We start from the raw sequence: 56,903 nt of genomic DNA, 5'->3' as shown, positions 1-56,903 counted from the left end.
ACGGCCGGACAACCGTTAACCTCAGCGGCGTATTCGACGGCCGACGGTCAGCGCGATCGTTGGCGGCCGCCACCACCCACCTCAGCTCCGGGGAGCGCCCAGATGAGTTTTGCGCGAGTGCGAGCACTCGTCGTCGTCGGCCTGCTGGGGGTCCTGGCGCTGGCGTTCGTGATCACCGCGATCGTCCGGGACAGCCAGGGCGAGGCCGGCGCGGCGGGCAGCTGCCCGGACGGCTGGCCGCTGGCCGACGTCACCCTGCACGAGACCAAGGACGTCAAGATCAACGTCCTGAACGCGACCGACGAGCCGGGCCGGGCGAGCGCCGTCGCCGACGACTTCCGGAACCGCAAGTTCCAGGTCAAGAAGGTCGGCAACGCGCCCAAGGGCATCGACGACGTGGCCGTGCTGAAGTTCGGCCCCAAGGGTGTCAGCTCCGCCCACCTGCTGAAGGCGTACTTCCTGGACAACGCCGACCCGGTCTACGACCCCAAGCGCACCGACGACACCGTGGACGTGGTGCTGGGCAACGGCTTCCAGCAGCTCGCCACCACCACCGAGGTCAACCAGTCCCTCGGCGACCTGGGCCCGCCGGTCGCGCCGCCGGGCTCCTGCCCGTCCCCCGGCCCCAAGAAGTGACGGCCTGACCGGCAGCCACCGAAGTCAGGGGCCGCCGGAGGCGTCCAGGGCGGCCAGCCGGTCGTGCAGCCCGGCGAAGAGGGCCGACGGGGCCGCGATCACCAGGTCCGGTCCGGCCGGGCGACCGGCCAGGCCGGCCACCCGGGCGCCCGCCTCGGCGGCCACCAGGCCCCCGGCGGCCTGGTCCCAGGCCGACAACCCCTTCTCGAAGTACGCGTCCAGCCGCCCCTCCGCGACCATGCAGAGGTCCAGCGCGGCGGCGCCGAGGCGGCGGATGTCCCGTACCGAGGCGATCAGCCCGGCCACCACCGACGCCTGGTGCGCCCGACGGCCGGCGTCGTAGCCGAAACCGGTGCCGACCAGCGCCTGCCCCAGGTCGGTCTCACCCGAGCAGCGCAGCCGGACGCCGTCGCGCCACGCCCCGCCGCCGGCCGTGGCGGTCCACTCCTCACCGGTGTGCACGTTGCGCACCACGCCGGCGACCACCGTCCCGTCCACCTCGGCGGCCAGCGACACCGCGCTGTACGGCAACCCGTAGAGGTAGTTCACGGTGCCGTCGATCGGGTCGACGATCCACCGCACCCCGCCCGGCGCCACCGGACCGGTGTCCGTCGTGCCGTACTCCTCGCCGAGGACCGCGTCCCCCGGCCGCAGCCGGCGCAGGGCGTCGAGAACCTGGCGCTCGACGGCTCGGTCGGCGGCCGTGACCACGTCGGTGACCGTGCTCTTGGTCGCCGCCACGGAAACTCCCTCGACCCGCATCCGGTACGCGGTCGCCGCGGCGTCCCGCGCCACCTCGATCGCGATCTCCAACAATTCCCGCGGTGGCGGTGCCGAACGGTCCATTCCAGGGTCCCCTTCCGGCACGACCGGGGCGTTGCGGGCCGTGCGCGAGTATCATCCTTACAAAGTCCACATCTGCGCCGAATCGGCGGTCCCGCCGCCGTTACGCCGTGCGGCGCAGGATGATCGCCGCAGACGGCGTTACAATTCACCCCTGCCCACGCGCCACGGACCGCCGACCACCGGCCGGCCCGGGACACGGGGGTCCCTCAACCACATCGCCCGGCCCGGTTGACCCGCCGTGCCGGACGACCCGGCCGTGCCCGCTCTTCGCCTCCGGAAGGTCATTCGTGACAGAACCCCGCCAGCCCGGCGCCGACGTTCGCTCGCTCACCGACACCCTGATCGCCCATGCGCAGAGCGCTGGCGGTCAGCTCACGTCGGCTCAGCTCGCGCGCACCGTCGAGACCGCCGAGGTGACTCCGGCCCAGGCCAAGAAGATCCTGCGGGCGCTCTCCGAGGCGGGAGTGACCGTGGTGGTGGACGGCTCGGCCAGCACCCGCCGCCGGGTCGCCGCAGCTCGCTCGACGACCCCCGCGTCCCGAGCCACCACCGCCAAGACGACCAAGAAGGCCGCCGCGCCCGCCCCGAAGCAGGCGCCCGCCTCCGACGAGCCGTCGGCGACGCCCGCCCCGCGCAAGGTGGCCGCTCGCAAGGCCGCCGGCAGCACCGCCGGGGTCGCCGCCGCGGCAGCCGCCCCGGCCAAGGCGACCAAGTCCACCCGCGCGACCAAGGCCACGGTGGCCGCGGCGGCCGGCGCCAAGCCGGTCAAGGTAGCCGGCAAGGCCAAGGGCGAGGGGGCCGAGGGCGCCGAGGGGGAGATCGACCCGGAGGAGCTCGCCGCCACCATCGAGGACGTGGTGGTCGAGGAGCCGGCCGAGCTGGCCCAGGCCGCCGAGACCGACGCCGCCGCGTCGGCCACCGACAACGACTTCGAGTGGGACGACGAGGAGTCCGAGGCGCTCAAGCAGGCCCGGCGCGACGCCGAGCTGACCGCCTCCGCCGACTCCGTCCGGGCGTACCTGAAGCAGATCGGCAAGGTCCCGCTGCTCAACGCCGAGCAGGAGGTGGAGCTGGCCAAGCGGATCGAGGCCGGGCTGTACGCCGCCGAGCAGCTGCGCGCGGCCGACGAGGGCGAGGAGAAGCTCGCCCGGGAGATGGTCCGCGACCTGGGCTGGATCTCCCGGGACGGCGAGCGCGCCAAGAACCACCTGCTCGAGGCGAACCTCCGTCTGGTCGTGTCCCTGGCCAAGCGGTACACGGGACGCGGCATGGCCTTCCTCGACCTCATCCAGGAGGGCAACCTCGGTCTCATCCGGGCGGTCGAGAAGTTCGACTACACCAAGGGCTACAAGTTCTCCACGTACGCCACCTGGTGGATCCGGCAGGCCATCACCCGCGCCATGGCCGACCAGGCCCGCACCATCCGCATCCCGGTGCACATGGTCGAAGTCATCAACAAGCTCGGCCGCATACAGCGTGAGCTGCTCCAGGACCTGGGCCGCGAGCCCACTCCGGAGGAGCTGGCCAAGGAGATGGACATCACACCCGAGAAGGTGCTGGAGATCCAGCAGTACGCTCGGGAGCCCATCTCGCTGGACCAGACCATCGGTGACGAGGGCGACAGTCAGCTCGGTGACTTCATCGAGGACTCCGAGGCCGTCGTCGCCGTCGACGCCGTCTCGTTCTCGCTCCTGCAGGACCAGCTCCAGCAGGTGCTGCAGACGCTCTCCGAGCGGGAGGCGGGCGTGGTACGGCTGCGCTTCGGCCTGACCGACGGTCAGCCGCGGACGCTGGACGAGATCGGTCAGGTCTACGGGGTGACCCGGGAGCGGATCCGCCAGATCGAGTCCAAGACGATGTCCAAGCTGCGGCACCCGTCCCGGTCGCAGGTTCTCCGGGATTACCTGGACTGAGCCTGTTTCGTCAACCGAACGTGTCGTTTTGACCACCTGGCGTGCAACGCCAGGTGGTGATCGTCCGGATACACGAATGTGATCGTTGACGTGGCACCCTGGGTTCACGGCACACTGTCCCTGCCATGTGTGACCTCGGTCCCCCGCGGGCACACAGGGAAGGCAAGGCCCAGCACGGGTGTTGCACGATAGGTGAGCAACGACCGAAGAGATTGTTCATCGGTGACGACCAGAGGAGGAAGGCGATGACCCCGACCCTCACGCCGCCGCCCGAGACGGTGGCTCCCCCAGCCGCCGATGAACGGTGCGACCGCTGCAATGCTGCCGGCAAGCTCCGTATCTCTCTCTCGGGTGGGAGCGAGTTGGTGTTCTGTGGGCACCACGCGAACAAGTACGCGGAGGATCTCGTGAAGATCACCGTACGGTTCGCGACGGACCCCGAGTTCACCTGGCGTGGCGCCGATTTGATGGCGAACTAAGTCCGCGACCGACATAGCCGACCGGAGGTACCCCGCACGGGGTGCCTCCGGTCGGCTATTTCCTGCCCAGCCCAGCCCTCCCCAGGCCAGCGCCCGCCAAGATCCACGCAACTTCGGGGATGTTGCTGGTTCCGACGCGCGAGAGGCAGCAACATCCCCGAAGTTGCACAGATCTTGGGCATCGAGCCCTCCCCGCTCCGCCCGCGCCGCGCCGCGCCGCGCCGGCCAAGATCGTGCTCGAACCAGGATGTAGTGGCCTCACAAACCCGTGACACCACTACATCAATGATCGAGCACGATCTTGGTGGGCACACGACACGTGGGGGCCCGGGATGCGCGGGGTGCCGAGGATGCGGGGTGCCTCGAATGCGCGCGCGGGGTGCCTCGGGTGGCCGGGGGGCCTGAGATGCGCGGGGTGCCTCGAATGCGCGGGGTGCCTTGGGTGGCCGAGGTGCCTCGAATGCGGCGTGCCTCGGACGCGCGGCGTGCCTCGGACGCGCGGCGTGGGGGCCGGATGCTCGCCGTGCGTTCGTGCTGGGGGCGTGGGGTGCGTGGGGTCAGAGGGTCTGCACGGTGGCGATGCGTTCCTCGAGCTGCTCGATGGTGGCCTGGGCGCTCGGCGGCCCACCGCAGAGCCGGCGCAGCTCGGCGTGGATCTTGCCGTGCGGCTGGCCGGTGCGGTGGTGCCGGGCGGCCACCAGAGCGTTGAGTTGACGCCGGAGCGCCACACGGCGCTGGGCGGCACTCAGGGGTACCGGAGGCGCCGCCGAGGGCGCAGCGGCCGGCTGAGCGGCCCGCTCGGCGGTACGGCGGCGCTGGGCGGCGATCTGGTCGGCCTGCCGCTTGGTCAGCAGCAGGGAGACCTGGTCGGCGGTGAGCAGACCGGGCAGGCCCAGGTACTCCTCCTCCTCGGGCGTACCGGCCTGCGCGGCGGTCCCGAACGACGCGCCGTCGAAGATCACCTGGTCCAGTTCGGCGGTGGCCGAGAGCGCGGCGAACCGCTTCTCCAGCTCCCCGCTGGCCTGGTCGTCGCGCTGCGCGCGTTCCAGCAGGTCGTCGTCGAGGCCGTCGGAGTCCTTGGGCTTGCCCAGGACGTGGTCCCGCTCGTTCTCCATCTCGCTGGCCAGCCCGAGCAGGTGCGGCACGCTGGGCAGGAACACCGAGGCGGTCTCGCCGGGGCGGCGGGCCCGCACGAACCGGCCGATCGCCTGGGCGAAGTAGAGCGGCGTGCTGGCGCTGGTGGCGTAGACGCCGACGGCGAGCCGGGGGATGTCGACGCCCTCGGACACCATCCGCACCGCGACCAGCCACCGCTGCTCGGACGCCGCGAACGTCGCGATCCGCGCGGAAGCGCCCTGGTCGTCGGAGAGGACCACGGCGGCCTTCTCGCCGGTCACCTGCTCGATCAGCTTGGCGTACGAGCGCGCGGTCTGCTGGTCGGTGGCGATGATCAGGCCACCGGCGTCGGGCATCCCCGCGTTGCGCAGCACGGTGAGCCGGGCGTCGGCGGCGCGCAGCACCTGCGGCATCCAGTCCCCCGCCGGGTCCAGGGCGGTACGCCACGCCTGCGCCACCAGATCCTGGGTCATCGGCTCGCCGAGGCGGGCCGCCAGCTCGTCCCCGGCGTTGGTACGCCAGCGGGTCTCCCCCGAGTAGGCGAGGAAGAGCACCGGTCGGACGACCCCGTCGCGCAGCGCGTCGGCGTAGCCGTACACCGAGTCGGCGCGGGAGCGCAGCAGCCCGTCACCGCCCCGCTCGTACTCGACGAACGGGATCGGGTTGTCGTCGGAGCGGAACGGCGTGCCGGTGAGCATGAGCCGGCGTACGGCGGGCTCGAAGGCGGCCTTGACGCCGTCGCCCCAGGTGCGGGAGTCACCGGCGTGGTGGATCTCGTCGAGGATGACCAGGGTGCGACGGGTCATCGTGCGTCGCCGGTGCACCTGCGGGGCCATGCCGACCTGGGCGTAGGTGATCACCGCGCCGTGGAAGTCGGCGGCGGAGTGCACGTCGGCGTTGCGGAACGCGGCGTCGAGCTGGATGCCCACCCGGGCCGCGGCCTCGGCCCACTGGGTCTTCAGGTGCTCGGTCGGTGCCACCACGGTGACCGCCTCGACGGTGCCGTCGGCGAGCAGTTCGGCGGCGATACGCAGGGCGAAGGTGGTCTTGCCGGCGCCCGGGGTGGCGACCGCGGTGAAGTCGTCGCCGCGCCGGCGCAGGTACTCCACCAGGGCCTTGCGCTGCCATGCACGCAGCGCCGGGAACGTCTCGAGCACCGGCGTCCGGGCTGCCACGCGAAGCTCCTCTCCGACCGCACGAGGGCGGACACCGGGCGAGGGCCACGAGTACCGCCGCCCATGAAAACGCCTCCGCGCAGAAGCTGCCGCGAAGGCCGACTCAGCATAACCAGCGCGCGCCCGCAGGCCCAGGCGACGCCACGCTGGTCACATCCGCGACCGCGGCGGGGCGGGCCTCACCAGGGGTCGCCGGTGCGCGGTGGCCGCAACGTCGCCACCGGCGCGGACCAGCGGCGGCGCAGCGCGACCAGGCGCAACCCGAACACCCCGACGGCGGCGGCGGTGAGCGGCACCGCACCGGCCTGGCCGGTCAGGTACAGCAGCGCCACCACGACCGAGCCGGCCAGCGCGGCCACCGCGTAGATCTCCCGGCGCAGCACCACGGGGATCTCCGCGGTGAGCAGGTCCCGGCCGAGCCCGCCGCCGATCGCGGTCAGCATGCCGATCAGGCACGCGCCGACGGCCGGCACCCGGGCGTCGAGCGCCTTGAGCGTGCCGGTCACGGTGAACAGCGCGAGGCCCGCCGCGTCGAGCACCAGCACGGTGGTGCGCAGCCGGGCGAGTTGCGGGTGCAACCAGAACACGGCGACCGCGGTGATCGCGGCGGTCGTGGCGTACCGCCAGTCGGCGAAGGCCAGCGGCGGCACCTCGTCGATGACGAGGTCGCGGAAGATGCCGCCACCGAGCGCGGCCACGAAGCCGACGAACGCGACACCGAAGAGGTCGAGCCGTTTGGCCACCGCGGCCGAGGCCCCGGAGGCGGCGAACACCGCGACCCCGGTCAGGTCGGCGAGGAGCAGGGCGGTGGAGGTGGTCACCGCCGCAGGCTACGTCGCCGGCCGAAGGACCGGCCGGGGTTCACTCGCGGTACGAGTCGTAGATCTCCTTGCACTTGGGGCAGACCGGGGAGCCCGGCTTGGCCGCCTTGGTGACCGGAAAGGTCTCTCCGCAGAGCGCGACGACGAAGGTGCCCATGACGGCACTCTCGGCGATCTTCTCCTTGCGGACGTAGTGGAACATTTCCGGACCGGTGTCGGCGTCCTTCAGCTCCGGACGCTCGAGAACCTCTGTGCTCACGTCTGCACCTCCAACCGACAAGTTTGGCAGGTCATCACGGCCGGGTCCACTTGAGGCCGGCCGGCATCCGACCCCGTACGGTGCCCGTGTGACTGACTTTCGCATCAGCTACGGCACCGAGGTCGCCGCAGCCCTGCGCGACGGCCGACCCGTCGTGGCACTGGAGAGCACCATCGTCTCGCACGGCCTGCCCCGTCCGCAGAACCTGCGGGTGGCGCGTGAGATCGAGCAGGCGGTCCGGGACGCCGGGGCGGTGCCGGCGACGATCGGCATGATCCGTGGCGAGCTGGTGGTCGGTCTGGACGACGCGCAGCTGACCCGACTGGCCACCGTCGATGGTGTGACGAAGCTCTCGGTGCGCGACCTGGCCGTGGCGGCGGCCACCGGCGCGGACGGCGCCACCACCGTGGCCGCGACCAGCGCGGTGGCCGCGGCCGCCGGAATCGGGGTGTTCGCGACCGGCGGGTTGGGCGGGGTGCACCGGGAGGCGGAGCACACCTTCGACGAGTCGGCGGACCTCGTCACCCTGGCCCAGACGCCGATCACGGTGGTCTGCGCCGGAGTCAAGTCGATCCTCGACGTGGGCGCGACGTTGGAGCGCCTGGAGACCCTCGGGGTCGCCGTGCTCGGCTACCGCACCCGACGGTTCCCCGGCTTCTACCTCACCGACGCCGGCTTCGACCTGGACTGGTCGGTCGACTCGCCGGAGCAGGTCGCCGCCGTACTGGCCGCCCGGGACGAGCACGCCGTGCACACCGGCGCGCTGCTCGTCGCCAACCCGCTGCCGGTCGACGAGCAACTCGACCCCGAGCTGCACGACCGGACCCTCGCCGACGGCCTGGCCCTGCTGGAGCGGGACGGGGTGACCGGTAAGGCCGTGACGCCGTACCTGCTGGCGCACTTCCACTCGGCCACCGAGGGTGCGAGCCTCACGGTGAACATCCGGATCATCCTGCGCAACGCCGACCTGGCCGCGCGCATCGCGGTCGCCACGGTCGCCCGCGCCGCCGTCCCGGCATGACCCCTGGGACCCGCGTGGTCGTCGTCGGAGACGTGATCACCGACGTGGTCGCGGTGCTCACCGCGCCGCTCGCGGCCGGCACGGACACCGCGGCCGAGATCAGCCTCGGCGGCGGCGGGCAGGCGGCCAACACCGCCGCCTGGGTGGCCGCCCAGGGGTTCGCCGTCACGCTCGTCGGCGCGGTCGGCGACGACGACGCGGGGCGCGACCGGGCGGCCGAGTTGGCCCGCGCGGGCGTGGACTGCGTCCTCGATCGGGTGTCGGGCGTACCCACCGGCACGGTGGTCGTGCTGACCGCCGACGGCGAGCGGACCATGGTCACGTCGCGGGGCGCGAACCTGCGGTTGACCGCCGAGCACGTCGGGAAGGCCCTCGCGGCCGCGCCCGACGCGGGGCATCTGCACCTGTCCGCGTACACCCTGTTGGACGCCGCGTCGCGCGCAGCGGGGCTGCGGGCGTTGGCCGCCGCCCGCGAGCGCGGGCTCACCACCAGCGTCGACGCGGCCTCCGCGGGGCCGCTGCGGCGCGTCGGCGCGCGGGCCTTCCTGGGTTGGGTACGCGATGTCGACCTGCTCCTGGTCAACGCGGACGAGGCCACGGTGCTGGCCGGCGGTCTGGACCCGGCGGCGCAGGGGCGGGCGTTGTCGGCGACGGCCCGGCGGGTGGTGGTCAAGCGTGGCGCGGCGGGCGCGGTGTGGGTCGAGGGCCGCACGACCGCGGTCAGCGTGGCGGCGGCCCGGCGGGTGGCGGTGGTGGACGTCACCGGGGCCGGCGACGCCTTCGCGGCCGGCCTGCTGACGGCCTGGCTCGGCGGGGCAAGCGCGAGCGCGGCCCTGGACCGCGCGACCGAACTGGGAGCCCTGGCCGTCTCCAGCGTCGGCGCCCGACCACCGGCTTGAGGCGTCGGAGCCCTGGCCCGCGGGGCGGGTCAGGGCTCGACGTCGATGATCTTGTGAGGACGCTCCTCGGCGGTGAGACTCATGGGTGGGGTCTCGACCCGCCGCCGGGGGTGGAACCGGTTGGCCAGCCGGTGCTCCTCCTTGGGCGGCCGGTCGTTCGCCAGCAGCACGGCCAGCCACGGGATGAGCACCATGCCGAGGGCGCACAGCGGCAACCAGAGCCAGAGCAGGGGAGCCTTCGCGCCGACCAGGATCGCTCCGGCGACGATGCAGGCCACCCGGATGCCCATCATGAGGATGTAGCGGCGTTGACGGCTCGTGAGCTGATCGTGCTGGCTACGCGAGGCATCGGTGATCAGAATCGGCTCGTACGCCTGACGCTTCACCAGGGACCTCCTCGAGGGGATTACGCCCCATCCTGTCACCACGAAGCCGTGATCAGCGAATATCGAGTCATCCCGGTACGTGTTACGCGCGTGGTACGCTGCGCGACGTGGGCAGCAGGTTCAGCTTCACCGACGAGGCGTTGGCCAACCTGAGGGTCTACGACGTCACGCCCGGGGAAGTCTGGGAGGCGCTGCACAGCGCGCGACGGGTCATCCGCCACCTGGGCGACGACGTGATGGTGGTCTACGCCGCCGCCCGCCGGGGCCGCCGCCTGGCGGTGCTGCTCGCCGAGGCCGATGGCACCGACAACGACTGGGACATCCTCTCCGCCCGCGAGCTGAGCGACGTCGAGTCCAAGCGCTACGACGAGGCCGTGCGGAGAGATCGCCGATGAGGGGGGCCGTGACGATGCACCGCAACGACGCGACGAAGCAGTTCCACAGCGGCGACGACCGGCTCGCCGAGCTGATCGACGAGAGCCCCGCGGTGGACCTGCCCACACCCGACACCGACGTGCCGATGGTGAGCCGGTCGGTCCGGCTGCCGCTGGAGACCTACGAGCGGGTCCGCGCCGCCGCCGACGCCCGGGGCATCGGGGTCACCACGCTCATGCGGCAGTGGATCGAGGCCGGCCTCGCCGACCTGGACGACTCGGCCACCGTCTCGCTGGCCGACGTCCGGCGCGCGCTGGCCTCCCTGGCGCACCCCACCGCCGCCTGACCGTCAGCCCTGATCGGCCTTCGCCGCCGCCTTCATCTGCTGCTTGTACTCCCGCACCCGGCGCAGCGAGTCGGCGTCGGTGACGTCCGCCACCGACCGGTACGCGCCGGGGTCGCCGTACCCGCCGGCCGCCGTCCGCCAGTCCTGCGGAGTCACCCCGAACCGCTTGCCCAGCAGCGCCACGAAGATCTGCGCCTTCTGCTTGCCGAAGCCGGGCAGGTCGGCGACGCGCCGCAGCAGCTCCGGCCCGTCGGCGACGCCCGACCACAGCAGCGCCGCATCGCCGTCGTAGCGCTCCACGAGCACCCGGCAGACCTCCTGCACCCGCGTCGCCATCGCCTTCGGAAACCGGTGCAGGGCGGGCGGGGTGGCGAAGAGCGCGATCAGCGCCTCCGTGTCGTACCCGGCCAGCTCCGCCGCGTCCAGGTCGTGACCGAGCCGCTGCGCCAGCACGTACGGCGAGGAGAACGCCTTCTCCATCGAGACTTGTTGATCAAGGACCATGCCGACCAGCAGGGCCAGCGGGCTGCGCTCCAGCAGACGGTTGGCCTCGGGGTCGATGGGGAGCACGAGCGTCATGGCCACCATCCTGCCCCGCCCAACGACCCGGTCGGACACCGACGCTCCGACGTCCGTCGGCGGGTGCCGCCGACCCGGAACGCGACGCGGGGCAGGATGGCGACGTGGACGAACACGACATGCTGCTCTCCCCCGCCGGCGTCGACGCCCTGCGGACCGCGCTGACCCGGGCCGGGTTCACCAGCAACGGCATCGCCGAACGGCTCGGCCCGCAGGCCACCGCCTCGGTCGCGCGCAACGACTACCGGGCCGCGCTGCGCGGAACCGAGGACCGCGATCCGCTCGCCACGCTGATCCGGCTGTTCATCTGCGACCAGACCGAACCGGAGGCCGCCGTCGCCGCCGCGCTGGCCCCGTTGGGGCTCGCCGAGGCGCTGGCCGGCGGGATCGTCGAGCGGTACGACGAGGGCCTGCGCGCCGGCGTCGACCTGGAACCGTACGGCGACGACTGGTGGGTGCTCGCCGACGTGCCGACCTCGGCCCGGCCGGGTCGACCCCTGCACGCCGAACACGTGCTCGGTATCGGCGGCGCCACCCACACCCTGATCGGGGCGACCGTACGTCGGCCGGTCGGCGCCGCCCTGGACCTGGGCACCGGCTCCGGCGTCCAGGCTCTGCACCTGGCCACCCACGCCGACACGGTGACCGCCACGGACCTCTCCGAGCGGGCCCTGCGCTTCGCGGCGACGAACGCCGCCCTCAACGGCCAGGACTGGGAGCTGCTGCGCGGCGACATGGTCGCGCCGGTGGCCGGCCGTCGATTCGACCTGGTGGTGAGCAACCCGCCGTTCGTGGTGGGCCCGGGCACCACCACACACGTCTACCGCGACTCCGGTCGGGTGGGTGACGCCATCGCCGCCGAGCTGGCCGCCGCCGCCCCCGGCCTGCTCACCGAGGGCGGCACCATGCAGTACCTCGCGAACTGGGTGCACGTCGCCGGTGAGGAGTGGGACGAGCGGGTGGCGGGCTGGTTCGCGGGTACCGACCTGGACGCCTGGGTGATCCAGCGCGAGGTCGCCGATCCGATGGCGTACGTCGACCTGTGGCTCACCGACGTCGGTGAGGGTGCCGACCCGCAACGGGCGGCCGTCTGGCTGGACTGGTTCGACCAGCACAAGATCGAGGCGATCGGCTTCGGGATCGTGTCGCTGCGTCGCGGCGGCCACGCCGATCCGGTGGTCCGCGTGGAGGACCTGCGCCAGCAGGTCCAGCCGCCGCTGGGCGACCAGATCGGTGCCTGGTTCGACCGCCAGGACTTCCTACGGGTACGCGACACGGAGGCGTTGCTCGCCGAGCGCTACCGGGCCGCCGACGGTCTCCAGCTCCGCCAGGAGGCCACCATGGGCGACGAGGGCTGGGCGGTCGACCGGCAGGTGCTCGCGATGCCGCACGGTCTGCGCTGGACCGAGGAGATCGACCCGTTGGTGCTGGCGCTGGTCGGCGGGGCGGACGGCCGGCTACCGCTGCGCGACCAGCTCGCCCTGCTCGCGGCGGCCCACGACGTCGAGCCCGCCGAGATGGCCGAGGCGGCCGGCCCGATCGTCGCGCACCTGGTCGAGCGCGGCTTCATCGAGCCGGTGGTGGGCTGATGAGGGCGGTGGTGCAGACGGTCGGGCGGGCCAGCGTGACGGTGGACGACGAGGTGGTTGGCGCGATCGAGGACGGCCTGCTGGTGCTGGTCGGCGTGACGCACACCGACACCGCCGAGACCGCCGCGACGATGGCCCGCAAGGTGCACGAGCTGCGCATCCTGGACGACGAGCGGTCCGCCGCCGACGTCGGGGCGCCGATCCTGGTGGTCAGCCAGTTCACCCTCTACGGCGACGCCCGCAAGGGCCGCCGTCCAAGCTGGACGGCAGCCGCCCCCGCGGACGTGGCCGAACCCCTGGTGACGGCGGTGGTGGAAGCCCTGCGCCAACGCGGCGCGAGGGTCGAGACCGGCCGCTTCCGCACCCACATGCTCGTGGAAAGCACCAACATTGGCCCCAAAACAATCCTCCTAGACCTCTAACCCCCTCCCACCCCCTCCCACCCCCTCCCGCGCTGGGAGCGCTGGGGGCGCTGGGGGTGGGCGGCAAGCGGTCTGGTGACAGTTTCTTGTGGCGATCCTGCGGGATTGCTGTCGGGTCCACGATCAGCTCACTCCCGTTTCACGTCCCGCCCGCCAAGCTGTGTCTCACACCGGCACCACTGGGCCGGAGACACGGCACAGACGTGGGATACGGGGAGACAGAGATGACGGAACAGCGGACGCGCCCAGCCACCACCGAGACCGACGCCCTCACCGACCTGGACGCCACCGACGAGCGCGGCATCTCCACCGACCTGGTCCGGGCGTACCTCAACGGCATCGGTCGGACGAAGCTGCTGACGGCCGCGCAGGAGGTCGAGCTGGCCCGGCGGGTCGAGGCCGGACTGTTCGCCGAGGAGAAGCTCGTCACCTGCACTCCGGTCTCGGAGGAGCTGCGGGCCGACCTGGAGCTGATCGTCGTCGAGGGCCGCGCGGCCAAGGACCACCTGCTGGAGGCGAACCTGCGGCTGGTGGTCAGCATCGCCAAGCGCTACACCGGACGCGGGATGGCCTTCCTGGACCTCATTCAGGAGGGCAACCTCGGTCTGATCCGGGCGGTGGAGAAGTTCGACTACGCCAAGGGCTACAAGTTCTCCACGTACGCCACCTGGTGGATCCGGCAGGCCATCACCCGCGCCATGGCCGACCAGGCCCGCACCATCCGTATCCCGGTGCACATGGTCGAGCAGGTCAACCGGATGGTCCGGGCCCGCCGCGAGCTGGCGGTGTCGCTGGGTCGCGAGCCCGGCGTCGCGGAGATCGCCCGGGCGCTGGAGATCCCCGAGTTCCAGGTCATCGAACTCATCTCCTACGACCGGGAGCCGGTCAGCCTGGACCAGGCCGTCGGCGACGACGGGGAGAGCGCGCTCGGTGACTTCGTGGCCGCGGTGGACCCGCGTACCGACCCGGGCGAGGGGGCCGCGCAGGGCGAGCTGCGTAACGAGGTGAGTGTCGTGCTGGCCACGCTGTCGCAGCGGGAGCAGGCGGTCATCCGGCTCCGGTTCGGGCTGGACGACGGTCGGCAGCGCACCCTGGACGAGGTCGGCCGGGAGTTCGGCCTCTCCCGCGAGCGCATCCGGCAGATCGAGAAGGGGACGCTGCTGAAGCTGCGCGCGCCGGAGCGGGCGCAGCGCCTGGAGGCGTACGCCTGCTGACGCGCCCGAAGTTGTGGAAGGCCCTGGCGGTTCGCCGGGGCCTTCCCCCTTGCCGCGATGGTTGACTGGAGACCCCGGCGAGAGGGCACCCGTGAACTGGACGCTGGAAGTCGTGATCGTGCCCGTGTCGGATGTGGACCGGGCGAAGGGGTTCTACGCCGACCAGCTTGGTTTCGCCGTCGACCACGACACCGTGATCGGTGACGACGCGCGCATCGTGCAGCTGACTCCGCCCGGCTCCGGTTGCTCGATCGTGATCGGCAGGGGCGTCGTCCCGGAGATGCCGCCCGGCTCGCTCCGGGGCCTGCAACTGGTGGTGCCCGACCTGAAGCGGGCCCACGCGGAGCTGGTCGAGCGGGGCGTGCAGGTCAGCGAGATCCAGGTGCTGGGCGCGAATCCCCGCCCGGTGCCCGACCCGCTGGACAATGTCGGTTTCGTCTTCTTCGCCGACCCGGACGGTAACACCTGGGGCGTGCAGCAGATCTCCAGCCGCGCCTGAGCGGCGCGCCCCTCAGAGGCGGCGGGGGCCGGTGTCCGGGCGGGCGGCCACGCCGCCGACGCGTACCTGGGCGTGCAGGACCGAGATGCCGTCCGGTCGGGCGAGCACCGGGTTGAGGGTGACCGAACGCACCCGGGGCTGCTCGTCCGCGAGCTGACCGACCCGTAGCAGCAGGTCGGCCAGGGCCGCGCGGTCCACCGGCGCGGCGCCCCGGTGCCCCCGCAACAGCGGCGCCGCGCGGGGCTCGTCGACCAGTTCGGCGGCGTCGGTGTCGGTGAGCGGCACCGCCCGCCAGGCCCGGTCCCCGAGCAGGTCGGTGGCGACTCCCCCGAGACCGAAGCCGACCACCGGGCCGAACGCCGGATCTTCCACCAGCTCCACGACGCAGGCCACCCCGGGCGGGACCATCGGCTGCACCAGCACGTCCGCGCCGAAGCCGGCGGCCATCTCGGTGTACGCACGGCGGACGCTCGCCTCGTCGCGCAGGTCGAGACGGACGGCGCCCAAGTCGAGCCGGTGCCGCAGCCCCGGGTTGGCGGCCTTGAGCGCCACCGGGAGACCCACCCGCGCCGCCGCCTCGGCCGCCGCGTCGACCGTGTCCACGAGCGTCGACGGCACGGTCTCGATGCCGTACGCGGCCAGCAGCGCCCCCGCGTCGACGGGGTCGGCGCGCAGCGCGGCCTGCGCGGCGTCCCGGTCGACGCGGGGCAGCCGGGGTGCCACGCCGGACGGGCGGGCCAACCATCGCGCGTACCGGTGCACCCGGGCCAGGGCGCGGACGGCCTCCTCCACCCCGCCGTACGCGGGTACCCCGGCAGGAAGCCGGCCGACCAGGAACGTCGCCACGGTCGGCTTGCCCAGGGCGAGGGCCGCCGGAAGGGCGGCGGTGACGTCGGCGTCCACGTCGGTGCGTTGACCGGGCAGCGGTGGGGCGAAGACCACCACGAGGGCGTCCACCCGGTCGTCGCCGGCCGTCTCGGCGAGGGCGGTGGCGAACTCGGCGGCACCGGCGCTCGGGCCGACGTCACGGGGGTAGCCGTCGGCCACGGTCAGGCCCTGCGCGACGCACGCCGTCGCCGCCAACCCGGTCAACGCCGACGAATTGCCGACCACGCCGACCCGGTCGCCGGTGGGCAGGGGCTGGTTGGCCAGCAGCACCCCCACGTCGAGCAGTTCCGCCACGGTGTCCACCCGGATCACCCCGGACTGGGCGAAGAGCGCGGCCACCGCCACCTCGTCCGGGCCGGTGGCGTCACCGACCCCGGGTGGGCGGGCCGGGGAGGCGAGCGCCACCACCGGTTTGGCGCGACCGATCCGCCGAGCCAGCCGGGCGAACTTGCGCGGGTTACCGAACGTCTCCAGGTACAGCATGATCACATCGGTGCCGGGGTCGTCCTGCCAGTACTGCAGCAGGTCGTTACCGGACACGTCGGCCCGGTTGCCGGCGGAGACGAAGCTGGACAGGCCGAGGCCGCGCCGGTCCGCCTCGGCGAGCAGCGCCACCCCGAACGCGCCGGACTGGCTGAAGATGCCGACCCGACCGGCCGGCGGCAGCGCGGGCGCGAGCGTGGCGTTGAGGCGTACCGTCGGATCGGTGTTGGCCACGCCCAGACAGTTCGGGCCGACCACCCGCATCCCGGCGGCGTGGGCCGCGCGGACCAGCGACCGCTGCGTGGCCGCGCCCTCGCCGCCGGCCTCGGCGAAGCCGGCCGAGATCACGACGAGGCCGTGCACGCCGGCGGCGGCCGCGTCGGCGACCACCGCGGTCGCCGCCTCCGGCGGGACCGCCACCACCGCCAGGTCCACCGCCACGCCGGCGTCAACAGCGCTCGGGTACGCGGGCAGCCCGGCCACCGTCGACGCGCTCGGATGCACCGGCACGACCGCGCCGGTGAACCCGCCGTCGCGCAGGTGCCCGAGCACCGCCGCGCCGACACCCTGCCCGGTGGCGCTCGCGCCGTAGACGGCGATGCCCCGCGGGGCGAGCAGCCGGGCGATCGACCGGGCCTCGGTGCGGTGCTCCCGGCCGCGCTGCACCTCCAGCGTGGCCTCGGTCGGGGCGATCGGGAAGCTCAGGTGCACCACGCCGTCGGCGTACGCGCGCTGGACCTGGTAGCCGAAGTCGGCGAAGACCCGCAGCATCGTCCCGTTGGCCGGCAGCACCTCGGCGACGAAGCTCATGATGCCGTTGCGCCGGGCGGCGTCGGCCAGGTGCTCCATCAACACCGAGCCGATACCCCGCCCCTGGAAGGCGTCCTCCACCACGAAGGCCACCTCTGCCTCCGGCGCCTGCGGGCCCAGTCGCTCGTACCGGCCGACCGCGACGATCTGGTCGGCGGCCAGCACCACGAACGCCTCCCGGTCGTGGTGGTCGACCGTGACGAAACGGATCAGGTCGCGCTCCGGGATCCGCGGGTACGGCGAGAAGTACCGCAGGTAGCGGGTGCGCTCGGAGAACCGGCTGTGCATCGCCACCACGCCCGGCGCGTCGGTCGGGTCGATCTGTCGCAACTGGACGGTACTGCCATCGCTGAGCAGCACGTCCACGGGTTGGTCCACGCTCGTCACCGAAAACGGCCCGGCTCAGTCCCGCGGGTCGTACGGATCGAGCCCGAGCAGCGGGAAGACGGTCTTGCGGGTCGCCGCGATGGCCCGGTCCACCGCGTTCGGCTCGCCCGTCGGCTGCCACGGCTCGTACGACGGGTCGGCGTCGTCGGTCATCCGCAGCGGGATCTCCCGGCCCGGTCGACGGGCCGCCGCCAACTCCCGCCAGGCGAGTGGGGTGAGCGTCGCCGGGTCGATCGGGTCGCCGGTCGCCACGGCCAGCAGGTGCGTCCATGCCCGGGGCACCGCCTCGACCAGCGCGTACCCGCCGCCGCCGGTCGCGACCCAACGGCCCTCGCACAGCTCGTCGGCGAGCGACCGCAGCGCGAGGTAGGTGGCGCGCTGCCCGTCCACCGTCAGGTTCAGGTCGGCCAGCGGATCCAGCCGGTGCCCGTCCGCGCCGCACTGGGTGACGAGCACCTGCGGGCGGAACGCGCGCAGCACCGACGGCACGATCGCGTGGAACGCCCGCTGCCAGCCGGCGTCGTCGACGCCCGGAGGCAACGGCATGTTCACCGCGCTGCCCTGCGCGCCCGGACCGCCGGTCTCGTCGGGAAAGCCGGTACCGGGAAAGAGCGCCAGTGGCGTCTCGTGCAGGCTGACCGTGAGCACCCGGGGGTCGTCCCAGAAGATGTCCTGCACCCCGTCGCCGTGGTGCACGTCCACGTCGACGTACGCGATCCGCTCGGCGCCCAGGTCGAGCAGCCGGGCGATGGCCACCGCCGGGTCGTTGTAGACGCAGAAACCGGACGCCCGGGCGGGCATCGCGTGGTGCAGGCCACCGGCCACGTTGACGGCCCGACGGGCGTCTCCCCGCCAGACCGCCTCCGCGGCGGCAACCGTCGCGCCGGCGATCAACGCGCTGGACTCGTGCATCCCCTCGAAGATCGGGTTGTCGGAGGTGCCCAGCCCGTACCCGGCGAACAGCGGATCGCGCGGCGCGGCCCGTACGGCGGCCAGGTAGGCCGGGTCGTGCACGCGGCTCAGCAGGGCGTCGTCGGCGGGCTCCGGCTTGACCACGCGCACGCCGGGTCGGGTCAGGACGCCCAACTCCTGGGCGAGCGCGACGGTCAGCTCCACCCGGACCGGGTCGAGTGGATGGTCACCCAGGTTGTAGGCCAGCAGCGCGGGGTCCCACACCACCACCGTGTCGTCGGACATGAGCCCATCGTCGCACGAGGACCGTCGTCGGCCCGTCGCACGCGCTGGTCAGCGCTCTGGTGTCGGCCCGGTGGCGACCGGCCGGGACGGGTCGGCGACCCAGTTGCTCCACGACCCGACGTACAGCGCGGCGTCCGGCCGGCCGGCCAGATGCAGCGCGAGGACCGCCTGCGCGGCGGTGACACCGGAACCGCAGTACGCCCCGACCTCCCGCGCCCCCTGGACGCCGACGGCGGCGAACCGGTCCCGCAGCACCTCGGCGGCCGGGAAGCGCCCGTCGGCGCCCACGTACTCGCCGGCGGTCAGGTTCGCCGCGCCGGGCACGTGACCGGCGACCGGGTCGATCGGTTCGACCTCGCCACGGAAGCGCGGCGCCGCGCGTACGTCGAGCAGCACGGCGTCGTCGGCGGAGGCCAGGGCGGCGGCCTGCCCGGCATCGAGCACCGGGAGAGCACCGGGGTGCACCTCGACGTCGCCGGGGCGCGCGGTGGGCGCGTCGGTGGAGACCTCTCGGCCGGCGGCCACCCACGCCGGGAAGCCCCCGTGCAGCAGGCGCACCGGCCGGTGTCCCGCCCACCGCAACGTCCACCAGGCGCGTGCGGCGGCCAGGCCGTCGCCGCCGTCGTACACCACCACGGGGTGACCGGAACGGACGCCGGCGGCCCGCAGCGCCCCCCGCAGCGCGCCCGGGTCGGGCAGCGGGTGCCGGCCGCCGACGCCGGGCGGCCCGCACAGCGCGGTGTCCAGGTCGACGAAGACCGCGCCGGGCAGGTGGCCGGCCAGGTAGTCGTCGTGGCCGGGCGGGCCGGTGAGCCGCCAGCGGACGTCGAGCAGGGTGGGCGGGTCGGCGTGGTCGAGCTCGGCGGCGAGCCGGTCGACCTCGACGAGCAGCTCCTCGGTACCGGACATGGCGACCATCCAACACCATCCGGGTCAGCACGGCGCGATTCGGCAGCGGTCGCTCGGCGCGCGGCAGGGTAGCATCGTGCATCGGAGGGCCGCTTACCTTATGAAGTCTCACGATCTGGTCGACACGACCGAGATGTACCTGCGCACCATCCTCGAGCTGGAGGAGGAGGGAGTGCCGCCGCTACGCGCCCGGATCGCCGAGCGCCTCAAGCAGAGCGGCCCCACCGTCAGCCAGACCGTGGCCCGGATGGAGCGCGACGGCCTGCTCACCGTCGAGGGCGACCGGCACCTGACGCTCACCGCGCTCGGCCGGGGCACCGCCGTGGCCGTGATGCGCAAGCACCGCCTCGCCGAGCTGCTGCTCGTCAACGTCATCGGGATGCCCTACGAGGAGGCCCACGAGGAGGCCTGCCGCTGGGAGCACGTGATGAGCGACGCCGTCGAGAAGCGGGTGTACGACCTGCTCAACCGGCCCACCCGCTCGCCGTACGGCAACCCGATCCCGGGTCTGGAGGAGCTGGGCTCCCCCGGGGCCCCGGCCAGCGAGGCCGGCGAGGGCGAGCGCAACCTGGCGTTCCCCGGGCTGTCCGGGCCGGTCGTGGTCCGCCGGATCTGCGAGAGCGTGCAGACCGACTCCGACGTGCTGCGCCAGCTGCACGCCGCGGGCGTCGACCCGGGCGCCACGGTGACCGTGGCCCAGGAGCGCGACGGGGTGTCGATCGACCGCTCCGGCGACCGGGTACGGCTGCCCCGCGAGGTCGCCTCCCGGGTCTTCGTCGCCGCCAGCTGACCGCCCACGGGCGGTCACAGCGCCCGGGTGTCGACCTTCTTGGCCACGGCGATCAGCTCAGCGGCCAGCTTGTCCGCAGCAGTCCGCTCGCCCTTGGCGCCGGTCCAGGTCAGGGTGGCGAGTCGGCCGTCGGTGGCCAGCCAGCCGACCTCGGCGACCGGCCCGTGCCCGCCGCTCGCGGCGGCCGTCCGACGGTACGCCTGCTGACCCAGGCCGGTGATCTTCGTCGCCTTGTCGGGCACCACGTCCGCGCCGAAGGTGGTCTTGTCGATGCTGGTCTCGGACACGCTGAGCATCAGCTCCGGCAGCGCCACGCGCTCGGACCGGACCACGCAGGTGTGGGTGTCGTTCCGCTCGCTGGCCGCCGCCACGTCGAAGCGCACCTTGACGATTTGTTCGATCACCGCGAAGTCCAGCAGCCGGCACGCGCCGCCGGACGAGGCCGCCGACACGTCCAGGGCCACCGGCGCCGGTGGTGGCACCGCCACCGGCTCGGCCTCGGCGGCACAGCCACTCACCAGCAGGCCCGCCAGCCCGGCGACCACGATCCGCCCGCGCACGTTCCACCCTCTCGCCGACCGATGTCCGTCGGAAACCGTACGGGGTGTCCGGGTCCGGCGGAAGTCCTCATTTCGAGGGTGGATCGTCCACGTACGGGCAGTGCCGGCAACCCCGTCCGCAGCACGTGCCACGACGGGCCAAAAAGGCGGCGCTGAGCACGAACAGACCCGTCGCCGGGTCGAGGTAGCCGGCCTCTCCGGCGGCCAGCGCGGCGTCGTGCGCGGCGAGGATCCGGGCCCGGTCCGGGTGCTCCGGCGGCAGGCGGGACGGGTGCGGTTCGGTGAGCGGCCGGTCAGCCAGGGGTCGTCGCTCTCCGTTCACCGGGCCAGTCTGCTTGAGTCTCCACCGGGGGGAGACGTGAGGGTGGGGGCATGAGCGGTGACGAGCGGTACACGATCGGCGACCTGGCCCGACGCACCGGGCTGAGCGTCAGGACCATCCGGTACTACGCCGACCACGGGATCGTCCCGCCCACCGACCGAAGTTCCGCCGGCTATCGCCTCTTCGACGCCGAGGCGATCGCGCGGCTGGAACTCGTCCGGACGTTGCGTGACCTGGGCGTGGATCTGGCCGCCATCCGTCGGGTGATGGACCGCGAGGTGCCGCTGCACGAGGTGGCCACCGCGCACGCCGAGGCGCTGGCCGCGCAGATCCGCGTGTTGCGACTGCGCCAGGCGGTGCTGATCGTCGCGGCGCGGCGCGGGGCCGGCCCGGCCGAGGTCGACGACCTGCACCGGTTGGCCCAGCTCACCGCCCGTGAGCGGCAGCACCTGGTGGACGACTTCCTGGACAGCGTCTTCACCGACGATTGGATGCCGTACCCGGGCGTGATCGTCTCGATGACGCCGGAGCTGTCCGACGACCCCAGCGCCGAGCAGGTGCAGGCGTGGGTGGAGGTGGCCGAGCTGTGCCGCGATCCGGGTTTCCGGACGAGCATGCGGCGGCTCGCTCGCCAGCACGCCGCCGACGACGACGTGCCCGGTCTCCCCCGCCCGGACGCCGTCGCCATCGTGCGCGACGAGGTGGCGGGCGCGCTAGCCGCCGGCATCGATCCGACCGGAGACGAGGCCGAGCCGGTGGTCGCGGCGGTCACCCGCCGATACGCCCGCCTGCACGGTCTTCCCGACGGCGCCCACCTGCGTCAACGGATGCTGGACCGGCTGGTCCTGGCCGACGACCCCCGACGCGACCGCTACCTCGACCTGTTGTCGGTGATCAACGGCTGGTCGGGCCGGGGCGCGGTCACGCCGGCGGTGCGGTGGTTCATCCAGGCCCTGCGCGTCCGGATGCCGGTCGAGGCTGGCTCTCAACCGAACCAGGTCATCGCCTGACCGTGGCCCCGGGTCCAGGCCAGCGGCTTGCCGTCCAGCGCGAGGACGTTGTGCAGCGCCGCGTCCGGCGAGTCGGGTAGACCTTCGTAGGGCAGCACCTCCGGGGCCTCGTTCGCGATCCAGTGCCCCGGCAGCTCGCCGACCAGCCGCACGAACGCGTCCCGGCGCGCGGCGGGCACCTGGTAGAGCACCGAGGTGTGGAAGATGACGAGCGTCGCGCCGGCCGGCGCGCGGGCCGCCAGCGCCGGCAGGTCGTCCACCAGGTCACCCCGGACCAGCAGCGGCGGGTCGGCGGCGGCGACCGCCGCCGCCGCGCGCAGCCGGGACCGCCGGTGCGCGTGCTCCGGCCAGATCAGGGCGTCCAACCAGGACACGTCGTCGGGGTCGGTCACGTCGAGCGGGTTCAGGTCGAGGCCAGCCCGCCACACCACCTGGGGTACGCGCCCAGGGGGCGTCAACCCGCTGGCCGCGCACTCCAGGATGGGCGCACCGTCGCCGACCTCATGCTCGCCGTACCGGTAGGCGTACCGGTCCGGGTAGAGACAGAGCCCGGCGGACGCGCCGACCTCCAGCAGGGCGAGGGGCTGCGGCAGCGCGGCGAGCACCGGCAGCAGCACCGCGCACCGGCCCGCCTCGTTCGTCTGGGTGGCCCTGCGCTTCAGCTCGGTGTCGATGACCGGCCAGTGGGCCAGCACGTAGTCGTGGAACGCGGTCGGGTCGTCGACCGGGCCGCCCAACCAGCGGACCACCCCGTACAGCAGGTTCGGCTGTCGCTTGGCCGGCGGGAGCGCGTCGAGCAGGGCGAGCAGGTCGTGGTCGTCCGCGACGGCGTACGACAGCCGCTCGTACGTCGGTGAAACCCCGTGCGCCTCGCGGCGGGCGAACTCGACGTACGCCTCAGCGGTTGTCATGCCCTGATCGTCGCAACGATCTCCCGACTTTTCAGCCCGCGGCGGCGAGTGGATGACGTACACCGTCGAAGTCTCGAAGACGGGCACCTGCGAGGTGGCGACCCGGGTCTCCTCGCCGTACAGCCCAGCGGGACGATTCGACGGAACGCGGACCACCGCGCCGTTCGGCGTTCGGCGTTCGGACCACGATCTCGCACGACGCGTTCACGCTCCAGCCGCTGCCGAAGACCTTGGCCTCTGCCGTGATCACTTGATGCTGGCCAGTTGCCCCCGAGCTTCGGCGACTGGTCAACATCAAGTGATCATGCGGGTGCCTTGTTCTGGAAGCGCCTGCAAGACGCTCAGCCCGGCAGGGCGAGTTCCAGGTCGCGACGGGTGAGGGCGACGCGCAACCGGAGCCCTTCGGCCGCCAGGTTCTCCCGTCCGCCCTGTTCCCGGTCGATGGCGCAGACCACCGAGTCGACCTTTGCGCCGCTGTTCCGTAACTGCCGGCACGACGCCAGCAACGCGCCACCGGTGGTGACGACGTCCTCGATCACCACGACCCGCCGGCCGTCCACGGGGGTGCCCTCGGCCGCCTTGCCGGTGCCGTACTCCTTCGCCTGCTTTCGCACGAACGCGGTCGGCAGCCCGGTCAGCTGCGACATCACGGTGGCGATCGGGATGCCGCCCATCTCCATCCCCGCCAGCACATCGCACTCGGGCAGCAATGCGACCATCGCCTCGGCCACCTCACGCAACAGGCCAGGCTCGGCCTCGAACAGATACTTGTCGAAGTACTCGTCGCTCGTCTGACCGGACCGCAGGAGGAACGACCCGGTCAGGTGGCACGTTTCGTAGACGCGACGCGCAAGGGGAGGAGTCATGCTGCCAGCCTCGCAAACGGCGCTACCCCGGCCTCACCCTGTCGTGGTAGAGCCCGCACGGCTCAGGGCAGCTGGCCCGGTCGGTCGACGATGGCGACACGCAGTAGCGCGACAGCGGCGTACATCGACTCCTTGCCGTTGCGCACCACCGAATCTCGGGTGCCGAGGAAGACATGGGTGTCCCGGTCGAAGAGGAAATCATCGTTGCCACCGATCACGCCGGGCATCCGGATCGCCACCCCGTGCCGACCGGCGGCGTCGACCACGTCGCCCGATATGACGACCGCCCCCGGTTGCCGTGCCAGCAGTTCGAACAACGCCGCGAGCGCTCGGGGCGGCACGTAGCCGTGGAGCATCGACCGCGCGGTGGTGTACGGCATGCTCTCGCCCCCGTAGACGGCCTTCTCGTCGGCCCCTTCGGGCAGATGCAGGTCGACCGGGTGTTCCCGAAGGTAGCGAAGCAGTTCGTCCGGATCGGTGGGCAGGTCGCCGTGGTAGGCCGGCGGCGGAAACACGTCGAGTTTCTTCTCGGGGTCGGCGGGGTCTTCCTCGCGGAGGACCGTGAGTTCGCCCCACCCGTTCGGGTCGCTCTCCGGTCGATAGCGTGCCTGCGTGTACGCGACTCCACCGGCCGACTGCCACAGTTGATTCCGTGTCGTCCGGTACGGACCGCTGCCCGGCCGGTCGCGGATCGTCGCCAGGGACTCCGTGAAGACGTACTGGTCGGGGCGGGCGGTGAGCTCCGGCTGTTGCCGGGCGGCGTCGGCGGCCAGGTGGAAGATCTCCGATGCGCTGGCGCTGGGCGGCGACTGGTCGCCGAACCTCATGGTCTGGACCGCCAGCGCACCGGCGGTCAGCGTCACCGCCATCCCGAGCGCTCCGGCGAGACGCCAACCGCGCAGGAACCGGGTACGGTGTCCGGCCACACGGCCCGCCGACGCCAGCTCGGCCCGTTGGGCGACGTGTGCGCTCAGGTCCCGGAGAAGCTGCTCCTCGAAATCCTGCGGCGACCGTTCAGTCGTGTTCATCGTCAGCTCCGTCTCATCTCAGGCGAGGGTGGTGACCGGGCGGGCGAGCACGGCGCGGACGAGGCGGCGGGCCCGGTGCAGGCGGACCCGAGCGGCGACCGGCGACATCCCGAGCGCTGTCGCCGCCTCCGCCACGGTGAGGCCGTCGACGGCGACGAGTTCGACGAGCGACCGGGTGCCCTCGGGTAGTTCGCTGAGCGCCCGGTGGGTGCGGCGGGCCGCTGACTCGGCGTCGATCCGCTCCTCGATGCGCGCGATGTCGTCGGGGCCGAGGTCCCGCCGTCCGGCCAGTCGGCCGGTCACCCGCAGTCGTTGGGCCGCCCGTCGCCGCTCGTCGCCGATGACGTGGCGGGCCACCCCGTACAGCCAGCCGATCTGGCTACCCCGGTCCGGCCGGTAGCTGGCCGCCGACTCGATCACCGCCAGGAACACGTCGGCGGTCAGGTCGGCGGCGAGGTGTGGGTCGTCGACCCGCCGCGCCACGAACCGGCCCACCGCCTCCAGGTGCCGCCGGTAGAAGACCTCGAAGGCCACTGGATCCACCCCGATGGCGGAAATGTCGTCATCGGCTCGGCTCGGCTCATTCACAGGCCGCCCTCCCTCGTAGCCCTCACACTCCTTCTTCGCACGGCGGCGCACGGGTGTTACCGAACCATTCGGAAGGCTGGTGGCGGCGAGTGGGTGAAGCGCCTTCGCATGATCACTTGATGCTGACCAGTCGTGGCCGAGCTGCTGCGACTGGTCAGCATCAAATGATCATGCCGGAGTTCTGAGCAGGAACGCCGCCCATTTCCATCCCGCCAGAAGTCACGCCGCGGGCCTCGGAAACGGCGCTGCCCCGGCCTCCAAGAAGGGAAGCCGGGGCAGCGCTCGCTTGTGTTTCGCGTACGTCAGCTGCAGCCGCTGGTGGAGCCGCAGCCCTCGCAGACGTAGCAGCTACCGGCCGGGCGCATCTTCGTACCGCAGGTGAAGCAGAGCGGCGCGTCGGCGGCCTTGCCGATCACGGCCTCCAGCAGTTCGGTGCTGGAACCCACGCTCGGGGCCGGCTTGGCGGCGGCCACGTCGGCCATCTCCTGGGCCGGCTGGGCGACCGCCTCGGTCTTGGCCGGAGCCTCGACCGGCGCGGAGGACGCCATCGCAGTGAGGTCCGCACCGGTGACGGCGGCGGCAGCCTCCGCGTCGGCCTCGGCCCGCAACTGGGCGGCCCGCTCGCCGGCGGTGAAGATGCCCAGCTCGGCGCGGCGCTCGTAGGGCAGGAAGTCCAGCGCCAGGCGACGGAAGATGTAGTCCATCACCGAGGCCGCCATCCGCACGTCCGGGTCGTCGGTCATACCGGCCGGCTCGAAACGCATGTTGGTGAACTTGCTGACGAACGTCTCCAGCGGCACGCCGTACTGCAGGCCGATGCTGATGGCCACCGAGAAGGCGTCCATCACGCCGGCCAGGGTCGAGCCCTGCTTGGACATCTTGAGGAAGACCTCGCCGAGGCCGTCGTCCGGGTAGGACGACGCGGTCAGGTAGCCCTCGGCGCCACCGACGGAGAAGCTGACCGTCTCGGACGGGCGCTTCTTCGGCAGGCGCTTGCGCACCGGCCGGTACTCGATGACCTTCTCCACCGCGGCCGGCGCGGCGGTCGTGGTCTCGACGGCGGCCGGCTCGGTGGCCTTGTTCTTCTTGGCCACTGACAGCGGCTGGCCGACCTTGCAGTTGTCCCGGTAGATCGCCAGGGCCTTGAGGCCGAGCTTCCAGCCCTCGAAGTAGATCTTCTCGACGTCCTCGACGGTGGCCGCCTCCGGCATGTTGACCGTCTTGGAGATGGCGCCGGAGACGAACGGCTGGATGGCCGCCATCATCCGCACGTGGCCCATCGGGGCGATCGTCCGCTCACCCATGGCGCAGTCGAAGACCGGGTAGTGCTCCGGCTTGAGGCCCGGGGCGTCCACCACGTGGCCGTGGTCGGCGATGTGCTCGACGATCGCCTCGACCTGCTCCTCGGGGTAGCCGAGGCTGCGCAGGGCGCGCGGCACGGTCTGGTTGACGATCTGCATCGAGCCGCCGCCGACCAGCTTCTTGAACTTGACCAGCGCCAGGTCCGGCTCCACGCCGGTCGTGTCGCAGTCCATCATGAAGCCGATCGTGCCGGTCGGGGCGAGGACGCTGGCCTGCGCGTTACGCCAACCGTTCTTGTCGCCGATCTTGTTGCCCTGGGTCCACTGCTTGGTCGCCTCGCGGACGATCGCGGTGGCCACCGGGCTGGTCGGCTTGATCTCGTCATTGGCGGCGGCGTGCTTGCGCATGACCCGCTTGTGCGGCTCGGCGTTGCGGGCGTAGCCGTCGTACGCGCCGACGACCCCGGCCAGCTCGGCCGAGCGGCGGTACGCGGTACCGGTCATCAGCGAGGTGATCGCCGCGGCGACCGAGCGGCCCTGGTCCGAGTCGTACGGCAGGCCGGTGGCCATCAGCAGGGCACCGAGGTTGGCGTACCCGATGCCGAGCTGCCGGTAGGCGCGCGACGTCTCGCCGATCTTCTCGGTCGGGAAGTCGGCGAAGCAGATCGAGATGTCCATGGCGGTGATGACGAACTCGACGGACTTGACGAACTTCTCCACCTCGAAGCCACCGTCGGCGCGGAGGAACTTCATCAGGTTGAGCGAGGCCAGGTTGCACGAGGAGTTGTCCAGGTGCAGGTACTCCGAGCACGGGTTCGACGCGGTGATCCGCCCGGTCTCCGGGCAGGTGTGCCAGTCGTTGATCGTGTCGTCGTACTGCAGGCCCGGGTCGGCGCACTCCCAGGCGGCCTGGGAGATGGAACGGAAGAGGTTCTTGGCGTCGACGGTCTCGATCGTCGCGCCGTCCAGCCGGCCGCGCAGGTCGAAGCCCTTGCCGTTCTCGACCGCCGACATGAACTCGTCGGAGACGCGGACCGAGTTGTTGGCGTTCTGGTACTGCACGCTGACGATGTCGGAGCCGCCGAGGTCCATGTCGAACCCAGCGTCCCGCAGCGCGCGGATCTTGTCCTCCTCGCGCGCCTTGGTGACCACGAACTCCTGGATGTCCGGGTGGTCCACGTCGAGGATGACCATCTTGGCCGCGCGCCGGGTGGCGCCGCCGGACTTGATGGTGCCGGCCGAGGCGTCCGCGCCGCGCATGAAGCTGACCGGGCCGGAGGCGTTGCCGCCGGAGGAGAGCAGCTCACGGGACGAGCGGATGCGCGACAGGTTGACGCCGGAGCCGGAGCCGCCCTTGAAGATCAGCCCCTCCTCCTTGTACCAGTCGAGGATGGAGTCCATCGAGTCGTCGACGGCCAGGATGAAGCAGGCGCTGACCTGCTGCGGCGACGGCGTACCGACGTTGAACCAGACCGGCGAGTTGAAGCTGAACACCTGGTGCAGCAGCATCCAGGTCAGCTCGTGCGCGAAGATCTCGGCGTCGGCCGGGCTGGCGAAGTAGCCGTACTCCTCGCCGGCGGTGCGGTAGGTGCTCACCACCCGGTCGATGAGCTGCTTGAGCGACCACTCCCGCTCCGGGGTCCCCACCGCGCCCCGGAAGTACTTCGTGGTGACGATGTTCGCCGCGTTGACGCTCCACGACTCCGGGAACTCCACGCCCCGCTGCTCGAAGTTGATCGAGCCGTCCCGCCAGTTCGTCATCACGACGTCCCGGCGCTCCCACGAGACCTCGTCGTACGGGTGGACCCCCTCCGTCGTCCACACGCGCTCGATCTTCAGCCCCGCGCCTGCCTTGTTCCGTGAACGGCTCGTTGTCACGCCGTCGCCCCCCTCGTCTGCGCGGTCACCCACCGCGCGTCCTGATCTCTCGGAAAAACAGTGAAGTCTCAGTTGGTACGGCCGGCGGCCTCGACCGCGTCGGCCCGACCCTGCTCCCGGGCTCGCGCCGCGGCCCGCAACGTCTCGATCTCGCGCTCGAAGTCGGCGAGCGAGTCGAAGGAGCGGTAGACGCTGGCGAACCGCAGGTAGGCGATCTCGTCCAGGTCGCGTAGCGGACCCAGGATCGCCAGGCCCACGTCGTGGCTGGGGATCTCGGCGGCCCCCTTGGCCCGGACGGTCTCCTCCACCCGCTGCGCGAGCAGCGCGAGGGAGTCGTCGTCCACCGGCCGGCCCTGGCACGCCTTGCGCACCCCGCCGATGATCTTCGTGCGGCTGAACGGCTCGGTCACCCCGCTGCGCTTGACGACCGCGAGGACCGCCTCCTCGACCGTGGTGAACCGCTTGCCGCACTCCGGGCAGGAACGCCGCCGCCGGATGAGCTGACCGTCGTCGGCCTCCCGCGAGTCGACCACTCGGGAGTCGGCGTGCCGGCAGTACGGACACCGCATCGCGGACCCCCTAATCATGATCAATCGCGTCGTACCGGACACACCCGGGCACAGGCCGCCGCAACGGTGCCATGCGCTCATGGCGCCCGCCGTATCGACCCTACGGGAGTGCGGTCGGTAGTCAGACCCAACCTGTGGGCAACTTACGCCCGTGTCACTACTACATCTAGGGGTCGACGGTATGTCGCCGACGAACCCGGGTCAAGTTGACCGGCGTGTCCGGCGCGTCACGGACCATCCGGTCATCCACCCCTCGCGGAACCAACGCCGACAGCCCGCCCGGGTTACCGGCCGCGCGGCCCGCGCAGGACGGAAAACGGTCGAGAATCGAACACTCGTGCTACTCGACGTACCATTTATCAGAACATCCGTACGAGGAGAGTGGTTTTTCACCCCGACACGCCGGTGGGAGGTCGTACAGATGTTTGAAAATGACCGATCTCACCTATACGGTCAGGAACAACCGCACGCACCACGAGCCGACGAGGCACCCAGCGCCGACCAGGGAGGACGGACGTGACCGAGGACCGGGCCAGCCGGCCGAAGAGCCCGCAGCAGATTACCGAGGCGGGCCCGCCAGCCACCCGACGCCGCACCGCCGCGCGCAGCCGGACGGGTCAGCCCGCCGTGCGCCCGGTCACGCCGGTGGTCAGCGCCTTCCCCGACCCGGCGACGGTCGACCTGACCGCCCGCCAGCGCCGCATCCTGGAGTTCATCCGCACCTGGGTGGAGCGGCACGGCTACCCGCCGAGCGTCCGGGAGATCGGCGAGGCGGTCGGCCTGGTGTCACCGTCGAGCGTCGCCTACCAGCTCAAGGAGCTGGAGAAGAAGGGCTTCCTGCGACGCGACCCCAACCGGCCGCGCGCCGTGGACGTCCGCGCGCCCAGCGAAGCCATCGACGACGAGTTGTCGCGGGCCCAACGGCCCACCCCGGCGTACGTGCCGATGCTCGGCCGGATCGCCGCCGGTGGGCCGATCCTCGCCGAACAGGCCGTGGAGGACATCTTCCCCCTCCCCCGCGAGCTGGTGGGCGAGGGCGAGGTGTTCATGCTCCAGGTCAAGGGCGACTCGATGCTCGACGCGGCGATCTGCGACGGCGACTGGGTCGTCGTGCGGCAGCAGCCGACCGCGGACTCGGGTGAGATCGTGGCCGCCATGCTCGACGGCGAGGCCACCGTCAAGACCTACCGTCGCCGCGACGGACACGTCTGGTTGATGCCGCAGAACCCGGCCTTCGACCCGATCGCCGGTGACGACGCCACCATCATGGGCCGAGTCGTGGCGGTACTCCGCCGGATCTGACCGACACGCGGGTGGGTGCCGTCGGCGCTCACCCGCGTCGCTCGACCGTTCGCACCCTGCTGACCGGGTAATCCGGGCGGGGCCGTCGCGCTGCCGCCCAGGTGACGCCGTTCGCGTCAGTAGCGGTCGCCCCGAGGGCCACGACCGCCGCCGGGATACTGCCCGTACGGGTCGACCGGCGCGTCATCGTCACGTCGGCGTCCGGGCCGCTGACCCCGATAGTCCGGCTCCTGCCCACCGCGCCGCGGCGGCTCGGCCCGACCGCCGCCGGCCCGACCACCGCCGGGCTGACCACCGCCGGGCTGACCACTGCCGCCGTACACACCGCCACCCGGCCGGCCACCGCCGCCACCGGGTCGACCCCCTCCGGGACCGCCGGCACGGCCGCCGCCGTACACACCGCCGCCGGCCGGAGCGCCGCCACCCCCACCGGGCCGGGCAGCACCGTAGCCGCCTCCTGCCGGGCCGGCCGGACGTCCACCCCCGGCCCCGGCCGGACGTGCGCCCCCGCCGCCCGCGCCGCCGGGGCGTTCGCCTCCCCCGCCGTAGACGGCACCGCCAGCGGAAGCGGGACCGCCCCGGCCGGAGCCGCCGTAGACCCCGCCGCTGGCTGCCGCGCCGCCGCCGTACACGCCGGCGTTGGGACGGCCGCCGCCCGGCGGCGCACGATCGACGCCGGGCGTGCCAGCGCGGTCGTCGGCGTCGTCCGCCGAATCGTCGGCGGCGGGCGGTCGACGGCGGGCCCGCACGATGCCGACGATGCCGGCACCGACGAGCAGCACACCGAGTACGCCGACCGCGCCCACCAGATAGGTGATGTCCGTGAAGCTGAGCCCGTCCATCCACGACTTCTTGGCCGCCGGCTTGTCGCCCGCGGTCGCGGCCAGGGGCTCCGCCGCGCTGGTGGACGGCGTGTAGCCCAGGATGTCGACCGGGTCGTCGGCGGCGAGTTGACCGGCGTCGGAGACCGTGACGAAGGACTTGCCGTCCGAGGTGTAGGAGATGGCCTCGCCGAACGGGTCGGCCAGCGCCGTCACCCGTGGCTTGCCGGTGGTGAGCGCTTCGACGATGTTGTCGCCGGTGACGTCGTACTCGAAGGCGTCCGCGTAGGTGCGGACGACGACCCGGGTGCCGTCCGGAGATCGGGCGGCGCCGGTGATCGCGAGCCGCCCGTAGACGCTCAGCGGATTCTCGGTGGTGGTCTTCGGCAGCTTGATCTCGCCGACCTTCTTCATCGGCACCGGCGGGGTGTCGCCGCTCCTCAGCTTCGCCGTCGGGGTGAAGATCTCCGAGTTGCCGTTCGCCACCTTCGTGATGATCAGTGGCAGGCCGTCGGCCCCCACCAGCAGCGCCTCCGCGTCCCGGGGCTTGTTCTCCGGGTAGGAGAGCCGGTGCAGTACCGGCTGCTTGTTGCCGGCGATCGGCATCGTCCAGACCGCGATCCGCGTCCGCCGCTCCTTGCTGGTGGCGTTGTCGCCGATGTCACCGATCCACAGGGTGTCGCCCTTCGGCGAGACGGCGAGATCCTCGGTGTCGAACGGCCCCGCACCCGAGTAGCGGACCGGTTCCTTGACGACCTTGCACTTGCTGTCGAGGAAGAAGATCCGCTTACGCGAGTCGACCTCGGTGCCGTCGTTGATGACGATGTAACCGCTCTTGGTCGCCACCAGGCCGGACAGCTCCCGCAGACGCTCGTCGGTGACCGTACAACGCTTCTTGCCGGCGACCGCGGCGAGCGGCTGGGATGACACGGAAGCGGGAGCGGCTACGGCGACTCCGGCCGGCGCCACGGTTGCCCCGAACAGGCCGAGGGCAACCGTGACCGAGGAAACAACGCGGCGCATTCGGCCAGTGTCGCATGCCGCGCGTTTCCGATGGATGACGCCGGGGCCGCTCAGGGCCGGCTGCCGACGGCCTCGCCCTCGCGCGCCACGTCGTACGGCGCCAGCTCGGCGGCGAGCGCCGCGCTGACCCGGACGTGCAGCAGAGTGCCTTCCGCCAGGTGCGACGTGCTGAGCACCTCGCCCGAACGGTGCACCCGGGACACGAGGTCGCCACGGTCGTACGGCAGGACGGCCCGCACCTCCACGGCGGGCTGCGGGAGCCGCTCCTCGATCGCCGCGCGCAACCCGTCGATACCCCGACCGGAGTGCGCCGAGACGAAGATCGCGTCCGGCCAGAGGCGCTTGAGCCGCAGCAGCGTGTCCTCGTCGGCGGCGTCGGTCTTGTTGACCACCAGCAGCTCGGGGAGCCGGTCCGCGCCCACCTCGGCGAGCACCTCGTGCACCGCCCGCACCTGCTCCTCCGGATCCGGATGGGTGCCGTCGACGACGTGCACCACCAGATCGGCCTCGGCGACCTCCTCCAGCGTCGAGCGGAACGCCTCGACGATCTGGTGCGGCAGGTGGCGTACGAAGCCGACCGTGTCGGAGAGCGTGTAGAGCCGCCCGTCCGCAGCGGTGGCCTTGCGGGTCGTCGGGTCCAGCGTGGCGAACAGCGCGTTCTCCACCAGGACGCCCGCACCGGTCAGCCGGTTGAGCAGGCTGGACTTGCCGGCGTTGGTGTAGCCGGCGATGGCCACGGCGGGCACCGAGTTGCGGGTACGACGGGCACGCTTGGTGACGCGTACCGTCTTCATGCTCTTGATCTCACGACGCAGCCGGGAGATGCGGTGGCGGATGCGCCGCCGGTCGGTCTCCAGCTTGGTCTCACCGGGACCACGGACACCCACACCGCCGCCGGCGCCGCCGCCGCGACCGGAACCACCGGTCTGGCGGGACAGCGTCTCACCCCAACCGCGCAGCCGGGGCAGCAGGTATTCGAGCTGGGCCAGCTCGACCTGCGCCTTACCTTCCTTGCTCTTGGCGTGCTGGGCGAAGATGTCGAGGATCAGCGCCGTACGGTCGACGACCTTGACCTTGGTGCGCTGCTCCAGGTTGCGCAGCTGCGACGGGGACAACTCGCCGTCGCAGATGACCGTGTCGGCGCCGGTGGAGAGCACCACCGCGCCGAGATCGTCGACCTTGCCGCGACCGATGTAGGTGGCCGGGTCGGGTCGCGTACGACGCTGGATCAGCCCTTCGAGCACCTGCGAACCCGCCGTCTCGGCGAGCGCGGCCAGCTCGGTCAGGGAATTCTCGGCGTCGGTCACCGTGCCCTCGGTCCAGACGCCCACCAGGACCACCCGCTCCAGCCGCAGCTGGCGGTATTCCACCTCGGTGACGTCGCTGAGCTCGGTGGAGAGGCCTGGGACGCGCCGGAGAGACTGCCGCTCCGACAGGTCCAGCTCGCCGGTGGTGACATCGTCGAACTCGTCCTCGACAGGGACGAAGTTCTCCTGGTCTCGCAAGCGGTTCTCCTGTCCGTTTTGATAAGTAGAACGTAATCCTGACACGTCACAACGCCCAGCGCACCTGCTATATGCCCGTGCTGGAGGTCGCCAAAAGCGGGGGCGAATACCAGTCGACCTCCACAACCCGGTAGAAATGCTCAGGCGGCGGCCGACCGGCCGCACAGCCGTGACGGAGGGATCCCGTGGCCATCACCCGACTGCCGAGCGCCGGATTTTCGATCACCATCCGGATCGCCGTGACCGCGGACGCATCCTCGATCGGTCGGCTCACCACCTCCGTCGGCGAAGCCGGGGCGATCGTCACCGCGCTGGACGTGGTGGACTCGGACCCGACCCACGTGATCGTCGACCTGACCTGCGACACCGCCGACGCCAAGCACGCCGACCAGGTGGTCGACGCGCTCCGGACGCTGGACGGCGTGGACGTGCGCAAGGTGTCGGACCGGACGTTCCTCCTGCACCTCGGCGGCAAGATCGAGGTGACCTCGAAGGTCGCGCTGCGCAACCGTGACGAGCTGTCCCGCGCGTACACCCCGGGGGTGGCCCGGGTCTGCATGGCGATCGCCGAGAACCCGGCGGACGCCCGGCGGCTGACCATCAAGCGCAACACCGTCGCGGTCGTCAGCGACGGCTCGGCGGTGCTCGGCCTGGGCAACCTGGGCCCCGCGGCCTCGCTGCCGGTGATGGAGGGCAAGGCCGCGCTGTTCAAGCGCTTCGGCGGGGTCGACGCCTGGCCGGTGGTGCTGGACACCCAGGACACCGACGAGATCGTGCAGATCGTCAAGGCGATCGCGCCCGCGTACGGCGGGATCAACCTGGAGGACATCGCCGCGCCGCGCTGCTTCGAGATCGAGGCCCGGCTGCGCGAGGCGCTGGACATCCCGGTCTTCCACGACGACCAGCACGGCACCGCGATCTGCGTGCTGGCCGCGCTGACCAACGCTCTGCGCGTCGTGGGCAAGCAACTCTCGGACGTCCGGGTGGTCGTCTCCGGCGCGGGCGCGGCCGGCACCGCGATCATGAAGCTGCTGCTGCGTCAGGGCGTCGGCGACATCATCGCGTACGACCGCCAGGGCGCCCTGCACCGCGGCCTGACCGACCTCAACCCGGCCTGGCAGTGGCTGGCGGAGAACACCAACAAGGAGAACTACTCCGGCGACCTGCCCGGGGCGATCCGGGGCGCGGACGTGTTCATCGGGGTCAGCGCCCCGAACCTGCTCACCGGCGACGACATCGCCGGCATGGCGAAGGACGCGATCGTCTTCGCGCTGGCCAACCCCGACCCGGAGGTCGACCCGCGGGAGGCGCGCAAGCACGCCGCGGTGGTCGCCACCGGCCGCTCGGACCAGCCGAACCAGATCAACAACGTGCTCGCGTTCCCCGGAGTGTTCCGCGGAATGCTGGACGCGCACGCCGAGGAGTTCACCGAGGAGATGGCGATCGCCGCGGCCCGGGCCATCGCCGACGTCGTCGGTGAAGACAAGATCAACCCGACGGTGATCGTGCCGAGCGTCTTCGACTCCCGGGTGGCCCCGGCGGTCGCCGCAGCCGTCCGCGCCGCCGCGCACAACCCGAGCCCTCTCCCGGCCGCCGACCCCGGCCCGGCGGACCTCCCGGAAATCGCCGCCACCGCCAGCGCCACCCCCTGAGCGACTCGACGCCCACGCACACCACGCGAGGAAGGCTCCCCCGACACCTGCGCGCTTTAGGCGAGGAAAGCTCCCCCAACACCTGCACGCTTTAGGCGAGGGAGGCTGCCCCGACCGGGTCGTCTTCATCCTTTGCTCTGCTTCAGCCGAGGCAACACCTGGTGTCCGATTATCGGACACCGGGTGTTGCGCGGGTTGAAGCAGAGCAAAGGGCCGACAACAGGTGCCGGCGAGCGGCCGGCGGCGCCAGCGAGGTGAACGGTCGGCGGCGGGTGAACGCCCGGTGAGCAGCGGCCGGTGAGCAGCGGCAGCGGGTTGCGGAGCCGGTAAGCGGCAGGCTCAGTGCCGGGGCGTAGCGGACAGGGCGGAGAGGTCGACCTCGCCCGTTGCTACCAGGACGGCTGGCCCGGACAGCCAGCAGGAGTCCTCGGTGACCGTTACGGTCAGGCGGCCGCCGGGGACGTCCACCGCCACCACACCGGTGTCCCGGCCGGCGTCGCGCAGGGCCACGGCCGCCACCGCGCACGCGCCGGTGCCGCAGGACAGGGTCTCGGCGCTGCCGCGCTCGTACACCCGCATGAGGCTGTGCCCGTCGGTGTCGCCGACCGGGTCGCCCGGCACGATGAACTCGACGTTCACGCCGGCCGGGAACACCGCCGGGTCGAACCCGGGCGCGACCATCAGGTCCAGCGCGGACAACTCCACGCCGCTCGGCAGGGTGCACACCAGATGCGGGTTGCCGACGTCCACGACCGTGCCGGACAGGGTCAGACCGCCCAGGGTGGCGCTCGACTCCTCGTACATCCGGGGTCTGCGCATCTCGACGGAGACCGCACCGCCCTCGACCAGCGCGCGCACGACGCCGGCGCGGGTGGCCACCGGCAACGCCGCGCCGGCGGGCGTGGCGAGCCCGGTGTCGAGCAGGTAGCGCACGAAGACCCGGGCGCCGTTGCCGCACATCTCGGCGAACGAGCCGTCCGCGTTCCAGTAGTCCATGAACCACTCGGCCTCGCCGGCCTGGCCGGCGCCGTCGGGATGCTTGGCCGCGCGGACCACCCGCAGTACGCCGTCCGCGCCGATGCCGCGTCGCCGGTCGCAGAGCGCCGCGACCAGCTCCGGGGTCAGGTCGAGCTGACCGTCCGGGTCGGGCAGGAGGACGAAGTCGTTGCCGGTGCCGTGACCCTTGGTGAACTCCACGACCCCATCATCGCGCAGCGGCCGGCACCAGACGCACGGCGGCCTCGATCAGGTCCGGCGCCGCCGAGTCGAGCCACTGGACGCGAGGGTCACGCCGGAACCAGGACCGCTGCCGGCGGACGAACCGCCGGGTGGCCCGGACCGTCTCGTCGTGCGCCTGTTCCTCGGTCAACTCCCCGTCGAGCGCGCGAAGCACCTGCTGGTAGCCGAGCGCCCGGCTCGCCGTCCGCCCCTCGGCCAGACCCCGGCCGACCAGCTCGCGGGTCTCGTCGACCAGCCCGTCGGCCCACATCCGGTCCACCCGCAGCGCGATCCGCTCGTCCAGCAGCCCGGTGTCGAGGTCGACGCCGAGTTGCACCGACGGGTAGTACGGGGTGGGCTGCGGCAGCGACGCGGCGAACGGCGCCCCGGTCAGCTCGATCACCTCCAACGCCCGGACGATCCGCCGGCCGTTGCCCGGCAGGATGCCCTCGGCGGCCACCGGATCGACGGCGCGCAGCCGGGCGTACAGCGGCGCCGGCCCAACCTCGGCCAACTCGCGTTCCAGCCGTTCCCGCAGCGCCGCGTCGGTGCCCGGGAACTCGAAGCGTTCGAGCACCGCCCGCACGTACAGCCCCGAGCCACCCACCAGCAGCGGCACCCGCCCGCGGGACAGGACGTCGTCCACCGCCGCGCGGGCCAGCCGCTGGTACTCGGCGACGCTGGCCGGCTCGGTCACCTCCCAGATGTCGAGCAGGTGGTGCGGCACGCCGTCCCGCTCGTCGGTGGTCAGCTTCGCGGTGCCGATGTCCATGCCCCGGTAGAGCTGCATCGAGTCGGCGTTGATCACCTCACCGTCGAGGGCATGCGCGAGCGCGATGCTCAGCGCCGACTTGCCCGCCGCCGTCGGCCCCACCACCGCGACGACTGTCACATCCGCTCCCAGGACGCCACGAAGTAGGCCACACCGTAGGGCGCCGACTCGTGCAGCAACTCGCCGCGCCACCCTTCGCCGCTGGCGCGGGCCGCGTCGGCGAGCACCTGCCACGCCGCCCGGCCGGCGACCTTCAACTGCGCCGACAGACCGGGGTCCAGGTCGCTGAGGGCGTCCAGGTCCGCCTCGGCCAGGGCCGTGGCGACCCCTTCGTCGTACGGGAGGGCGCGCTGGTCGTCGTACCCGGGGGCCTTCTGACCCCGGCAGGCCGACCCGTCACCGAGCACCAGCAGCGCCACCCGGTCACCGGCGGCGGCGACCTGGGCGCCGAGCGCGGCCACCTCGACCAGCCCGGCGTCGGCGGCCACCTGCACGGCGGTCACCTGCCCTGCCGTCTCGGGCCCGGCCGTCACCCGCGTCGCGGTCGCCAGCCCGGCCGTCGTCGGGACGTGCCGGGACAGCAGCCACGCGCCGATGGTCAGGCTCAGCGGCAGCACGGCGCCCCGGTCCGGCTGACCGGGGACCAGGGGCACGTCCAGGTCGACGCCCCACGGCTGGAGCGAGCCGGTGGCCGGGGGTTGGACCGGGCCGGTCACCGGGCCGACGCCGAGCAGCACCACCACGTCCGGGCCGGTCGCCAGCAGCCGGCCGACGGCGAGATCACAGGCCGACCGCAGGTCGTCCAGTTCGCTGGCGGCGGCACCGGCCACTTCGGGCACGAGCAGGGGCGGATGTGGGCAGACGGCGGCGGCGACCAGTGGCACCCGCCCACCGTAGCGGGAATCCCCGGTGCGTCTCCGCCGCGATCCGGTCAATCAGGCCCTAGGACACCGTATGGTCACGGTCGGCGATAGGCGCTCGACGCGGACCGGGTCGGACCTGTGACAATGCCGGAAGTAACTTGGCTGCGCCGTGGCGGCGACGGGGGACGGCTCCCTCGACGCCGGGAGAACGAGGATGGGCACATGAGCGACTGGACTGCCTTCGGACGGGTGGACGCGGACGGCACCGTTTACGTCAAGACCGCCGAGGGCGAGCGGGTGGTCGGATCCTGGCAGGCAGGAGCGCCAGAGGAGGGGCTCGCGCACTTCGCGCGCCGCTTCGCCGACCTGGTCACCGAGGTGGACCTGACCGAAGCGCGGCTCAACTCGGGCGCGGCGGACGCCGGGCACTCGTTGAGCACGATCCGGCGGATCCGCGCCACGCTGCCGGAGGCCCACGTGGTCGGCGACATCGACGCCCTGACCGCCCGACTGGACAAACTGGCGACCCTCGCCGAGGAGAAGGCCACCGAGGCGCGCGCCGCCCGGGACGCCGCCCGCGGTGAGGCCCTGGCCCGCAAGACCGCCCTGGTCGAGGAGGCCGAGAAGCTCGCCGCCGAGTCGACCGGTTGGAAGACGGCCGGTGACCGGCTCAAGGAGATCCTCGACGAGTGGAAGACCATTCGCGGGGTCGACAAGAAGGCCGACGGCGAGCTGTGGAAGCGTTTCGCCGCCGCGCGGGACGGCTTCACCCGACGCCGCGGCGCCCACTTCGCCTCCCTGGACGCGCAGCGCAAGCAGGCGCAGACCGTCAAGGAAGAGCTGGTCGCCGAGGCCGAGAAGATCAAGGACTCCACCGAGTGGGCCGCCACGGCCAACCAGCTCAAGGAGCTGATGACCCAGTGGAAGGCCGCGCCCCGCGCCTCCAAGGAGGCCGAGCAGAAGCTCTGGGAACGGTTCCGGGCCGCGCAGGACGCCTTCTTCAGCCGGCGTAGCGAGGTCTTCTCGGCGCGGGACAACGAGCAGCGCGGCAACCTGGAGCGGAAGCAGGCCCTGCTGGCCGAGGCCGAGGCCCTGGACATCGACGCCGACCCCAAGGGCGCCCAGGCCAAGCTGCGCGAGATCCAGGCGCAGTGGCACGAGGCCGGCCGGGTGCCCCGCGAGGCCGCCTCCGGCCTCGAGCGCCGGTTGCGCGTCATCGACGACAAGGTCCGCGAGGTGATGGACTCCGCGTGGCGACGTACCACCAAGGAGGACAACCCGCTGCTCGCCCAGATGCGGGCCCAGGTGGCGGAGGCCGAGGAGCGGCTGTCCCGGGCGCAGAGCGCCGGGGACGCCCGGCGCATCAAGGAGGCCGAGCAGGCCCTCGCCTCCAAGCGGCAGTTCCTCCAGCTCGCCGAGCAGGCCGGCTGACCTGACACAGTCCGCGAGCCCCCGGTCCCCGAAAGGGACCGGGGGCTCTCGCGTGTCACCGGGTGGCCCACCCGCGGCCGGGATGGGGTGCGGGCGGTTGACGCATTGAGGTGGGCTGATGAGAATGGGCGACGGAGTCAGGTAGGGCCACCGGGCCGAGGGCGCCGACGGCGAGCATCGCCATCGAGGATCGGCCGGTGAGCTGCCGCGAGTTTCCCGTCCGCGTGACATGGGCCGTCGCGCACTGTCCGCGTACCCCCAAGGGGCCGTGATGTGCGCACGGCCGCCTGCCGGCGTCGTCGATGGACGGCGTCGTGCGTCCGAAGTGGAGCTCGAATGACCCGTACGAAAGCTCTCGGCAGCGCGCTGACCGCGCTCGCCACCGCCGCGGCCGGCGTGTTCCTCGCCGCCACTGTCAGCACCACCCCGGCTTCCGCCGCCGGTACCGGCACCGGTTATCTGCACACGAACGGTAGCCAGATCGTGGACAGCACCGGGGCCACGGTCCGGTTGACCGGCATCAACTGGTTCGGCATGGAGACCGACAACAAGACCTTCCACGGGCTCTGGTCGAGCAATCCGTGGCGGGGTCAGCTCGACACGATGGCCCGGCTGGGCTACAACACGCTGCGGGTGCCGTACTCGAACGACGCGCTGAAGGCGGGCGCGACCGCCACCGGGATCAACGACTTCGTCAACCCGGACCTGGTGGGGCTGTCGCCGTTGCAGATCCTGGACAAGGTGATCGCCTACGCCGGCAGCAAGGGGATGCGGATCATCCTGGACCGGCACCGGCCGACGTCGGCGGGGCAGTCGCCGCTGTGGTACACGTCGACGGTCTCCGAGGCGACCTGGATCAACGACTGGAAGATGCTCGCCCAGCGGTACGCGGGCAATCCGACGGTCATCGGCGCGGACCTGCACAACGAGCCGCACGCCGAGGGCACGAACCCGGCGGCCACCGGCGCGTGCTGGGGTTGCGGCGACACGGCGCGGGACTGGCGGCTCGCCGCGGAGCGGGCCGGTAACGCCATTCTCGGTGTCCAGCCCAACTGGTTGATCTTCGTGGAGGGGGTGAGCTGCCCGAGCGGTGGTCTCTCCAACGTGTGGGACAACGACCCGAGCAACGACGAGGACTGCGGCTGGTGGGGCGGCAACCTGTCGAAGGCCGGTCAGTACCCGGTACGGCTGAACGTGGCGAACCGGCTGGTCTACTCGCCGCACGAGTACGCGACGTCGGTGTACCGGCAGACCTGGTTCGACGCCCCGGACTACCCGGCGAACATGCCGGCGATCTGGGACAAATACTTCGGTTACCTCTACAAGCAGAACATCGCCCCGATCATGATGGGTGAGTTCGGCAGCACCCTGGCCGACCCGAAGGACCGGGTGTGGCTGGAGAAGTTGATGGCGTACACCGGCACCGGCGTGACCGGGATGTCGTTCACCTACTGGTCGTGGAACCCGAACTCGGGTGACACCGGCGGCATCGCGCTCGACGACTGGACGAACATCAACACCACCAAGCAGGCGATCCTGCAGCCGTACCTGATCGCCCCGAGCGGCGGCGGACCCACCGGCGGGCCGACCGGTGGCCCCACGGGCGGGCCGACCGGCGGTCCGACGAGCGCGCCTCCGGGCGCCTGCACGGCCACCTACCGGCAGGTCAACGCCTGGCAGGGCGGCTTCCAGGGTGAGTTGACCGTGAAGAACACCGGCACTGCCGCGGTGAACCCGTGGTCGGCCACCTGGACCTGGCCGTCCGGCGTGACGCTGGGCAGCGGGTGGAACGCCACCGTCACCCAGTCCGGTACGACGGTCACGGCCGCCGCGCCCAGCCACGCGCCGTCTCTGGCGGCGGGCGCCTCGGTCACCGTGGGCTTCACCGCCAACGGTACGGCCAGCGCCCCGGCGACCGTGAAGCTCAACGGCGCGAGCTGCTGAGCAACCGAGGTGGTCGGCGCCCACGCCGAGGGCGTCGGCCACCTCGGGCCCGGCGTGCACCAACGTGAGCACACGGCGAGGTGGAGGCGACCGCGCCCCGGCCGCACGGAGCATTTACATCCAGGTACTTCTATGTTTCCATCGGGAAAGCGCTTGCCTCCGTCGCGGCCGGCGCGAGCGCGGGAGCCGCACTCCGCACCGAACCGCACCGGCGGACCCCCGGGACCTGAGATCCCGGCCCACCTCGCCGCCCACGGGCATGGGCGTCGCGACGGGGTGTCCGCCTCATCGAAGGGAAGCAGCATGCGCACAGCACAGCGTCGTACGACGCTGCTCGCCACCACCGCCGCCGCGACCGCCGCGCTGGTCACCGGCGGTCTCCTGACGGCCGTGTCGGCCCAGGCGGCAGCCGGCTGTCAGGTCGCCTACTCCGTCGCCAGCCAGTGGCCGGGCGGGTTCACCGGCAACGTCACGGTCACCAACCTCGGCGACCCGGTCTCCGGGTGGACGCTGCGCTGGTCGTACGGGGCCGGCCAGCAGGTCAGCCAGGCGTGGGGGGCCACCGTCGCGCAGAGCGGCAGCCAGGTCTCCGCCGCCAACGTCGACTACAACGGCAACCTGGGCACCAACGGCAGCGCCTCGTTCGGCTTCAACGCGGGTTGGAACAATTCCAGCAACCCGGCACCGACCAGCTTCACCCTGAACAACGTGGCCTGTACCGGCGGCACCACCACCCCGACCACCGCCCCACCGACCACCCCGGGCACGCCCACCAACCCGCCCACCACCCCGCCGATCCCCAGCGATCCGCCGCCGAGCGTTCCGCCGCAGACCGGCCTGGTCGGCTGGGCCACCCAGAACGGCGGCACCACCGGCGGTGGCGGCGCACCGGCGACCACCGTCACGAACGCCTCGGCGCTGACCAGCGCGCTGAACGCGACCGGGTCGGCGGTGATCCGGGTGTCCGGCACCATCTCCTGCTCGGGCATGCTGCGGGTGCGGTCCAACAAGACCATCCTCGGCAACTCCGGCGCGACGATCGTCGGCTGCGGGCTCAACGTCAGCGGTGACCGCAACGTCATCATCCGGAACCTGACCTTCCGGGACTGGAACGACGACGCGATCAACGTGCAGGAGTCGGCCACCAACATCTGGATCGACCACAACACCTTCAGCAACGGGTACGACGGCGCGGTCGACATCAAGCGCGGCTCGGACTTCGTCACGGTGTCGTGGAACCGGGTCTTCAACCACGACAAGACGATGCTGCTCGGGCACAGCGACGACAACGGCGCCCAGGACACCGGACACCTGCGGGTCACCTACCACCACAACTGGTTCGACGGCAGCAAGCAGCGCAACCCCCGGGTGCGCTTCGGCAACCCGGTGCACGTCTACAACAACTACTACCGGGCCAACACCGGCTACGGCGTGGCCTCCACCGAGAACGCGGGCGTGCTCGTCGAGGGCAACTACTTCGAGAACGTCCCCGACACGTACCACCTCGGCGAGGCCGACTCCGGACCGGGCCGGCTGGTCGCCCGGAACAACCACTTCGTCAACTCGCCCGCCGGCCAGACCGGTGGCAGCGTCGCCAGCATCCCGTACTCGTACCAACTGGACACCGCGAGCAACGTCAAATCCATCGTGACGGGCGGCGCCGGCGCCGGTCGCATCACGGTCTGACCGTGACTCGGTCGGGGTCCGCCGTGCCGGCGGGCCCCGACCGGGGTCAGTGGGCGGCGCAGCCGGTCGTCGGCGCGGGCATCGCGGCCGGTGCGCCGACCGTGGGCAGGCCAAGCAACACCCCGGGGGTACGCGGGGAGCGGCCGGCCTCGGCGGCGTCACCGGCCCGGGTCCGGCGGTGCGACAGGGGCGCGCCGTCGGCGTTGAGGTGGTGCGGCGCGGCGTACGTGATCTCGGTGTGCACGATGTCCCCGGGCCGGATCGACCCGGCGAAGCTGCCGGCGTCGAAGTGCACGAGACGACCGTCGCGGGCCCGGCCGGAAAGGCGTCCGGTCCGTTCGTCCTTGCGGCCCTCGCCGACCGCGACCAGCACCTCGACGGTCTCCCCCACCAGGCGCTTGTTCTCCGCCCAGGTGATCTCCTCGACGCAGGCGATCAGCCGCTCGTAGCGCTCCTGCACGACCTGCTTGGGCAGTTGGCCGTCCATGGTCGCGGCGGGGGTGCCGGGGCGCTTGGAGTACTGGAAGGTGAAGGCCGACGAGAACCGGGCCTCGCGCACCACGTCCAGCGTGCGCTGGAAGTCGGCTTCGGTCTCGCCGGGGAAGCCGACGATGATGTCGGTGGTGATCGCCGCGTCCGGCATCGCCGCCCGGACCTTCTCGATGATCCCCAGGTACCGCTCGGAGCGGTACGACCGGCGCATCGCCTTCAGCACGTCGTCGGAGCCGGACTGCAACGGCATGTGCAGCGAGTGGCACACGTTCGGAGTCTCGGCCATCGCGGCGATCACGTCGTCGGTGAAGTCCTTCGGGTGCGGGCTGGTGAACCGAACCCGCTCCAGGCCGTCGATCTCCCCGGTCGCGCGCAGCAGTTTGCCGAACGCGTACCGGTCGCCGAACTCGACGCCGTACGAGTTGACGTTCTGCCCGAGCAGCGTCACCTCCAGCACGCCCTCGTCGACGAGGGCGCGCACCTCGGAGAGGATGTCGCCGGGGCGGCGGTCCTTCTCCTTGCCGCGCAGGGAGGGCACGATGCAGAACGTGCAGGTGTTGTTGCAGCCCACCGAGATCGAGACCCAGCCGGCGTACGTGGACTCGCGGCGGGTCGGCAGCGTGGACGGAAAGACGTCCAGCGACTCCAGGATCTCCACCTCGGCGGCGGCGTTGTGCCGGGCCCGTTCCAGCAGGACCGGCAGCGCGCCGATGTTGTGCGTGCCGAAGACGACGTCCACCCAGGGCGCCTTGCGGACGATCTCGCCACGGTCCTTCTGCGCCAGGCAACCACCGACGGCGATCTGCATCCCCGGGTGCTTGTCCTTCACGGGGCGCAGATGACCGAGGTTGCCGTAGAGCCGGTTGTCGGCGTTCTCCCGCACCGCGCAGGTGTTGAAGACGACGATGTCCGGGGTGTCGTCGGCCTGGGGCGCGCGCACGTAGCCGGCCTGTTCGAGCAGGCCGGAGATGCGCTCGGAGTCGTGCACGTTCATCTGGCAGCCGTAGGTGCGCACCTGGTAGGTGCGCGGGCTGCCCGCCGCTGCGGTAGTCATGACCAGGACAGCGTATCCGGGTCGACCGGATCACCCCGAACCGAGGAGCACCCGACATGTGCCGAAGCATCAAGACGTTGCGGGAGCCGTTCACCCCGCAGGTGACCGACGCGGACATCGAGGCGGCGGCGTTGCAGTACGTCCGCAAGATCTCCGGCTTCCGGGCGCCCGCCGCGCACAACGCCGCTGCCTTCGAGGCCGCCGTGGCCGCCGTGACCGAAGCCACCCGCACCCTGCTCGACCAGTTGGTCGTGCGGGGTGGGTCGAACGCCGCCGATCGACCGGCCGCCACCGCCACCGGGCGCGGCTGACGCCCGGACCGGCCGGCTCGGCGTGAGCGGGCCCGGCCGGCTCGGCGTGAGCGGGCCCGGCCGGCTCGGCGGCGGTCAGGCTGCGGCGAGGACCGGCGCGACGGTGTCGGGCGCCCAGCGGGAGCGGTGACACTGCGACCAACCCCGGCAGCCGGGGTCACCCAGCGAGCAGAGCCGTCGCCGGCTGAGCACCTCGCCGTCGTCGGTGTCCCGGACGTCGAAGTGCACCGGGCGGACCGTGCCGTCCGGTGCGACGAGCAGGTGCCGGCTGGCGTCCAACGTGTCGTCCCGCAGCAGGCAGTCCCGGCCCAGCAGCCGGGCCAGCGCGGCGATGCTGGCGTGCTCGGAGAGCCGCTCGGGCACCCCGTAACAGTCGATCACCGTCGGGAACTCGCCCGGCGCCTGCCAGACGTCACACACCACCGCGTACACCGGCAGTCGCGCCGGATCCGCCGCGGCCAGCGGCATCACCACCCGACCGAGCGCCTCGGCCAGCGCCGGGTAGACCTCCACGGGTCGTACCCGGTCGATTCTCCAGTTCCACAGCTCGGTCATTCCGCCTCCTCGCTGCGTTCGTCCCACCGGCCTCCGGATCGGGCCTTACTGACGATGGTGGGGGGCATTTGACCCCAGCCGGGGGCAAGTTACCGGTCTGTGACCATTCCGGGCAAAATTTCCCTGAGCGGCATTGCTCGGAGTAGCGGGAAGGTGACAGTTTATCGGGTATCGTGCGCCGACCGAACCACCGGGCCAGCGTGTCCCGGCACCATCGGTAGCGGTTCCGTTAGGCCGTGCGTCAGCGCAGGACGACCAGGTGCTCCCCGCGGGGCAGCAGCTCACCCACCACCGGCGCGCCCGGCAGCTCACCCGCGACCAGCAGACCACCGGACGTCTGCGCGTCGGCCAGCAGCAGCCGCTCCCCCTCGTCGGCCGCGCCGAAGTCCGTCCACGGGGTGACCCACTCCAGGTTGCGGCGGCTGCCGCCACTGACGTACCCGTCGCGCAGCGCCTCCCGCGCGCCCGCCAGGTACGGCACCCGGGCCGTGTCGATGGCCACCGTCAACCGGCTGGCACGGGCCAGCTTCGAGGCGTGCCCGAGCAGGCCGAACCCGGTCACGTCGGTGCCGCACCGGATACCGGCGGCGACCGCGGCGCGCGCGGCGTCCCGGTTCAGCGCGCTCATCGAGGCGACCGCCTCCGGGAAGCTCTCGCCGGTGGACTTGTGCCGGGTGTTGAGCACACCCACACCGAGCGGCTTGGTCAGGGACAGCGGTATCCCGGCCCGGCCCGCGTCCAGCGTGATCAGCTCCTCCGGACGTACGGTGCCGGTGACCGCGAGGCCGTACTTCGGACCGTCGTCGTCCACGCTGTGCCCGCCGGCCAGGTGACAGCCCGCCTCCCGGGCCACGTCCTGGCCGCCGCGCAGCACCTCCCGCGCCAGTTCCAGCGGCAGCACGTCCCGCGGCCAGCAGAGCAGGTTCAGCGCCACCAGCGGGGTGCCGCCCATCGCGTACACGTCGGACAGCGCGTTGGCCGCGGCGATGCGGCCCCAGTCGTACGCGTCGTCGACGACCGGGGTGAAGAAGTCCGCGGTGCTGACCAGGCCCGTGCGCTCGTCCAGCCGGACCACCGCGGCGTCGTCGCCGTGGTCCAGGCCGACCAGCAGCTCGGCGGTGCCGGTGGCCGGGCCGAGACCGGCCACCATTGCCTCCAACTCGCCCGGGGGGATCTTGCAGGCGCAGCCGCCGCCGCGCGCGTAACGGGTCAGCCGTACGGGTTCCGTCATCCCCCCATGATCTCGGCAACGCCGAGCCACCGCCACCGTCGCGACCCACGGGTGACCGAAACCGGACCCCCGTAGCCGATCGTGACCGGTGTTACCGCTCCGTGACCAACTGGGTTGCGTTCTGCCACATCACGCCGCCTACAGTTGCCCAACCGGGGGTCGACCGACCCCGATCCGGGGAGACGACAGGGACGGTGGACGACGTGACGACGGGCGAACCGCTCATCGTGCTGGACGCGGTCAACAAGTGGTTCGGACCGCTGCACGTGCTTGACGACGTCTCGCTGTCGGTGGGTCGGGGCGAGGTGGTCGTGGTCATCGGCCCGTCCGGCTCCGGCAAGTCGACGCTGTGCCGCGCCATCAACAGACTGGAACCGATCAACTCCGGCACCATCACCTTCGACGGTCAGCCGCTGCCGGCCGAGGGCAAGCCCCTCGCTCGCCTGCGCAGCGAGGTGGGCATGGTGTTCCAGTCCTTCAACCTCTTCGCCCACAAGACCATCCTGGAGAACGTCACCCTCGGGCCGGTCAAGGTCCGCAAGGAGAAGCCCGCGGTGGCCCGCGAACGCGGTCTGGCCCTGCTCGACCGGGTCGGTATCGCCAACCAGGCGGACAAGTTCCCCGCCCAGCTCTCCGGCGGCCAGCAGCAGCGGGCGGCGATCGCCCGCGCCCTGGCCATGCAGCCCAAGGCGATGCTGTTCGACGAGCCCACCAGCGCCCTCGACCCGGAGATGGTCGGCGAGGTGCTCGACGTGATGACCTCGCTGGCGCGCGACGGCATGACCATGGTCGTGGTCACCCACGAGATGGGCTTCGCGCGGCACGCCGCCAACCGGGTCATCTTCATGGCCGATGGCCAACTGGTCGAGGACGCCCCGCCCGCGGAGTTCTTCGCGAACCCGCGCAGCGACCGGGCCAAGGACTTCCTCTCCAAGATCCTCACGCACTAGGCGTCCGTAGTGGAGCGCGCCGCACAAGGGCGGGCTCCGTCGAAGAAGGAGAAGAGTATGCGTATGACGCGCGTGGCGGCGGTCGCCATGATGGCCTCCCTCGCCCTGTCCGCCGCGGCCTGCGGCAAGGAGGGTGAGCCGACGCCGAGCGCCGGTGGAAACGCCTCCGGCGCCGCCCAGGGCGACACCTGCAAGAGCTCCGGCGCGACCTTCACCCCGAAGTCGGACGCTGCCGTCGCCGGCAGCCCGACCTTCGAGAAGATCAAGACGGCCGGCACGGTCTCGGTCGGGGTCAAGTTCGACCAGCCGAACCTCGGCTACAAGGACGCCCAGGGCAAGCGGTGCGGCTTCGACATCGAGATCGCCCAGTATGTTGCGAGCACGCTCGGCATCGACCCCGCGAAGATCCAGTACAAGGAGATCGCGTCGGCCAACCGGGAGACCGCGATCAAGGGTGGTGAGGTCGACTACTACGTCGGCACCTACTCGATCACCGACAAGCGCAAGAACGACATCTCCTTCGCCGGCCCGTACTTCGTCGCCGGTCAGGACCTGCTGGTCCGCAAGGACGAGTCGTCGATCACCGGCAAGGACACCATCAAGGGCAAGAAGGTCTGCTCGGCCACCGGCTCGACGCCGATCCAGAGGGTCCGCGACGAGGGTCTGACCGAGGCGAACAACATCGTCGAGTTCAAGACCTACTCGGAGTGCGTCTCGCAGCTGCTGGACAAGAAGGTCGACGCCGTCACCACCGACGACGCGATCCTCAAGGGTTACGCGGCGCAGAACCCGGACGAGCTGAAGGTCGTCGGCCAGCCGTTCAGCACCGAGAAGTACGGCATCGGCCTGCCGAAGGACGACAAGGCGCTGCGCGACTACGTCAACGACCAGATCGAAGCCGCCTTCACCAACGGCACCTGGCAGAAGATCTACGACGGCACGCTCGGCCTCTCCGGCTCGGCCGGCACCCCGCCGAAGGTCGAGCGGTACTGATCGACCCGGCTCGACACGAGTAGCGGCGCCGGGCGGGGTTCGTCCCCGTCCGGCGCCCGTGGAGAGGGACTGAGAGCGAGGCATGGGCGAGTTCTTCCGCGTACTGACGGACAACGGGCAACTGTTCGTCGACGGGTTCACCAACACCGTCAAACTTTTCCTGATCGCCGCGGTCGGCAGCCTCGTCCTCGGCACGCTGCTCGGCGCGATGCGGGTCTCGCCGGTGCCGGCGCTGCGCGCGTTCGGCGCCACGTACGTCAACCTGGTGCGCAACACCCCGCTGACGCTGGTCTTCGCGTTCCTCGTGTTCGCGGTTCCGAAGCTCGACGTCAACATCGACTACTTCCCCAGCGCCGCCATCGCGCTGACCGTCTACACCTCCGCGTTCGTCTGCGAGGTGATCCGCTCCGGCGTCAACACGGTCGCCGCCGGGCAGGCCGAGGCGGCCCGCGCCCTGGGCATGACCTTCGGTCAGGTACTCACGCTCATCGTGCTGCCGCAGGCCCTGCGCGCGATGGTCCCGCCGATGGTGAGCGTGTTCATCGCCATGCTGAAGAACACCACGATCGCCGCCGGCTTCTCGGTGCTGGAGGCCGGCGCCATTCCGGCGTACATGGCCGAGCGGGGCGAGCCGCAGTTCGCCGTCCTGCTCTGGATCACCATCGGCTTCCTGATCCTGATCCTGCCGCTGGTGGCGTTGCAGCGGTTCCTGGAGCGCAAGTGGCGGGTGGCCCGATGATGGCGTTCGTAAACGGAGGGTGGTTGAGTTGAGCCAGGCGTCGATCCTCTACGACCTGCCCGGTCCCCGCGCCAAGCGGCGCAACGCGATCCTGGGCGTCGTCTCCACGGCCGGCATCATCGCCCTGCTCGCCTACATCGGCTACAAGTTCGCCGACACCGGGCAGTTCGAGGCCCGCAAGTGGGAACAGTTCCAGTACGCCTCGGTGCAACGCGAGCTGCTCGGCGGTCTGTGGGCCACGCTGAAGGCCGCCGGCATCGCCGCGGTCCTGGCGCTGCTGTTCGGCGCGATCTTCGCCAGCGGCCGGCTCAGCGACAAGTGGATCCTGCGGGCCCCGTCGACGTTCGTGGTCGAGCTGTTCCGGGCGATCCCGCTGCTGATCCTGATCTTCTTCGGCTACTACGTGCCGCTGCAGTACGGCTGGTCGATCGACAAGCTGTGGGCGCTGGTCATCGGGCTGATGCTCTACAACGGCTCGGTGCTCGCGGAGATCTTCCGGGCCGGCATCAACGCCGTCCCGTACGGGCAGACCGAGGGCGCGTACGCGATCGGCCTGCGCAAGAACCAGGTGCTGCGGCTCATCCTGCTGCCGCAGGCCGTCCGGTCGATGCTCCCGGCGATCGTCAGCCAGCTCGTCGTGCTGCTCAAGGACACCGCGCTGGGCTTCATCATCACGTACCCCGAGCTGCTGTTCGCCGGGAAGCAGATCGGCGGCCGGTTGCCGTTCGGGCTGCCGTACGTGCCGACGTACCTGATCGTGGCGGCCGTCTACATCGCCATCTGCGGGGCGCTGTCGATTCTGGCCTGGTGGTTGCAGAAGCGGATGGGCCGGGCGCCGCGCACGGCGGCGAAGGTGCTGCCCGCCCAGGACGCGGGCGCGGACTCGGCCCGGATGATCTGACCGGGATCAGCACGGACGACGGGCGGGTGGCCTCAGCCACCCGCCCGTCGCGTGTCGGAGGATCAGCGGGCGATCTCGGTGACCCGGGACTCACGGACCACGGTGACCCGGATCTGACCCGGGTAGGTCAGCTCCTCCTCGATCTGCTTGGCCACGTCGCGGGCCAGCACGGCCGCGCCGATGTCGTCGACGTCGTCCGGCTTGACCATCACCCGGATCTCCCGGCCGGCCTGCATGGCGAAGACCTTGTCCACGCCGAGCTTGCCGGCCGCGATCTCCTCGATCCGCTCCAGCCGCTTGACGTACGCCTCGAGGCTCTCCCGCCGCGCGCCCGGCCGACCACCGGAGCAGGCGTCGGACGCCTGGGTGAGGACGGCCTCGACGGTCTGTGGCGGCACCTCGTTGTGGTGCGCCTCGATGGCGTGCACCACGTCCTCGTGTTCGCCGTACTTGCGGGCCAGGTCGGCGCCGATGATGGCGTGGCTGCCCTCGACCTCGTGGGTGAGCGCCTTGCCGATGTCGTGCAGGAACGCCGACCGCTTGATGGTGGGCACGTCCAGCCGCAGCTCGGCGGCCATGATGCCGGCGATGTGCGCGGTCTCCACGAGGTGCTTGAGCACGTTCTGGCCGTACGACGTGCGGTAGCGCAGCCGGCCCAGCAGGGTCACCAACTCCGGGTGGATCTCGGTGATGCCCACCTCGACCAGGGCGTCCTCGGCGGCGCGCAGGCAGAGCTGCTCCACCTCCTGGCGGGCCAGGTCGTAGACCTCCTCGATCCGGTGCGGGTGGATCCGCCCGTCCAGCACGAGCTTCTCGAGAGTGAGCCGGCCGACCTCGCGGCGCACCGGGTCGAAGCAGGAGAGCAGCACGGCCTCGGGAGTGTCGTCGATGATCAGGTTGACGCCGGTGACCGACTCGAAGGCCCGGATGTTGCGGCCCTCGCGGCCGATGATGCGGCCCTTCATCTCGTCCCCGGGCAGGTGCAGGACGCTCACCACGCTCTCGGCGGTCTGTTCGCTGGCGACCCGCTGGATCGCGTCCACCACGATGTGCCGGGCCCGCTGATCGGCGGTGTTGCGCGCGTCGGACTCGATGTCGCGCACCAGGAGCGCCGCCTCCCGCTTGGCGGACGTCTCGATCGCCTCGATCAGCTCCAGCCGGGCGGACTCGGCGGTGAGGCCGGCCACCCGCTCCAACTCCCGGCGGCGCAACTCCTCGGCCTCGGCCAGCTCGGTCTCGCGCTGGGCGAGCGCCGACTCGCGGGCGGCGAGGGCGGCACGCGCCGCGGTGAGCTGCCGCTCCCGCTCGGCGAACCGCTCCACCTCCTCGGTGTGCAGCCGCTCCCGCTCGTCCATCCGGGCCGCCCGCCGCTCCACCTCGGCGGCCTGTTCGCGGGTCGTGGCGGCGAGCACCGCGACCTCCCGCTCGCCGCTGCGGCGCGCGGTGGTGCGGAGCTGCTCGGCGTCCGCCTCGGCCTGCTTGTGCGCCCGTTCCAGCACGGTGTCCGCCTCGGCGCGGGCGTCGTCGAGCACTCGCCGGGCCTCGGCCCGGGCCGCCTTCGCCTCGGCCTTGGCCGCCGCCGCTTCGGCGCGGGCCGCGGAGGCGGCGGACTTCGCCACGTCGATCGTGCTGTTCGCCTGGTCGGCCGCGTCGCGCAGGGCGGCCAGGGACTGCTCCTGACGGTCCTTCTCGGCGATGAAGGCGGGATCCTCCGGGGCGGCCGTCGAGCCGATCCGGCGCAGCGTCCGGATGCCGACCAGCACCGCCGCCACCACGACCACGGCGAGGATCAGGACGGCCGCGAGGAGCACCACGTCGAGGGCGTTCATGCCGGAACCCCGCGAGGTCCATCCGTGCGCCTGTGCCGCCGCCCCGCCATGGCCGCCTCCCCTGAACGTCATGACCGCAGCGACTGTGCCCAGGGCACACTCCTGCGGCTGTGGACGCCCGACCGGAGCGGCTGGCCGTAGATAGCTCTCTCCGCCGGCGGTGCCCTCGGGCATCGTCGGCGACCGGGTGCAGTTGTCGCGGCGTCCCGGACCGGCCAGTCCGGAACTGCCGCCAAAGGCCGTGGAGCCGGCCAAAGTGATGCTGTTCTGTTACGAGATCTATGTTGTGCGCTTAGCCTGCAATGGTCGGGCAATGTGAGCCTGTATGGCGAGGCTAGGTCTCCGAGGGCGGTCTGGTCAAGGACTCATGATCAAACCCCCCGAACGGAGAGAAGTTGTAGCGTCACGCAAAGCTGATGTCGTGTCGGACACGGCGGGACAAAGACGGCGAGCCGACGCCTCGATTCGACCGTCATGCCTGTTCAGCGACCGCACAGGTCCGCCGAAGGCCCTTCGATGTGACGCCTGCGACCCGACGCCGGCCCGTCGGACCCGTCCCTCCAAGATCGTGCTCGATCCTGGAAGTAGTGGCCTCACCTCGGGCAGACCCCACTAGATCCTGGATCGAGCACGATCTTGGGTGCGTCAGCGCGGGATCGACCGCAGCACTCGGCGCGTGCCGCTCAGTCGATCGGGCGGCTGTCCCGCTCCAGCTCGCCCTCGGCGTCGGCCAGGGCGTCGGCGTCGATCTGCTCGGCGAACTCGGCCGCCTCGGCGCTCTGCGCGGCGAGCGCGTCCTTCACCGCACGGATGGCCACGCCGGGCGGGTAACCCTTGCGGGCCAGCATGCCCACCAGCCGGCGGAAGACCGCGTCCGGCTCACCCCGGGCGGTACGCAGTTTGCGCTCCACGAGGGCACGGGCGGTCTCCGCCTCGGTCTCCTCGTCCAACTCGCCCAACGCCTCGGTGGCCACCTCGCCGTCCACGCCCTTGCGGCGCAGCTCGTTGGCGAGCGCCCGGCGCGCGAGACCGCGCCCGGAGTGTCGACTCGACACCCAGGCTCGGGCGAACGCGGCGTCGTCGATGATGCCGACCTCGTCGTACCGGTCGAGCACGTCGGCCGACACCTCTTCGGAGATGCCCCGCTTGGCCAGCGCCCCGGCCAGCTCGGCGCGGGTACGCGGTCGCACGGCGAGTTGGCGCAGGCAGATCTCGCGAGCCAGCTCGGACTCGTCGCGCGGTGGGGACGCCTGCTCGTCGGCCGGCGACTCGGCCCGACGGCCGCCCCGGCGGGGGCGCGGCGGAGCGGCGTCGTCGCCCGTACGGGGCGGACTGGCATCCCAGCCCCGCCCCGTACGGGCGCGTCGTCCTGCCATCGGTCAGCGACCGGTCAGAAGTCGACCGGCGGCAGCTCCGGGCCACCGGCGGCGTCACCCGCGCCGACCCCGACGCCGAGCTTCTCCAGGATCTTCTTCTCGATCTCGGCGGCCACGTCCGGGTTCTCCTTCAGGAACTCCCGGGCCTTCTCCTTGCCCTGGCCGAGCTGGTCACCGTCGTACGTGTACCACGCGCCGGACTTACGGATGATCGCCTGCTCCACGCCGACGTCGATCAGCGAGCCCTCACGCGAGATGCCCTTGCCGTACATGATGTCGAACTCGGCCTGCTTGAACGGCGCGGCCACCTTGTTCTTCACGACCTTGACCCGGGTGCGGTTACCGACCACGTCGGTGCCGTCCTTGAGGCTCTCGATGCGGCGCACGTCGAGCCGGACCGAGGCGTAGAACTTCAGCGCCCGACCACCGGTCGTGGTCTCCGGGCTGCCGAACATCACGCCGATCTTTTCCCGGAGCTGGTTGATGAAGATCGCCGTGGTGCCAGTGTTGCTGAGCACACCGGTGATCTTGCGCAGCGCCTGGCTCATCAGCCGGGCCTGGAGGCCCACGTGGCTGTCGCCCATCTCGCCCTCGATCTCGGCGCGGGGCACCAGGGCCGCCACGGAGTCGATCACGATGATGTCGATCGCGCCCGAGCGGATCAGCATGTCGGCGATCTCCAGCGCCTGCTCGCCGGTGTCCGGTTGGGAGACCAGCATCGCGTCGGTGTCGACGCCCAGGGCCTTCGCGTACTCCGGGTCGAGCGCGTGCTCGGCGTCGATGAAGGCGGCGATGCCGCCGGCCCGCTGGGCGCTGGCCACCGAGTGCAGGGCCACCGTGGTCTTACCGCTGGACTCGGGGCCGTAGATCTCGACCACCCGACCGCGCGGCAGACCGCCCACACCGAGCGCCACGTCGAGCGCGATGGAGCCGGTCGGGATCACCGCGGTCTGGACGACCGGCCGCTCTCCCAGCCGCATCACCGAGCCCTTGCCGAATTGCTTGTCAATCTGAGCGAGAGCAAGGTCGAGCGCCTTCTCCCGGTCAGGACCTGCTGCCATCGTTGCCACCCCTGCCTTCGCCGGCGTCTTTCCTGCTGAGCTTCTCGTCACGCGAGACACGCTAGGCGCTAGGTCCGACAGAAAACCAGCCGACGGGCCGCGAGCTGTGGACGAGCACCCCGCTGTGGACAATAGCCGAACAGGTGTACGACTCGACAAGCGACACGCGGAACCGACGAAAAGGCTGCTCAGCGTAGTCGCGCGGGCACGCGGTCGGGATACGCGGCGCAGACCGCCCGCCACACCACGTTCGTCCGCTCCCCCGCCGACAACGCCTGCTCGATGGTCCGGCCGCCAAGCTGGGACAGCACCTGATCCCGGGCGATGCTGGCCGCGTAGCCCGGCCCGAACGCCTCCTCCAACCGCGCCCAGAAGTCGGTCAGCCGCACGTGATCAACCCTCCTCATCCGGCGCCCCGGTCGGCGCCGGGCGCAACGCTAGCGCCACCAGGGGCACGGTCGCGACCGCCGCGAGCAGGGTGAGCACGGGATAACCGGCCGCCTGCATGACAAACCCGCTGAGCACCGCGGCGCTCGCGCCCGCCAGCCCCATGATCATGTCCGAGAATCCCTGGACGCTCGGCCGCACATCGGCCGACACCGACTCGGAGAGCAGCGTCGAGCCGGCCACCATCGTCCCCGACCAGCCCAGCCCGAGCAGGACGAGACCGACCGAGAGCCGAGGCGTGTGGTGCCCGGCGGTACCGGCCACCGCGCAGGCGGCCAGCAGCAGTCCGACCCCGCCCAGGATCACCGCCCGCCGCCCGAGCCGGTCGGTGAGCCAGCCGACGACCGGGGAGAACGCGTACATGCCGGCGATGTGCAGACTCAGCACGATCCCGACCAGCCGCAGCACGTCGGCGTCGGCGTGCGACTCACCGAGCCGCACCGGGGTCATCGCCATCACCGCCACCATCACCAGGTGACCCACCGCCACCGCGGCGATGCCGAGCCGGGCGGCGGGCTGTGCGCGTACCACCGACCAGGCCGCCCGCATCCCGGCGCCGCGCGGCGCGCGGGCAGCGACCGGCGCGGCGGCCGGCCCGACGCCACCGCCCGCCGGCGACGCGGCGGTCCCGGCGGTGGGGCCGGGCGCGGTCGCCGCCGCCGCACCGCCCGGCGGCACGGCGGCGACCGGCCCGTGACCGTCGGGCACGGATGCGGCGTCGGCCGCCGCGAGTCGCCGCGCGGTGAGCAGCGGGTCGGGCCGCAACAGGCCGAGGAGTACGACGGCAGCCAGCACGAACGCCGCCGCGCTGAACGCGAACGGGCCGGCCAGCGCGGGCAGCCCCCAGCCGGTGGTCACCCGGTCGGCCAGGGCGGCGAAGTTCGGCGCGGCCACCGCCCCGATGGTGGTGGCCCAGACGATCAGCGAGAGCTGGCGACCTCGACGGGCCGGCTCGGCGAGGTCCACGGCGGTGTAGCGGGCCTGGAGGTTGGCGGCGGTGCCGCCACCGAACAGCAGCATGCCGAGAAGCAGCAGCGGCACCGAGCGGGTGGCCGCCGCCAACACCACCAGGACGCCGCCGACGGCGCCCACCGTGTACGCCAGCACCAGGCCGGGCCGGCGACCGTGCCGGGCCATGATCCGGGTGACCGGGACGGCGAGCAGCGCCGCCCCGACCACCCCGGCGCTCTGCGCGATGCCGGCCAGCGCGGTGCCGGCCACCCGGTCGGCGAGCAGCGCGCCGACGGAGATGCCGATGGTCACGCCGATGCCGCCGATGATCTGGGTGGTGAAGAGCAGCCGCATGGTGCGCCGCTGAATCGGCGCGACGTCGAGTCGGGCGGCGGTACGCGGCTCGGTCAGGTCGGTGGCCATCGGCGCTCCTCGAGACGGGGACGCCCCCATCCTCGCGCACCCGCCCCGAACCCCGACGCCCCGCCGTGCTGCCCGCTCCCGCCCCGCCACCCGACCGCCCGACCGGGCCGCCCCGCCGCGCCCGCCCCGCCGCGCCCCTCCCGCCGCGCCCGCCGGCCGGCCGGCCGGTCGGTCGGTCGGTCGGTCGGTAGATCCGCGCAACTTCAGGGAGCTAGTTGCATCCTGTTTGTGCTGGTGGGCGGGGGTTGACGGGGCTGGTGGCGGCGGTCCAGGTACTGGCTGCGCCCGTGTTGATCTACGG

At 71.9% G+C, this 56,903-nt stretch carries 53 protein-coding genes and 1 pseudogene; 24 read left to right on the top strand and 30 right to left on the bottom strand.

What is annotated here, in order from left to right; all coding sequences use genetic code 11:
- Positions 1 to 117 precede the first annotated feature (117 nt).
- Positions 118 to 636 carry a LytR C-terminal domain-containing protein gene (locus ABZ272_RS29910; RefSeq protein ID WP_355053301.1) on the top strand — a complete coding sequence of 173 codons (519 nt, stop codon included), beginning with the start codon at positions 118 to 120 and terminating at the stop codon, positions 634 to 636.
- A 24-nt stretch (positions 637 to 660) separates the two neighbouring features.
- Here the strand turns inward: ABZ272_RS29910 and ABZ272_RS29905 are convergent, their stop codons facing one another.
- Entirely contained in the window at positions 661 to 1,482 is an 822-nt protein-coding gene (locus tag ABZ272_RS29905) for an inositol monophosphatase family protein (protein ID WP_355053278.1), read from the bottom strand.
- A gap of 287 nt (positions 1,483 to 1,769) precedes the next feature.
- On the opposite strand from ABZ272_RS29905, the gene ABZ272_RS29900 reads away from it, so the two are divergent.
- Together ABZ272_RS29900 and ABZ272_RS29895 are read left to right on the top strand one after the other, a co-directional pair.
- Entirely contained in the window at positions 1,770 to 3,395 is a 1,626-nt protein-coding gene (locus tag ABZ272_RS29900; RefSeq protein ID WP_355053277.1) for an RNA polymerase sigma factor, read from the top strand.
- A 245-nt stretch (positions 3,396 to 3,640) separates the two neighbouring features.
- Positions 3,641 to 3,874, top strand: coding sequence for a hypothetical protein (locus tag ABZ272_RS29895; protein WP_355053276.1), 234 nt, complete (start codon positions 3,641 to 3,643; stop codon positions 3,872 to 3,874).
- Between the two features lie 557 nt (positions 3,875 to 4,431).
- Here ABZ272_RS29895 and ABZ272_RS29890 read toward each other — a convergent pair.
- From ABZ272_RS29890 to ABZ272_RS29880, 3 genes are all read right to left on the bottom strand, one after another.
- Entirely contained in the window at positions 4,432 to 6,165 is a 1,734-nt protein-coding gene (locus ABZ272_RS29890; RefSeq protein ID WP_355053275.1) for a DEAD/DEAH box helicase, read from the bottom strand.
- 179 nt (positions 6,166 to 6,344) lie between these two features.
- Positions 6,345 to 6,986: a trimeric intracellular cation channel family protein gene (locus ABZ272_RS29885; protein ID WP_355053274.1), complete on the bottom strand. Its 642-nt coding sequence runs from the start codon at positions 6,984 to 6,986 to the stop codon at positions 6,345 to 6,347.
- A gap of 40 nt (positions 6,987 to 7,026) precedes the next feature.
- Positions 7,027 to 7,245, bottom strand: coding sequence for a DUF3039 domain-containing protein (locus tag ABZ272_RS29880; protein WP_007456912.1), 219 nt, complete (start codon positions 7,243 to 7,245; stop codon positions 7,027 to 7,029).
- An 88-nt stretch (positions 7,246 to 7,333) separates the two neighbouring features.
- Between ABZ272_RS29880 and ABZ272_RS29875 the strand changes: the two genes are divergently transcribed.
- Positions 7,334 to 8,266: a pseudouridine-5'-phosphate glycosidase gene (locus tag ABZ272_RS29875; protein ID WP_355053273.1), complete on the top strand. Its 933-nt coding sequence runs from the start codon at positions 7,334 to 7,336 to the stop codon at positions 8,264 to 8,266.
- Entirely contained in the window at positions 8,263 to 9,165 is a 903-nt protein-coding gene (locus ABZ272_RS29870; RefSeq protein WP_355053272.1) for a carbohydrate kinase family protein, read from the top strand. The genes ABZ272_RS29875 and ABZ272_RS29870 overlap by 4 nt, the downstream gene beginning before the upstream one ends.
- A gap of 29 nt (positions 9,166 to 9,194) precedes the next feature.
- Here ABZ272_RS29870 and ABZ272_RS29865 read toward each other — a convergent pair whose 3' ends face one another.
- The gene (locus tag ABZ272_RS29865) at positions 9,195 to 9,554 is read right to left on the bottom strand and encodes a DUF3099 domain-containing protein (RefSeq protein WP_355053300.1); all 360 of its coding nucleotides are present in this window, start codon (positions 9,552 to 9,554) and stop codon (positions 9,195 to 9,197) included.
- 104 nt (positions 9,555 to 9,658) lie between these two features.
- On the opposite strand from ABZ272_RS29865, the gene ABZ272_RS29860 reads away from it, so the two are divergent.
- Together ABZ272_RS29860 and ABZ272_RS29855 are read left to right on the top strand one after the other, a co-directional pair.
- Complete coding sequence (locus ABZ272_RS29860; protein WP_124771959.1) at positions 9,659 to 9,946, top strand: hypothetical protein; 288 nt, start codon at positions 9,659 to 9,661, stop codon at positions 9,944 to 9,946.
- On the top strand, positions 9,943 to 10,272 hold the full coding sequence (locus tag ABZ272_RS29855; protein ID WP_355053271.1) for a hypothetical protein: 330 nt from the start codon (positions 9,943 to 9,945) through the stop codon (positions 10,270 to 10,272). The genes ABZ272_RS29860 and ABZ272_RS29855 overlap by 4 nt, the downstream gene beginning before the upstream one ends.
- Positions 10,273 to 10,275: 3 nt before the next feature.
- On the opposite strand, the gene ABZ272_RS29850 is transcribed toward ABZ272_RS29855, so the two are convergent.
- Entirely contained in the window at positions 10,276 to 10,860 is a 585-nt protein-coding gene (locus ABZ272_RS29850; protein ID WP_355053299.1) for an HhH-GPD-type base excision DNA repair protein, read from the bottom strand.
- A gap of 95 nt (positions 10,861 to 10,955) precedes the next feature.
- Between ABZ272_RS29850 and ABZ272_RS29845 the strand changes: the two genes are divergently transcribed.
- The 4 genes from ABZ272_RS29845 to ABZ272_RS29830 all read left to right on the top strand — a co-directional run bounded on the left by ABZ272_RS29845 (position 10,956) and on the right by ABZ272_RS29830 (position 14,575).
- Positions 10,956 to 12,440: a methyltransferase gene (locus ABZ272_RS29845; RefSeq protein ID WP_355053270.1), complete on the top strand. Its 1,485-nt coding sequence runs from the start codon at positions 10,956 to 10,958 to the stop codon at positions 12,438 to 12,440.
- Positions 12,440 to 12,862, top strand: a complete 423-nt coding sequence (dtd, locus tag ABZ272_RS29840) for a D-aminoacyl-tRNA deacylase (protein ID WP_355053269.1) — start codon at positions 12,440 to 12,442, stop codon at positions 12,860 to 12,862. The genes ABZ272_RS29845 and dtd overlap by 1 nt, the downstream gene beginning before the upstream one ends.
- A 224-nt stretch (positions 12,863 to 13,086) precedes the next feature.
- The gene (sigB, locus tag ABZ272_RS29835; RefSeq protein WP_355053268.1) at positions 13,087 to 14,076 is read left to right on the top strand and encodes an RNA polymerase sigma factor SigB; all 990 of its coding nucleotides are present in this window, start codon (positions 13,087 to 13,089) and stop codon (positions 14,074 to 14,076) included.
- A 91-nt stretch (positions 14,077 to 14,167) separates the two neighbouring features.
- Positions 14,168 to 14,575, top strand: a complete 408-nt coding sequence (locus ABZ272_RS29830; protein ID WP_355053267.1) for a VOC family protein — start codon at positions 14,168 to 14,170, stop codon at positions 14,573 to 14,575.
- 12 nt (positions 14,576 to 14,587) lie between these two features.
- On the opposite strand, the gene ABZ272_RS29825 is transcribed toward ABZ272_RS29830, so the two are convergent.
- From ABZ272_RS29825 to ABZ272_RS29815, 3 genes are read right to left on the bottom strand one after another with little or no spacing between them, the layout of a single operon-like run.
- Complete coding sequence (locus ABZ272_RS29825) at positions 14,588 to 17,143, bottom strand: GNAT family N-acetyltransferase (protein WP_355053266.1); 2,556 nt, start codon at positions 17,141 to 17,143, stop codon at positions 14,588 to 14,590.
- Positions 17,144 to 17,158: 15 nt separating this feature from the next.
- Complete coding sequence (locus ABZ272_RS29820; RefSeq protein WP_355053265.1) at positions 17,159 to 18,340, bottom strand: acetoin utilization protein AcuC; 1,182 nt, start codon at positions 18,338 to 18,340, stop codon at positions 17,159 to 17,161.
- Between the two features lie 48 nt (positions 18,341 to 18,388).
- Complete coding sequence (locus ABZ272_RS29815; RefSeq protein WP_355053264.1) at positions 18,389 to 19,249, bottom strand: sulfurtransferase; 861 nt, start codon at positions 19,247 to 19,249, stop codon at positions 18,389 to 18,391.
- Between the two features lie 100 nt (positions 19,250 to 19,349).
- Here ABZ272_RS29815 and ABZ272_RS29810 point away from each other — a divergent pair, with 100 nt between their 5' ends.
- Positions 19,350 to 20,039, top strand: coding sequence for a metal-dependent transcriptional regulator (locus ABZ272_RS29810; RefSeq protein ID WP_355053263.1), 690 nt, complete (start codon positions 19,350 to 19,352; stop codon positions 20,037 to 20,039).
- A gap of 14 nt (positions 20,040 to 20,053) precedes the next feature.
- On the opposite strand, the gene ABZ272_RS29805 is transcribed toward ABZ272_RS29810, so the two are convergent.
- On the bottom strand, positions 20,054 to 20,599 hold the full coding sequence (locus tag ABZ272_RS29805; protein ID WP_355053262.1) for a hypothetical protein: 546 nt from the start codon (positions 20,597 to 20,599) through the stop codon (positions 20,054 to 20,056).
- A 67-nt stretch (positions 20,600 to 20,666) separates the two neighbouring features.
- Positions 20,667 to 20,921 carry a DUF5522 domain-containing protein gene (locus ABZ272_RS29800; RefSeq protein WP_355053261.1) on the bottom strand — a complete coding sequence of 85 codons (255 nt, stop codon included), beginning with the start codon at positions 20,919 to 20,921 and terminating at the stop codon, positions 20,667 to 20,669.
- A gap of 50 nt (positions 20,922 to 20,971) precedes the next feature.
- Between ABZ272_RS29800 and ABZ272_RS29795 the strand changes: the two genes are divergently transcribed.
- Entirely contained in the window at positions 20,972 to 21,931 is a 960-nt protein-coding gene (locus tag ABZ272_RS29795; RefSeq protein WP_355053260.1) for a MerR family transcriptional regulator, read from the top strand.
- Here the strand turns inward: ABZ272_RS29795 and ABZ272_RS29790 are convergent.
- A complete protein-coding gene (locus ABZ272_RS29790; RefSeq protein ID WP_355053259.1) occupies positions 21,907 to 22,842 on the bottom strand; it encodes a DUF2332 domain-containing protein in 936 nt (311 codons plus the stop codon). The genes ABZ272_RS29795 and ABZ272_RS29790 overlap by 25 nt on opposite strands.
- Positions 22,843 to 22,879: 37 nt before the next feature.
- Between ABZ272_RS29790 and ABZ272_RS29785 the strand changes: the two are divergent.
- A pseudogene (locus tag ABZ272_RS29785) lies at positions 22,880 to 23,063 on the top strand (glycerophosphodiester phosphodiesterase); the annotation flags it as partial.
- A 120-nt stretch (positions 23,064 to 23,183) separates the two neighbouring features.
- Here the strand turns inward: ABZ272_RS29785 and pyrE are convergent.
- The 5 genes from pyrE to nrdR form a co-directional block, all read right to left on the bottom strand.
- A complete protein-coding gene (pyrE, locus tag ABZ272_RS29780) occupies positions 23,184 to 23,708 on the bottom strand; it encodes an orotate phosphoribosyltransferase (RefSeq protein WP_355053258.1) in 525 nt (174 codons plus the stop codon).
- Between the two features lie 62 nt (positions 23,709 to 23,770).
- Positions 23,771 to 24,736 carry a CU044_5270 family protein gene (locus ABZ272_RS29775; RefSeq protein ID WP_355053257.1) on the bottom strand — a complete coding sequence of 322 codons (966 nt, stop codon included), beginning with the start codon at positions 24,734 to 24,736 and terminating at the stop codon, positions 23,771 to 23,773.
- Positions 24,737 to 24,754: 18 nt separating this feature from the next.
- Positions 24,755 to 25,270, bottom strand: a complete 516-nt coding sequence (locus ABZ272_RS29770) for a sigma-70 family RNA polymerase sigma factor (protein ID WP_355053256.1) — start codon at positions 25,268 to 25,270, stop codon at positions 24,755 to 24,757.
- A 356-nt stretch (positions 25,271 to 25,626) separates the two neighbouring features.
- Entirely contained in the window at positions 25,627 to 28,536 is a 2,910-nt protein-coding gene (locus tag ABZ272_RS29765; RefSeq protein ID WP_355053255.1) for a vitamin B12-dependent ribonucleotide reductase, read from the bottom strand.
- 35 nt (positions 28,537 to 28,571) lie between these two features.
- Positions 28,572 to 29,072: a transcriptional regulator NrdR gene (nrdR, locus tag ABZ272_RS29760; RefSeq protein WP_355053254.1), complete on the bottom strand. Its 501-nt coding sequence runs from the start codon at positions 29,070 to 29,072 to the stop codon at positions 28,572 to 28,574.
- 516 nt (positions 29,073 to 29,588) lie between these two features.
- On the opposite strand from nrdR, the gene lexA reads away from it, so the two are divergent.
- Positions 29,589 to 30,374, top strand: a complete 786-nt coding sequence (gene lexA, locus ABZ272_RS29755; RefSeq protein ID WP_355053253.1) for a transcriptional repressor LexA — start codon at positions 29,589 to 29,591, stop codon at positions 30,372 to 30,374.
- 116 nt (positions 30,375 to 30,490) lie between these two features.
- Here the strand turns inward: lexA and ABZ272_RS29750 are convergent, their stop codons facing one another.
- Positions 30,491 to 32,218, bottom strand: coding sequence for a hypothetical protein (locus tag ABZ272_RS29750; RefSeq protein ID WP_355053252.1), 1,728 nt, complete (start codon positions 32,216 to 32,218; stop codon positions 30,491 to 30,493).
- A 50-nt stretch (positions 32,219 to 32,268) separates the two neighbouring features.
- Entirely contained in the window at positions 32,269 to 33,723 is a 1,455-nt protein-coding gene (hflX, locus tag ABZ272_RS29745) for a GTPase HflX (RefSeq protein WP_355053251.1), read from the bottom strand.
- Between the two features lie 185 nt (positions 33,724 to 33,908).
- Between hflX and ABZ272_RS29740 the strand changes: the two genes are divergently transcribed.
- Entirely contained in the window at positions 33,909 to 35,375 is a 1,467-nt protein-coding gene (locus tag ABZ272_RS29740) for an NAD-dependent malic enzyme (protein WP_355053250.1), read from the top strand.
- 339 nt (positions 35,376 to 35,714) lie between these two features.
- Here ABZ272_RS29740 and dapF read toward each other — a convergent pair whose 3' ends face one another.
- The 3 genes from dapF to ABZ272_RS29725 are packed head-to-tail and all read right to left on the bottom strand — an operon-like array spanning position 35,715 to position 38,249.
- Complete coding sequence (gene dapF, locus ABZ272_RS29735) at positions 35,715 to 36,572, bottom strand: diaminopimelate epimerase (RefSeq protein ID WP_355053249.1); 858 nt, start codon at positions 36,570 to 36,572, stop codon at positions 35,715 to 35,717.
- 7 nt (positions 36,573 to 36,579) lie between these two features.
- Entirely contained in the window at positions 36,580 to 37,497 is a 918-nt protein-coding gene (gene miaA, locus ABZ272_RS29730) for a tRNA (adenosine(37)-N6)-dimethylallyltransferase MiaA (protein ID WP_355053298.1), read from the bottom strand.
- A complete protein-coding gene (locus ABZ272_RS29725) occupies positions 37,482 to 38,249 on the bottom strand; it encodes a hypothetical protein (RefSeq protein ID WP_355053248.1) in 768 nt (255 codons plus the stop codon). Before ABZ272_RS29725 ends, miaA begins: the two co-directional genes overlap by 16 nt.
- Before the next feature lie 201 nt (positions 38,250 to 38,450).
- On the opposite strand from ABZ272_RS29725, the gene ABZ272_RS29720 reads away from it, so the two are divergent.
- The 3 genes from ABZ272_RS29720 to ABZ272_RS29710 all read left to right on the top strand — a co-directional run bounded on the left by ABZ272_RS29720 (position 38,451) and on the right by ABZ272_RS29710 (position 43,289).
- Entirely contained in the window at positions 38,451 to 39,659 is a 1,209-nt protein-coding gene (locus tag ABZ272_RS29720; RefSeq protein WP_355053247.1) for a DUF349 domain-containing protein, read from the top strand.
- Positions 39,660 to 39,995: 336 nt separating this feature from the next.
- Complete coding sequence (locus tag ABZ272_RS29715) at positions 39,996 to 41,603, top strand: cellulase family glycosylhydrolase (protein WP_355053246.1); 1,608 nt, start codon at positions 39,996 to 39,998, stop codon at positions 41,601 to 41,603.
- 303 nt (positions 41,604 to 41,906) lie between these two features.
- Entirely contained in the window at positions 41,907 to 43,289 is a 1,383-nt protein-coding gene (locus ABZ272_RS29710; RefSeq protein ID WP_355053245.1) for a cellulose binding domain-containing protein, read from the top strand.
- A gap of 46 nt (positions 43,290 to 43,335) precedes the next feature.
- On the opposite strand, the gene miaB is transcribed toward ABZ272_RS29710, so the two are convergent.
- Entirely contained in the window at positions 43,336 to 44,835 is a 1,500-nt protein-coding gene (miaB, locus tag ABZ272_RS29705) for a tRNA (N6-isopentenyl adenosine(37)-C2)-methylthiotransferase MiaB (RefSeq protein ID WP_355053244.1), read from the bottom strand.
- Positions 44,836 to 44,891: 56 nt separating this feature from the next.
- On the opposite strand from miaB, the gene ABZ272_RS29700 reads away from it, so the two are divergent.
- Positions 44,892 to 45,146: a DUF2277 family protein gene (locus ABZ272_RS29700; protein ID WP_355053243.1), complete on the top strand. Its 255-nt coding sequence runs from the start codon at positions 44,892 to 44,894 to the stop codon at positions 45,144 to 45,146.
- A gap of 75 nt (positions 45,147 to 45,221) precedes the next feature.
- On the opposite strand, the gene ABZ272_RS29695 is transcribed toward ABZ272_RS29700, so the two are convergent.
- Positions 45,222 to 45,701: a hypothetical protein gene (locus ABZ272_RS29695; protein WP_355053242.1), complete on the bottom strand. Its 480-nt coding sequence runs from the start codon at positions 45,699 to 45,701 to the stop codon at positions 45,222 to 45,224.
- A gap of 241 nt (positions 45,702 to 45,942) precedes the next feature.
- Positions 45,943 to 46,932, bottom strand: coding sequence for a selenide, water dikinase SelD (selD, locus tag ABZ272_RS29690; protein ID WP_355053241.1), 990 nt, complete (start codon positions 46,930 to 46,932; stop codon positions 45,943 to 45,945).
- A 194-nt stretch (positions 46,933 to 47,126) separates the two neighbouring features.
- On the opposite strand from selD, the gene ABZ272_RS29685 reads away from it, so the two are divergent.
- The 4 genes from ABZ272_RS29685 to ABZ272_RS29670 all read left to right on the top strand — a co-directional run bounded on the left by ABZ272_RS29685 (position 47,127) and on the right by ABZ272_RS29670 (position 50,515).
- Positions 47,127 to 47,882 carry an amino acid ABC transporter ATP-binding protein gene (locus ABZ272_RS29685; protein WP_355053240.1) on the top strand — a complete coding sequence of 252 codons (756 nt, stop codon included), beginning with the start codon at positions 47,127 to 47,129 and terminating at the stop codon, positions 47,880 to 47,882.
- A 57-nt stretch (positions 47,883 to 47,939) separates the two neighbouring features.
- Complete coding sequence (locus tag ABZ272_RS29680) at positions 47,940 to 48,875, top strand: glutamate ABC transporter substrate-binding protein (RefSeq protein ID WP_355053239.1); 936 nt, start codon at positions 47,940 to 47,942, stop codon at positions 48,873 to 48,875.
- A gap of 82 nt (positions 48,876 to 48,957) precedes the next feature.
- A complete protein-coding gene (locus ABZ272_RS29675; protein WP_355053238.1) occupies positions 48,958 to 49,614 on the top strand; it encodes an amino acid ABC transporter permease in 657 nt (218 codons plus the stop codon).
- Positions 49,615 to 49,642: 28 nt separating this feature from the next.
- A complete protein-coding gene (locus ABZ272_RS29670; RefSeq protein WP_355053237.1) occupies positions 49,643 to 50,515 on the top strand; it encodes an amino acid ABC transporter permease in 873 nt (290 codons plus the stop codon).
- A gap of 62 nt (positions 50,516 to 50,577) precedes the next feature.
- On the opposite strand, the gene rny is transcribed toward ABZ272_RS29670, so the two are convergent.
- The 5 genes from rny to ABZ272_RS29645 all read right to left on the bottom strand — a co-directional run bounded on the left by rny (position 50,578) and on the right by ABZ272_RS29645 (position 56,602).
- Complete coding sequence (gene rny, locus ABZ272_RS29665) at positions 50,578 to 52,344, bottom strand: ribonuclease Y (RefSeq protein WP_355053236.1); 1,767 nt, start codon at positions 52,342 to 52,344, stop codon at positions 50,578 to 50,580.
- A gap of 683 nt (positions 52,345 to 53,027) precedes the next feature.
- Entirely contained in the window at positions 53,028 to 53,720 is a 693-nt protein-coding gene (locus ABZ272_RS29660; protein ID WP_355053235.1) for a regulatory protein RecX, read from the bottom strand.
- Between the two features lie 14 nt (positions 53,721 to 53,734).
- Complete coding sequence (gene recA / locus ABZ272_RS29655; RefSeq protein ID WP_354884861.1) at positions 53,735 to 54,781, bottom strand: recombinase RecA; 1,047 nt, start codon at positions 54,779 to 54,781, stop codon at positions 53,735 to 53,737.
- 188 nt (positions 54,782 to 54,969) lie between these two features.
- Positions 54,970 to 55,170, bottom strand: a complete 201-nt coding sequence (locus tag ABZ272_RS29650) for a DUF3046 domain-containing protein (protein ID WP_355053234.1) — start codon at positions 55,168 to 55,170, stop codon at positions 54,970 to 54,972.
- A 4-nt stretch (positions 55,171 to 55,174) separates the two neighbouring features.
- A complete protein-coding gene (locus tag ABZ272_RS29645; RefSeq protein WP_355053233.1) occupies positions 55,175 to 56,602 on the bottom strand; it encodes an MFS transporter in 1,428 nt (475 codons plus the stop codon).
- Positions 56,603 to 56,903 lie beyond the last annotated feature (301 nt).

Origin of the sequence: Micromonospora sp. NPDC005979 (assembly GCF_040614415.1) — a bacterium.
GTDB lineage: Bacteria > Actinomycetota > Actinomycetes > Mycobacteriales > Micromonosporaceae > Micromonospora.
The sequence above is the reverse complement of the archived record's forward strand: the minus strand, read 5'-3'. Positions and strand labels throughout refer to the sequence as shown.

Excerpts from the sequence above, each read along its gene's own strand:
- ABZ272_RS29660 (WP_355053235.1), bottom strand. The coding sequence starts at position 53,720 with ATGGCAGGACGACGCGCCCGTACGGGGCGGGGCTGGGATGCCAGTCCG.
- ABZ272_RS29750 (WP_355053252.1), bottom strand. The coding sequence starts at position 32,218 with ATGCGCCGCGTTGTTTCCTCGGTCACGGTTGCCCTCGGCCTGTTCGGG.
- ABZ272_RS29895 (WP_355053276.1), top strand. The coding sequence starts at position 3,641 with ATGACCCCGACCCTCACGCCGCCGCCCGAGACGGTGGCTCCCCCAGCC.
- ABZ272_RS29850 (WP_355053299.1), bottom strand. The coding sequence starts at position 10,860 with ATGGTGGCCATGACGCTCGTGCTCCCCATCGACCCCGAGGCCAACCGT.
- ABZ272_RS29715 (WP_355053246.1), top strand. The coding sequence starts at position 39,996 with ATGACCCGTACGAAAGCTCTCGGCAGCGCGCTGACCGCGCTCGCCACC.
- pyrE (WP_355053258.1), bottom strand. The coding sequence starts at position 23,708 with ATGACTCCTCCCCTTGCGCGTCGCGTCTACGAAACGTGCCACCTGACC.
- ABZ272_RS29820 (WP_355053265.1), bottom strand. The coding sequence starts at position 18,340 with ATGTCCGACGACACGGTGGTGGTGTGGGACCCCGCGCTGCTGGCCTAC.
- ABZ272_RS29645 (WP_355053233.1), bottom strand. The coding sequence starts at position 56,602 with ATGGCCACCGACCTGACCGAGCCGCGTACCGCCGCCCGACTCGACGTC.
- ABZ272_RS29810 (WP_355053263.1), top strand. The coding sequence starts at position 19,350 with ATGAAGTCTCACGATCTGGTCGACACGACCGAGATGTACCTGCGCACC.
- ABZ272_RS29855 (WP_355053271.1), top strand. The coding sequence starts at position 9,943 with ATGAGGGGGGCCGTGACGATGCACCGCAACGACGCGACGAAGCAGTTC.
- ABZ272_RS29675 (WP_355053238.1), top strand. The coding sequence starts at position 48,958 with ATGGGCGAGTTCTTCCGCGTACTGACGGACAACGGGCAACTGTTCGTC.
- ABZ272_RS29710 (WP_355053245.1), top strand. The coding sequence starts at position 41,907 with ATGCGCACAGCACAGCGTCGTACGACGCTGCTCGCCACCACCGCCGCC.
- nrdR (WP_355053254.1), bottom strand. The coding sequence starts at position 29,072 with ATGCGGTGTCCGTACTGCCGGCACGCCGACTCCCGAGTGGTCGACTCG.
- ABZ272_RS29815 (WP_355053264.1), bottom strand. The coding sequence starts at position 19,249 with ATGTCCGGTACCGAGGAGCTGCTCGTCGAGGTCGACCGGCTCGCCGCC.
- ABZ272_RS29905 (WP_355053278.1), bottom strand. The coding sequence starts at position 1,482 with ATGGACCGTTCGGCACCGCCACCGCGGGAATTGTTGGAGATCGCGATC.
- ABZ272_RS29680 (WP_355053239.1), top strand. The coding sequence starts at position 47,940 with ATGCGTATGACGCGCGTGGCGGCGGTCGCCATGATGGCCTCCCTCGCC.
- selD (WP_355053241.1), bottom strand. The coding sequence starts at position 46,932 with ATGACGGAACCCGTACGGCTGACCCGTTACGCGCGCGGCGGCGGCTGC.
- ABZ272_RS29775 (WP_355053257.1), bottom strand. The coding sequence starts at position 24,736 with ATGAACACGACTGAACGGTCGCCGCAGGATTTCGAGGAGCAGCTTCTC.
- ABZ272_RS29870 (WP_355053272.1), top strand. The coding sequence starts at position 8,263 with ATGACCCCTGGGACCCGCGTGGTCGTCGTCGGAGACGTGATCACCGAC.
- rny (WP_355053236.1), bottom strand. The coding sequence starts at position 52,344 with ATGAACGCCCTCGACGTGGTGCTCCTCGCGGCCGTCCTGATCCTCGCC.
- ABZ272_RS29700 (WP_355053243.1), top strand. The coding sequence starts at position 44,892 with ATGTGCCGAAGCATCAAGACGTTGCGGGAGCCGTTCACCCCGCAGGTG.
- ABZ272_RS29795 (WP_355053260.1), top strand. The coding sequence starts at position 20,972 with ATGAGCGGTGACGAGCGGTACACGATCGGCGACCTGGCCCGACGCACC.
- ABZ272_RS29720 (WP_355053247.1), top strand. The coding sequence starts at position 38,451 with ATGAGCGACTGGACTGCCTTCGGACGGGTGGACGCGGACGGCACCGTT.
- dtd (WP_355053269.1), top strand. The coding sequence starts at position 12,440 with ATGAGGGCGGTGGTGCAGACGGTCGGGCGGGCCAGCGTGACGGTGGAC.
- recA (WP_354884861.1), bottom strand. The coding sequence starts at position 54,781 with ATGGCAGCAGGTCCTGACCGGGAGAAGGCGCTCGACCTTGCTCTCGCT.
- miaB (WP_355053244.1), bottom strand. The coding sequence starts at position 44,835 with ATGACTACCGCAGCGGCGGGCAGCCCGCGCACCTACCAGGTGCGCACC.
- ABZ272_RS29790 (WP_355053259.1), bottom strand. The coding sequence starts at position 22,842 with ATGACAACCGCTGAGGCGTACGTCGAGTTCGCCCGCCGCGAGGCGCAC.
- sigB (WP_355053268.1), top strand. The coding sequence starts at position 13,087 with ATGACGGAACAGCGGACGCGCCCAGCCACCACCGAGACCGACGCCCTC.
- ABZ272_RS29695 (WP_355053242.1), bottom strand. The coding sequence starts at position 45,701 with ATGACCGAGCTGTGGAACTGGAGAATCGACCGGGTACGACCCGTGGAG.